General features: G+C 57.9%; 48 protein-coding genes and 1 pseudogene (1 of these 49 only partly in view). 30 read left to right on the top strand and 19 right to left on the bottom strand.

What is annotated here, in order from left to right; genetic code table 11:
* Nucleotides 1–202: the 3' portion of an AI-2E family transporter gene (locus ACOTXT_RS07355; protein WP_023617736.1), read on the top strand. The gene continues 833 nt to the left of window position 1, outside the view; 202 of the gene's 1035 nt are visible here — the last part of the coding sequence; its start codon lies beyond the left edge, outside the window; it ends in the stop codon at nt 200–202.
* Between the two features lie 3 nt (nt 203–205).
* Here ACOTXT_RS07355 and ACOTXT_RS07360 read toward each other — a convergent pair whose 3' ends face one another.
* Together ACOTXT_RS07360 and ACOTXT_RS07365 are read right to left on the bottom strand one after the other, a co-directional pair.
* The gene (locus ACOTXT_RS07360; protein WP_248210661.1) at nt 206–1153 is read right to left on the bottom strand and encodes a zinc-dependent alcohol dehydrogenase family protein; all 948 of its coding nucleotides are present in this window, start codon (nt 1151–1153) and stop codon (nt 206–208) included.
* Between the two features lie 25 nt (nt 1154–1178).
* Nucleotides 1179–2204: an LLM class flavin-dependent oxidoreductase gene (locus ACOTXT_RS07365; protein WP_025911482.1), complete on the bottom strand. Its 1026-nt coding sequence runs from the start codon at nt 2202–2204 to the stop codon at nt 1179–1181.
* 178 nt (nt 2205–2382) lie between these two features.
* On the opposite strand from ACOTXT_RS07365, the gene yajD reads away from it, so the two are divergent.
* Nucleotides 2383–2730, top strand: a complete 348-nt coding sequence (yajD, locus tag ACOTXT_RS07370; RefSeq protein ID WP_003857471.1) for an HNH nuclease YajD — start codon at nt 2383–2385, stop codon at nt 2728–2730.
* Nucleotides 2731–2767: 37 nt separating this feature from the next.
* Here the strand turns inward: yajD and ACOTXT_RS07375 are convergent, their stop codons facing one another.
* A complete protein-coding gene (locus tag ACOTXT_RS07375) occupies nt 2768–3553 on the bottom strand; it encodes a MipA/OmpV family protein (protein WP_150148878.1) in 786 nt (261 codons plus the stop codon).
* Between the two features lie 124 nt (nt 3554–3677).
* Here ACOTXT_RS07375 and ACOTXT_RS07380 point away from each other — a divergent pair, with 124 nt between their 5' ends.
* The 4 genes from ACOTXT_RS07380 to ACOTXT_RS07395 all read left to right on the top strand — a co-directional run bounded on the left by ACOTXT_RS07380 (nt 3678) and on the right by ACOTXT_RS07395 (nt 9867).
* Nucleotides 3678–4373, top strand: coding sequence for a response regulator (locus tag ACOTXT_RS07380; RefSeq protein ID WP_008500520.1), 696 nt, complete (start codon nt 3678–3680; stop codon nt 4371–4373).
* On the top strand, nt 4370–5566 hold the full coding sequence (locus ACOTXT_RS07385) for a sensor histidine kinase (protein WP_055322331.1): 1197 nt from the start codon (nt 4370–4372) through the stop codon (nt 5564–5566). The genes ACOTXT_RS07380 and ACOTXT_RS07385 overlap by 4 nt, the downstream gene beginning before the upstream one ends.
* A 78-nt stretch (nt 5567–5644) precedes the next feature.
* A complete protein-coding gene (locus ACOTXT_RS07390; RefSeq protein ID WP_095428956.1) occupies nt 5645–6793 on the top strand; it encodes an efflux RND transporter periplasmic adaptor subunit in 1149 nt (382 codons plus the stop codon).
* A complete protein-coding gene (locus ACOTXT_RS07395; RefSeq protein ID WP_333163833.1) occupies nt 6790–9867 on the top strand; it encodes an efflux RND transporter permease subunit in 3078 nt (1025 codons plus the stop codon). The genes ACOTXT_RS07390 and ACOTXT_RS07395 overlap by 4 nt, the downstream gene beginning before the upstream one ends.
* A gap of 18 nt (nt 9868–9885) precedes the next feature.
* On the opposite strand, the gene ACOTXT_RS07400 is transcribed toward ACOTXT_RS07395, so the two are convergent.
* A complete protein-coding gene (locus tag ACOTXT_RS07400; RefSeq protein WP_333163830.1) occupies nt 9886–10653 on the bottom strand; it encodes an arylamine N-acetyltransferase family protein in 768 nt (255 codons plus the stop codon).
* Between the two features lie 96 nt (nt 10654–10749).
* On the opposite strand from ACOTXT_RS07400, the gene ACOTXT_RS07405 reads away from it, so the two are divergent.
* Nucleotides 10750–12195 carry a PLP-dependent aminotransferase family protein gene (locus ACOTXT_RS07405; RefSeq protein ID WP_333163827.1) on the top strand — a complete coding sequence of 482 codons (1446 nt, stop codon included), beginning with the start codon at nt 10750–10752 and terminating at the stop codon, nt 12193–12195.
* Here the strand turns inward: ACOTXT_RS07405 and ACOTXT_RS07410 are convergent.
* On the bottom strand, nt 12167–13051 hold the full coding sequence (locus ACOTXT_RS07410; protein ID WP_333163824.1) for a LysR family transcriptional regulator: 885 nt from the start codon (nt 13049–13051) through the stop codon (nt 12167–12169). The genes ACOTXT_RS07405 and ACOTXT_RS07410 overlap by 29 nt on opposite strands.
* A gap of 136 nt (nt 13052–13187) precedes the next feature.
* Between ACOTXT_RS07410 and ACOTXT_RS07415 the strand changes: the two genes are divergently transcribed.
* On the top strand, nt 13188–14168 hold the full coding sequence (locus tag ACOTXT_RS07415; protein ID WP_046091844.1) for an NAD(P)H-dependent flavin oxidoreductase: 981 nt from the start codon (nt 13188–13190) through the stop codon (nt 14166–14168).
* A gap of 66 nt (nt 14169–14234) precedes the next feature.
* Here ACOTXT_RS07415 and ACOTXT_RS07420 read toward each other — a convergent pair whose 3' ends face one another.
* Nucleotides 14235–14681: a hypothetical protein gene (locus ACOTXT_RS07420; RefSeq protein WP_046091845.1), complete on the bottom strand. Its 447-nt coding sequence runs from the start codon at nt 14679–14681 to the stop codon at nt 14235–14237.
* Nucleotides 14682–14756: 75 nt separating this feature from the next.
* The gene (locus tag ACOTXT_RS07425; RefSeq protein ID WP_021241166.1) at nt 14757–15812 is read right to left on the bottom strand and encodes an SDR family oxidoreductase; all 1056 of its coding nucleotides are present in this window, start codon (nt 15810–15812) and stop codon (nt 14757–14759) included.
* A 97-nt stretch (nt 15813–15909) separates the two neighbouring features.
* On the opposite strand from ACOTXT_RS07425, the gene ACOTXT_RS07430 reads away from it, so the two are divergent.
* On the top strand, nt 15910–16806 hold the full coding sequence (locus ACOTXT_RS07430; RefSeq protein WP_045408257.1) for a LysR family transcriptional regulator: 897 nt from the start codon (nt 15910–15912) through the stop codon (nt 16804–16806).
* A gap of 7 nt (nt 16807–16813) precedes the next feature.
* On the opposite strand, the gene umuC is transcribed toward ACOTXT_RS07430, so the two are convergent.
* From umuC to ACOTXT_RS07445, 3 genes are all read right to left on the bottom strand, one after another.
* Nucleotides 16814–18076, bottom strand: a complete 1263-nt coding sequence (umuC, locus tag ACOTXT_RS07435) for a translesion error-prone DNA polymerase V subunit UmuC (RefSeq protein WP_008500531.1) — start codon at nt 18074–18076, stop codon at nt 16814–16816.
* A complete protein-coding gene (gene umuD / locus ACOTXT_RS07440) occupies nt 18060–18494 on the bottom strand; it encodes a translesion error-prone DNA polymerase V autoproteolytic subunit (protein WP_008500532.1) in 435 nt (144 codons plus the stop codon). Before umuD ends, umuC begins: the two co-directional genes overlap by 17 nt.
* Before the next feature lie 159 nt (nt 18495–18653).
* Nucleotides 18654–19520, bottom strand: a complete 867-nt coding sequence (locus ACOTXT_RS07445) for an aldo/keto reductase family oxidoreductase (RefSeq protein WP_021241164.1) — start codon at nt 19518–19520, stop codon at nt 18654–18656.
* A 143-nt stretch (nt 19521–19663) separates the two neighbouring features.
* Between ACOTXT_RS07445 and tcp the strand changes: the two genes are divergently transcribed.
* Nucleotides 19664–21325, top strand: coding sequence for a methyl-accepting chemotaxis citrate transducer (tcp, locus tag ACOTXT_RS07450; RefSeq protein WP_025911512.1), 1662 nt, complete (start codon nt 19664–19666; stop codon nt 21323–21325).
* Nucleotides 21326–21352: 27 nt separating this feature from the next.
* Here tcp and smrA read toward each other — a convergent pair whose 3' ends face one another.
* Both smrA and ACOTXT_RS07460 read right to left on the bottom strand, forming a co-directional pair.
* On the bottom strand, nt 21353–21916 hold the full coding sequence (smrA, locus tag ACOTXT_RS07455; protein WP_023292605.1) for a DNA endonuclease SmrA: 564 nt from the start codon (nt 21914–21916) through the stop codon (nt 21353–21355).
* 356 nt (nt 21917–22272) lie between these two features.
* Nucleotides 22273–23184, bottom strand: a complete 912-nt coding sequence (locus ACOTXT_RS07460) for a LysR family transcriptional regulator (protein WP_008500536.1) — start codon at nt 23182–23184, stop codon at nt 22273–22275.
* A 175-nt stretch (nt 23185–23359) separates the two neighbouring features.
* Here ACOTXT_RS07460 and ACOTXT_RS07465 point away from each other — a divergent pair, with 175 nt between their 5' ends.
* The 7 genes from ACOTXT_RS07465 (at nt 23360) to uspE (ending at nt 30535) form a co-directional block, all read left to right on the top strand.
* Nucleotides 23360–24670 carry a M20 family metallo-hydrolase gene (locus ACOTXT_RS07465; protein ID WP_045336041.1) on the top strand — a complete coding sequence of 437 codons (1311 nt, stop codon included), beginning with the start codon at nt 23360–23362 and terminating at the stop codon, nt 24668–24670.
* On the top strand, nt 24670–26115 hold the full coding sequence (locus tag ACOTXT_RS07470; protein WP_055321171.1) for a M20 family metallopeptidase: 1446 nt from the start codon (nt 24670–24672) through the stop codon (nt 26113–26115). Before ACOTXT_RS07465 ends, ACOTXT_RS07470 begins: the two co-directional genes overlap by 1 nt.
* A 41-nt stretch (nt 26116–26156) precedes the next feature.
* On the top strand, nt 26157–27683 hold the full coding sequence (abgT, locus tag ACOTXT_RS07475) for a p-aminobenzoyl-glutamate transporter (RefSeq protein ID WP_008500539.1): 1527 nt from the start codon (nt 26157–26159) through the stop codon (nt 27681–27683).
* A 10-nt stretch (nt 27684–27693) separates the two neighbouring features.
* Nucleotides 27694–28209: a methylated-DNA--[protein]-cysteine S-methyltransferase gene (ogt, locus tag ACOTXT_RS07480; protein ID WP_021241159.1), complete on the top strand. Its 516-nt coding sequence runs from the start codon at nt 27694–27696 to the stop codon at nt 28207–28209.
* 183 nt (nt 28210–28392) lie between these two features.
* Nucleotides 28393–29145: a fumarate/nitrate reduction transcriptional regulator Fnr gene (gene fnr / locus ACOTXT_RS07485; RefSeq protein WP_006174991.1), complete on the top strand. Its 753-nt coding sequence runs from the start codon at nt 28393–28395 to the stop codon at nt 29143–29145.
* A gap of 147 nt (nt 29146–29292) precedes the next feature.
* A complete protein-coding gene (locus tag ACOTXT_RS07490; protein WP_014883604.1) occupies nt 29293–29475 on the top strand; it encodes a hypothetical protein in 183 nt (60 codons plus the stop codon).
* 109 nt (nt 29476–29584) lie between these two features.
* Nucleotides 29585–30535, top strand: coding sequence for a universal stress protein UspE (gene uspE, locus ACOTXT_RS07495; protein WP_008500542.1), 951 nt, complete (start codon nt 29585–29587; stop codon nt 30533–30535).
* 123 nt (nt 30536–30658) lie between these two features.
* Here uspE and pntB read toward each other — a convergent pair whose 3' ends face one another.
* The gene (gene pntB, locus ACOTXT_RS07500) at nt 30659–32047 is read right to left on the bottom strand and encodes a Re/Si-specific NAD(P)(+) transhydrogenase subunit beta (RefSeq protein ID WP_021241158.1); all 1389 of its coding nucleotides are present in this window, start codon (nt 32045–32047) and stop codon (nt 30659–30661) included.
* Nucleotides 32048–32057: 10 nt separating this feature from the next.
* The gene (gene pntA / locus ACOTXT_RS07505) at nt 32058–33587 is read right to left on the bottom strand and encodes a Re/Si-specific NAD(P)(+) transhydrogenase subunit alpha (RefSeq protein ID WP_021241157.1); all 1530 of its coding nucleotides are present in this window, start codon (nt 33585–33587) and stop codon (nt 32058–32060) included.
* Nucleotides 33588–34122: 535 nt separating this feature from the next.
* On the opposite strand from pntA, the gene ydgH reads away from it, so the two are divergent.
* The 3 genes from ydgH to folM all read left to right on the top strand — a co-directional run bounded on the left by ydgH (nt 34123) and on the right by folM (nt 37396).
* Entirely contained in the window at nt 34123–35067 is a 945-nt protein-coding gene (ydgH, locus tag ACOTXT_RS07510) for a DUF1471 family protein YdgH (RefSeq protein WP_008500545.1), read from the top strand.
* Nucleotides 35068–35251: 184 nt separating this feature from the next.
* The gene (locus ACOTXT_RS07515; protein ID WP_023292612.1) at nt 35252–36634 is read left to right on the top strand and encodes an amino acid permease; all 1383 of its coding nucleotides are present in this window, start codon (nt 35252–35254) and stop codon (nt 36632–36634) included.
* A 39-nt stretch (nt 36635–36673) separates the two neighbouring features.
* Entirely contained in the window at nt 36674–37396 is a 723-nt protein-coding gene (folM, locus tag ACOTXT_RS07520; RefSeq protein ID WP_008500548.1) for a dihydromonapterin reductase, read from the top strand.
* Here folM and ACOTXT_RS07525 read toward each other — a convergent pair.
* Nucleotides 37393–37728, bottom strand: coding sequence for a GlpM family protein (locus tag ACOTXT_RS07525; RefSeq protein WP_008500549.1), 336 nt, complete (start codon nt 37726–37728; stop codon nt 37393–37395). The genes folM and ACOTXT_RS07525 overlap by 4 nt on opposite strands.
* 128 nt (nt 37729–37856) lie before the next feature.
* Here ACOTXT_RS07525 and rstA point away from each other — a divergent pair, with 128 nt between their 5' ends.
* The 4 genes from rstA to tus all read left to right on the top strand — a co-directional run bounded on the left by rstA (nt 37857) and on the right by tus (nt 41454).
* Nucleotides 37857–38573 carry a two-component system response regulator RstA gene (rstA, locus tag ACOTXT_RS07530; RefSeq protein WP_021241154.1) on the top strand — a complete coding sequence of 239 codons (717 nt, stop codon included), beginning with the start codon at nt 37857–37859 and terminating at the stop codon, nt 38571–38573.
* Nucleotides 38574–38817: 244 nt separating this feature from the next.
* On the top strand, nt 38818–39078 hold the full coding sequence (locus ACOTXT_RS07535) for a hypothetical protein (protein ID WP_008500551.1): 261 nt from the start codon (nt 38818–38820) through the stop codon (nt 39076–39078).
* Between the two features lie 75 nt (nt 39079–39153).
* Nucleotides 39154–40452: a two-component system sensor histidine kinase RstB gene (rstB, locus tag ACOTXT_RS07540; protein ID WP_008500552.1), complete on the top strand. Its 1299-nt coding sequence runs from the start codon at nt 39154–39156 to the stop codon at nt 40450–40452.
* A 72-nt stretch (nt 40453–40524) separates the two neighbouring features.
* Entirely contained in the window at nt 40525–41454 is a 930-nt protein-coding gene (gene tus / locus ACOTXT_RS07545; RefSeq protein WP_039266212.1) for a DNA replication terminus site-binding protein, read from the top strand.
* Here the strand turns inward: tus and fumC are convergent, their stop codons facing one another.
* Both fumC and fumA read right to left on the bottom strand, forming a co-directional pair.
* A complete protein-coding gene (gene fumC / locus ACOTXT_RS07550) occupies nt 41455–42849 on the bottom strand; it encodes a class II fumarate hydratase (protein ID WP_333163812.1) in 1395 nt (464 codons plus the stop codon).
* 183 nt (nt 42850–43032) lie between these two features.
* Entirely contained in the window at nt 43033–44679 is a 1647-nt protein-coding gene (gene fumA, locus ACOTXT_RS07555) for a class I fumarate hydratase FumA (protein ID WP_333163810.1), read from the bottom strand.
* Nucleotides 44680–44878: 199 nt separating this feature from the next.
* On the opposite strand from fumA, the gene manA reads away from it, so the two are divergent.
* Both manA and ACOTXT_RS07565 read left to right on the top strand, forming a co-directional pair.
* Nucleotides 44879–46054 carry a mannose-6-phosphate isomerase gene (gene manA, locus ACOTXT_RS07560; protein WP_333163807.1) on the top strand — a complete coding sequence of 392 codons (1176 nt, stop codon included), beginning with the start codon at nt 44879–44881 and terminating at the stop codon, nt 46052–46054.
* Nucleotides 46055–46153: 99 nt separating this feature from the next.
* Nucleotides 46154–47686: a YdgA family protein gene (locus tag ACOTXT_RS07565; protein ID WP_023327289.1), complete on the top strand. Its 1533-nt coding sequence runs from the start codon at nt 46154–46156 to the stop codon at nt 47684–47686.
* Nucleotides 47687–47811: 125 nt separating this feature from the next.
* Here ACOTXT_RS07565 and ACOTXT_RS07570 read toward each other — a convergent pair whose 3' ends face one another.
* Nucleotides 47812–48840 (bottom strand): Mal regulon transcriptional regulator MalI, encoded by a 1029-nt coding sequence (locus tag ACOTXT_RS07570; protein WP_023327288.1) that lies wholly within the window; start codon nt 48838–48840, stop codon nt 47812–47814.
* Between the two features lie 179 nt (nt 48841–49019).
* On the opposite strand from ACOTXT_RS07570, the gene malX reads away from it, so the two are divergent.
* The 3 genes from malX to add all read left to right on the top strand — a co-directional run bounded on the left by malX (nt 49020) and on the right by add (nt 52931).
* Nucleotides 49020–50612, top strand: a complete 1593-nt coding sequence (gene malX / locus ACOTXT_RS07575; protein WP_025911550.1) for a maltose/glucose-specific PTS transporter subunit IIBC — start codon at nt 49020–49022, stop codon at nt 50610–50612.
* Nucleotides 50613–50660: 48 nt separating this feature from the next.
* A complete protein-coding gene (locus ACOTXT_RS07580; protein WP_055321179.1) occupies nt 50661–51833 on the top strand; it encodes a MalY/PatB family protein in 1173 nt (390 codons plus the stop codon).
* 96 nt (nt 51834–51929) lie between these two features.
* Nucleotides 51930–52931, top strand: coding sequence for an adenosine deaminase (gene add / locus ACOTXT_RS07585; protein ID WP_023343982.1), 1002 nt, complete (start codon nt 51930–51932; stop codon nt 52929–52931).
* Nucleotides 52932–52986: 55 nt separating this feature from the next.
* On the opposite strand, the gene ACOTXT_RS07590 is transcribed toward add, so the two are convergent.
* Complete coding sequence (locus ACOTXT_RS07590; RefSeq protein ID WP_063930069.1) at nt 52987–54027, bottom strand: oxidoreductase; 1041 nt, start codon at nt 54025–54027, stop codon at nt 52987–52989.
* A 243-nt stretch (nt 54028–54270) separates the two neighbouring features.
* Between ACOTXT_RS07590 and blr the strand changes: the two are divergent.
* A pseudogene (gene blr, locus ACOTXT_RS07595) lies at nt 54271–54393 on the top strand (division septum protein Blr); the annotation flags it as partial.
* Nucleotides 54394–54516: the final 123 nt, after the last annotated feature.

Below are 54516 nucleotides of genomic sequence, written 5' to 3' on the forward strand. Positions count from 1 at the left end.
ACTGGAACCGCGCATGATGGGCCGGGGCCTGGGGCTGTCCACGCTGGTGGTCTTTTTGTCCCTGATATTCTGGGGCTGGCTGCTCGGGCCCGTCGGGATGCTGCTCTCCGTTCCACTCACCATCATCGTCAAGATTGGTCTGGAGCAGACGGCGGGCGGGCAAAGTATCGCCGTGCTGCTGAGCGATATGAGTCATAAATAGCCGTCATTCCGCCATCGACAGGAGGGGCTTGCGGGTCCTTCCACCTTCACGATAAGCGCTTAGCGCCCTTCGCCACTCCGCCAGCGGGTACACCGTAACGTCGCTGTACTCACTGCCGGGCAACCTCAGCCAGATGCGCTCGAACTCTGCGCGCCACGCCTCAACGCTGAGCGCATCCAGACCGTTTCGGATATGGAACCACGCCACGCGCGGCGCAGGCCGCCGCTGTGTGAAGGCTTGCCCGGACAGCAGCCCGTAGCAAACAAACATGCCCGGCTCGGGCATCACGCTGAGGATCGCTTCCGCAAGCGGCCCGCCGGTGGCATCGTAGACGATATCGCTGCGTGCGGCGACGGCGCCGATTCTGTGCGCGTCATGCTGCGCGACAGGCGTGATCCCCATCGCCTCCAGCCGTTCAGCATGCACGGCGGAACGGTGAATGCCGTACACCGCTTCCGCCCCCGCCTGACGCGCCCACTGCCCCAGCAGGATGGCGCAATCGGATCCCGCAGCCGTGAGCAAGACCTGCTTTCCGCGCGGCGGGTAGCGGGTCAGCATCATCTGCGCCGCCAGCGGGTTGATGTAGGCCCGCGCGGCCAGGCGCGAGTCGACAGCGTCCGGAACGGGTATCGCATACTCTGCCGGGCAGTCCACATAGCGCTGCCAGGTGCCCTGACCGCGCAGCGGCAGGACGCGCTTACCCACCAGATGCTTAAACGAGGCGGGCGCCCCGGTGACAACCCCGACACCTTCATACCCCGCGACCGCCGGTAAGGGTGTTCTGTGGCGATAGGCGCCGGTGATGGGGATAAGATCGGACGCGTTGACCGGAGAAAACAGCATCCGCACGCGGAGCTGTCCGGGCGCAAGCGCGCCCAGCGGCGCGTTTTCAGGTTGCAGAACAGAGTCTGGCTCGCCAAACCGGCGATACCAGAGGGCCAGGTTTTCCATTACGATCTCAAGGCTGATAGCGGAACTACTCGCGCCAGCCCATTGCCGGTGCGACATGTTTGAGAATAGACTCAATCACGTGCGCATTATAATCCACCCCCAGCTGGTTCGGTACGGTCAGTAAGAGCGTATCCGCCTCGGCAATCGCCTCGTCCTTTTTCAGCTGTTCTACCAGCTTGTCCGGCTCCGCGGCATAGCTGCGCCCGAAGATGGCGCGCGTTTTCTCATCAAGATAACCCACGCTATCGCTGTCGTTGCGGCTGGCACCGAAATACATCCGGTCGCGGTCGTCCATCAGCGCAAAAATACTGCGGCTGACCGACACCCGCGGCTCGCGCGTGTGCCCTGCCTCTTTCCAGGCCTGACGGTACGCGCGGATCTGTTTTGCCTGCTGAATATGGAACGGCTCACCGGTTTCATCGTCCTTCAGGGTTGAGCTTTGCAGGTTCATTCCCAGCTTTGCGGCCCATACGGCCGTCGCATTTGAACCGGCGCCCCACCAGATACGCTCGCGCAGCCCTTCAGAATACGGCTCCAGGCGCAGCAGCCCCGGAGGATTCGGGAACATTGGCTGCGGGTTCGGTTTTGCAAACCCTTCCCCGCGCAGCACATCAAGCAGCACCTCGGTATGACGACGCGCCATATCCGACTCGTTTTCCCCTTCCTGCGGGACATAGCCGAAATGCCGCCAGCCATCAATAACCTGCTCCGGTGAGCCCCGGCTGATGCCCAGCTGCAGGCGACCGCCGGAAATCAGATCCGCCGCGCCCGCATCTTCGGCCATGTACATCGGATTTTCATAGCGCATGTCGATTACGCCGGTGCCAATTTCGATGGTTTTTGTTTTTGCCCCTATAGCGGCCAGCAGAGGGAACGGCGAGCTAAGCTGTCGGGCGAAGTGGTGCACGCGGAAATACGCGCCGTCTGCCCCCAGCTCTTCAGCCGCCACGGCTAAATCGATGGACTGCAGCAGCGTATCGGCCGCCGAGCGCGTGCCGGACTGCGGTGAAGGCGTCCAGTGACCAAAGGATAAAAATCCGATCTTTTTCATAACCCTGTGTCCTGATAATACGTTGCGTTCTGTCCACTTTACGCATTACCCGGTAAGAATAAATGCCGTTTATTTAACGGAATGGTTCAAATAAATTGACATAACTGACGGGTTCGTCACGACGCAACGTTATGGGATATACTCTTCCCCACTCTTTTCATGGCAGGTAAAACCGGCAATGGCTTTGATCCCCAAAAACTACGCGCGGCTGGAAAGCGGCTATCGCGAAAAAGCATTAAAAATTTATCCCTGGGTGTGTGGACGCTGCTCGCGCGAGTTTGTCTATTCCAATCTGCGTGAACTCACGGTTCACCATATCGATCACGACCATACCAACAACCCGGAAGATGGCAGCAACTGGGAGCTGTTGTGCCTGTTTTGCCACGATCATGAGCATTCGAAATACACCGAAGCGGATCAGTACGGCACCACCGTGGTGGCCGGGGAAGACGCGCAAAAAGACGTGGGCGTCGCCACGTTTAACCCGTTTGCCGATTTAAAGGCGATGATGGATAAGAAGAAGTAATCCTCTCGCCCCCTCGCTCACATCATGATCCGCGAATTTAGAATGTCCAGGTGATTGCGGCGGTTGCAGACCCCTCATTGCGCCGCATCACAATCGGGCTATCATTGGCATGGTCGCCAAGCCAGGTATAGTCCGCGCTGAGGACAGTTCCCCAGTGAGCATCGAACTGATGGCTCCAGGTCAGGCTGGTGTCGACGCCGTAAAATCCACCCGGCGCAGCATAGCGGCGATAGCCGGTGCGGCGGCTCTGCTGCTCGCTGACCCCATACCAGGTATTCAGATAACGGCTGTCGCCAAACAGGGCCGCAGACTGAAAGGCTATCGTGTCCCGGTTATTTTGTACCGGGATCAGCGTAACGGAGGCCTGATAGCTTGTCCCCTGACTGTCGGTTAACGGCAGCGTCGCTTTGCCTTCCATGCTCAGCCATGGCGCAGCCTGCCAGCCCACGGCAAGGCCGGTATTCAGGGTGGCATCAATATCCCCCATCCCTTTCAGGTTGTTTGCCCCCTCGCGCCAGCCAGAATTTTTATCTGCCCTTCCGGGGTCGTAGCCCAGCGTGTGTTCGAAATACCAGCCGCTGTCGTTTTGCAGGTCATATCCCGCCCCTTTTTGTGCATCAACAAAGAAAGCACCTTTGCGTCCCTGCAGCACAGGAACCACCTGCCACACCTGCTTGTCTGAGCCTGAGTAACGCGGGGCATATTGCCCTCCCAGCCCGACGGTTAAGGAATCGGACGCGGTGTCATCATCCGCCTGCGCGGCGGATGCCACGACCATCAGAAGCGGGACGGACATATACAGGACTTTTTTTATCGCTATCATACTGCTCTCCTTACAGACGCTGGCGTCTCCTGAGACAGGAACAGCCACACAATGTTGGCGCAGTATGATTTGGCTGAATCAATGAATCGTCGGGATAGTGTTAAGAAATGGTCAAGGTGAACGGATGTTATCCAGAAGAGTGCTGATTATTGAAGATGACGCCGACGCGGCTGGCGTGCTCGAAGCCTATTTACGGCGTGAAAATTACGACGTGACCATTACCGGAGACGGTCTTTCCGGGCTGGATATGGCGCAGCGGTGGAAGCCCGACCTCATCCTGCTGGACGTGATGCTGCCGGGACTTAACGGCACCGAGGTGCTGGCGGGCCTGCGTCGTAAAAGCGATGTGCCGGTGATCATGGTCACGGCCATGGGGGATACTCCCGATCGCATTGGCGCCCTGCGCTACGGTGCCGATGATTACGTGGTGAAGCCTTATCATCCGGGCGAAGTGGTGGCGCGGGTGCAGGCGGTGCTGCGGCGCAGCAGTAAAAAAGAGACCGAGGAAAAGATCCTTCGCTGGCAAACGCTGGCGGTGGATGTCGCCGCCATTGTGGCGTGCGTGGACAACGGCGACGACGCACCTGTGATGCTCGATCTTACGCCAACGGAATTCTCGCTTCTGGCAACGCTGCTGCGCTCGCCTGCGCACCCGTTTTCCCGCCAGTATTTACTGGAACACTGTTTGCCGGAAAGCGAGGCGCTGGAGCGCGTTGTCGACACCCATATTTATAACCTGCGTAAAAAACTTGAGGCCGTGGGTATTTCCGGCGTGCTGATCAACGTGCGCGGCGTGGGTTACAGGTTCAGACAGCCATGATAAAAAACCGGCACGCCTCTCTGTGGCGCTGGATTTGCGCGCGCATCCTGGCGCTGGCTATCGGCAGCGTGATCGTCATTGCCACCTGCATGTGGCTGCGCTATGCGGTACAGAACTACTGGATCATGGGCAGGATGCCGCCGGCAGTCCGGCAGGAGTTTCTGACGCTCAGCCAGAACCCGCAGGCCAATCCGGCCCGCTTCCACACGATTGTGGATACCTGGTGGGGCCTGAGCTATTCCACGCCGTCCATCGCCTCAGCGGACTGGGTCACGGTGGCCCTGCTGGTGCTGGTGATGATCCCGTTTATTGTGGTGATGGGGCTCAAACACGCCCGCCCGCTGGCGCTGCAGTTCAGCCGCCTTCGCGATGCGGCAAAGGATGTCGCCGAAGGGCAGTTTGGCCGTCAGGCAGAGCTGATCAAGGATGCACCGGCAGAAATGGTCAGCTTTGCGGCGGACTTTAACTCCATGACGGGGCAACTGGCCCGCTATGAGAAAGAGCTCCGCGCCTCGCACGTCGCGATGGCGCACGAGCTGCGCTCGCCCCTGACGGCCGCCATCGGGCGTCTGCAGGGCATGTTAGACGGCGTGTTTGATGCCAGCCCGGCGCAGCTGGGCATGGTGATGAAACAGCTCCAGCACCTCAACCGCCTCACCGACGAGCTCCACCTTCTCTCTTTGGCAGACGCGGGTAACCTTGTGCTGGAGGATCAGCCGTTCTGTCTGGATGAGCTGATTCAGGAGCGGGCTGCCTGGATCATGCCCCAGGCGGATGCGCATCATTTCAGGATAACGCTGCGTAACCCGCACACCAGCCCCTTCCGGGGCGATGCGTTCCGTATGGGGCAGGTCGTTACCATCCTCATGGAAAATGCGCTACGTTACGGACGCGAAGGCGGCCACCTTGAGGTGGCGCTGCATTACGCCAGCGGGCATTACATCCTCGAATTCACCGATGACGGGCCGGGCGTGTCGCCCCAGTTCTTACCGGAAATGTTTAAGCGTTTTAGCCGCGAGGAGCAGTCCCGCGCGCGGCATTCCGGCGGCAGCGGCCTCGGTTTGTCCATCGCCCGGGCGATTTGCGAGGCGCATGGGGGTGAGATTAGCGCGTCATTACCGGAAACCGGCGGCCTTGCGGTGCGCATTTTGTTGCCCTGGCAGCCGTCCGATAATGAAAATCTCCCCTCTTGATAAAGCCTTGACAGAACATCGAATCTTTCTCGACGTAGCGCGTATTTAATAACGCCATTCCCTTTATGGAGCGGCGTTATGTCAGACGAATTTTTTCTCTCCCTCCGCCACTGCCTGCATCATTTGTACGGCGTGGCGCGCACCCTTTCCTGGCTGCATTTTCTTCCCCTGGCCCTGCTTGCGCTGGCGATTTTTCCGCTGACCGGCTGCGGTGATAAACATGAAAACAAACCTGATCCAGTGCGTAAGGTACGCTACGTCGTCGTTGGCTCCGCCCAATCCCTTCCCGCGCTGGAAAGAACCGGTGAGATCCATGCCCACGATGAAACGACCCTGAGCTTTCGCACCGGAGGCCGGATACTGACGCGTAGCGTTGATATTGGCGACCGGGTCACTGCCGGACAGCTGCTGGCCACGCTTGATAATACGACCGGGCAAAACCAGCTCGACAGCGCCGCGGCCGACTATGAAGGCGCCAAAGCCTCAGCCCAGGTCGCCGCGCTTAACGTCAGTCGCATGCAAAAGCTTATGCCAACGGGCGCGATAGCCCGCACGCAGCTCGACAGCGCCCGGGCTGACTGGCTTGTCGCCCGCGCGCGCTTAAAAAGCAGCGAGGCCGCATGGCGAAATGCCCGCGAAAGCCTCGGCTGGACGCGCCTGATCGCGCCGCAAGCGGGCGTCATCACGGCCGTGAGCGCCTCTGCGGGACAGGTTGTCAGCGACGGCCAGTCCGTGCTGACGCTGGCGACCGGGGAAGCCCGCGACGTGGCGTTTGATATTGCCGCGCCCGATGCGATCCCGCCTCTGGATAAGGCGGTTTTGCAGGTTTCCCTGCTCGGCGACCCGTCGGTGCAGGCGTCTGCCCTGCTGCGGGATATCACCCCGCAGGCCGATCCTCAGACCCGCACGTGGCGCGTCAGAGCCACCCTGCAAAACCCGCCGGAGGCCATGGCGCTGGGCGCCAGCGTCACCGTGACGTTGCCCTCCGCCGCCCCGCACGGGTACGCGCTTCCCGCGTCGGCGCTGACCCGAGCCAGCGACAAACCGGCGGTTTTTGTGATTACCCCGCAGTCGCGGGCGCAGCTGCGCGTGGTGGTGCCCGTCGGCTATACGGCCACCTCCGTCATGATTGCCTCCGGCCTTGAGCCCGGCGACAGGGTGATTACGGCGGGCGTGAGCACATTACGACCCGGCGAGCCGGTGATGGCCGGAGAGGTTCAGCCATGAACACAGGATCGGAAGCCCAATTTAACCTCTCCGCCTGGGCGCTGAAGAACCAGCAGATGGTCAGCTTTTTCATGCTGCTGGTGATTGCGATGGGCGTGTTCTGCTATGAGAAGCTGCCGCGTAACGAAGATCCGGCATTCACCATTAAAACGGCCGTCGTCTCCGCACAGTGGCCGGGAGCCTCCGTGACGGATACCACCCGCCTGCTGACCGATACGCTTGAAAAAAAGCTGCAGGAAACGCCCTGGCTGGACTATCTCGAAAGTGAAACCCGTGCCGGACGCACCGTTATCCACGTCAACCTCCGTGACGATACGCCCCCGCAAAGCGTGCCCGATATCTGGTATCAGGTTCGCAAAAAAATGCAGGACATCGCGCCGTCCCTGCCCGAAGGGGTGCAGGGTCCTGCCGTGGATGACGAGTTTGACGACACGTTCGGCACAATTTACGCCTTTATTCCCGAAGGCTTCACGCTGCGGGAGGTGCGGGATAGCGCAGAGACAATACGGCGCGAGCTCATGTCCCTGCCGGATATGGGCAAAACCACCCTGCTGGGCGAACAGCAGGAGCAGTGGGTTCTCGCCTTTTCTCCGGCGCACCTGGCCGGTATGGGGCTGGATATTCAGGACGTTGCCGACGCCCTCCGGGCGCAAAACGCCGTTGTCCCGGCAGGAACGATGCGTACCGGGCAGGAGAACATGGCGATAAAGGTCAGCGGGGCGCTCACCACTGAAGAGAGTTTGCGCGCCGTCACGCTGCACGTTAACAATCGCTATATTCCGCTGACCGACATTGCCACCGTCACCCGGGAAATCGCCGAGCCACCGGCCCCAGCCTACCGGGTGAACGGCAAACCGGCTATCGGGCTGGCGGTGTCGATGGCGCCGACAGGCAACATGCTGCGTTTCGGTGCTGCGCTGAACGCAAAAATGGCGGCCCTCAGCGCCGGGCTGCCGCACGGTATTGAGATGGTGAAAGTCGCCGATCAGTCAGCGGTGGTGAGTGAAGCGGTAAGCGGGTTTATCCGGGTACTTATCGAAGCCGTTGTTATCGTGCTGGCGGTTTCATTTGTCTCGCTGGGTTTGCGGGCCGGACTGGTGGTGGCGACGGCCATTCCGCTGGTGCTTGCCATGACGTTTGTCGGCATGATGCTCGCCGGTATTGGCCTTCAGCGTATCTCGCTCGGGGCGCTGATCATTGCCCTGGGCCTGCTGGTGGATGACGCCATGATCGCCGTCGAAACGATGGTCTCCCGACTGGAAGCGGGGGATTCCCGCCGACTCGCGGCCACCTATGCATTCAAAACGACGGCCTTCCCGATGCTCACCGGTACTCTGGTCATGATTGCCGGTTTTATTCCCGTTGGTTTTGCGGCCTCCAGCGCCGGTGAATACTGCTTCTCCCTGTTTGCGGTGGTGCTCATCGCCCTGCTCTGCTCCTGGGCCGTCGCGATCCTGTTTTCGCCGCTAACGGGCACGTGGCTGCTGCCGGAAAAAGTCAGACATCACGCGGCAGGACCGGGACGGATCGCGCGCGGGTATGGACGGCTTTTACGCCTGGCGCTCCGCCACCGGCTCGCTACCGTACTGATTGCGCTTGCCGCGCTGGGGCTGTCAGCGTACGGCACGACGTTTATGCAGGGCGAGTTTTTCCCCGCCTCGGACCGGCCCGAGTTGCTGGTCAGCCTGACGCTTCCGGCCAACGCGTCGCAGCCGGAAACGCTCAGAGAGGTGGAAAAGCTGGAAAAAGCGCTGGCCGACAACAGCAATATCGATCGCTTTTCGACGTACGTTGGCTCAGGCGCCGTCCGTTTTTACCTGCCGATGGACGTGCTGCTGGAAAATGAAAATATCGCCCAGATGGTTGTGGTCGCGAAGGATCTTGCGGCGCGGGATCGTCTGCACGCACAGCTCAACACGATCCTGGCGACGCAATTTAGCGACATCATCACCCGCGTGTCGCCCCTTGAGCTGGGGCCTCCCGTCGGCTGGCCCATCAAATACCGGGTGAGCGGGCCGGATTATCTGCAGGTCCGGGCGCTTGCGAACCGTCTCACGGACGCGATTGGCCGCTCCCCGTTCTCACGCGACGTTAACCAGACGGCCGGAGAGCCGGAGAGGGTCATCACCCTTAAGGTGAATCAGACGGCGGCCAGAGCGGCGGGAATATCGTCAGAAAGCCTCGCCCGCACGCTGAATACCGTCTGGTCCGGCAGCGTTGTCACGTCCATCAGAGATAATGACCGCCTTGTCGACGTGGTGCTCAGGGCCGAGGACAGCGCGCGCCAGAGCACCGCCACCCTCTCCTCACTCACGATTCAGGGGAATGACGGTAAAAAAATTCCGCTCAGCGCCGTCGCAACGCCGGTCTGGGGCGTGGACGATCCGGTCATCTGGCGCCGCCAGCGCGTGCCCTTTATCACGGTACAAACCGACCTCGCCCCGGGGCTGAGGGCTGAAGCGGTATCCGCCGCGCTGCGTCCGGCGGTGGATAAACTGCGCGCGAGCCTGCCCGCAGGTTACAGCATTGAAGAAGGCGGCGCGGTTGCCGAATCGGATAAGGGGAACAGCTCCGTCTTTACCGTTCTTCCGGTCACGCTGGTCATCATGCTGTTGCTGCTGATGCTTCAGCTGCGGCGGTATTCCCGTATGCTGCTGGCGCTCCTGATGGCCCCGTTTGGTTTACCGGGGATCGTGCTGGCTATGCTGCCTGGCGGCACGCCGATGGGGTTTGTCGCGCTGCTGGGCGTCATCGCCCTGGCAGGGATGATCGTGCGTAACGCGGTAATATTGATTAGCGAGGTTGACAGCAATCTTGCTCAGGGGATGGCAAATGATGCCGCGATTATGGCGGCCGCGGAGCACCGGGCCAGACCCATCTGTCTGACCGCCTGCGCCGCCATTTTGGGCATGATCCCCATCTCTCACCAGGTTTTCTGGGGCCCAATGGCCTATGCCATCATCGGTGGGCTGCTGGCTGCGACGCTGGTGACGCTGACCGTGTTACCCGCGTCGTTTAGCCTGCTGTTACAGTGGGGGGCTCAGCGCAAAGCCGCAGCCGACGGGCCGGGCTGAGTCCCCATCTTTCTCCGATTACGCGGCGGTCAGCGCAAAACGGTCTTTCAGGACATGGCGGATGTCCTCCTCCGCCAGCTGCCGCGTTTCAGTGCCGTTCGCCGTGATGGTTTTCAGCATATCGCCCAGCAAAATCTGGCGTCCTTCCGGGCTGTGCTGCACCACCACCCGCTTCTGCACAAAAATAGCATCAGGATGCGTGGAGTTCAGGTAGTTGGCCGGAACGAAATCAATCCACTCCTGGGGCGTGAGATCGAAGCCGTATTGTCGGGCCCATTCGCCTTCCACCTTCGCCTCAAGCAAATACTCGCCCTCCGCGCTGCGGCTCAGGCGAAACGTGTCGAAATCCTGGGTGATTTCCACGTCAAGCGTGTCCAGCGCCATTGGCGCGCGGATGCCGTAGCTGCCGAACCCGAGATCGCAAAGCCACTGGCGGCTCTCCACCTCGGCGATGAGCGCCATATGGGTTTTCGGCCGCCGCGCGGGGTAGAACATCGGGCGCGCCGCCACGAAACGGTAAGGAATGCCGAGTGCTTTCAGCGCCATGGCAAAAAGCCCGTTCACCTCATAGCAGTAGCCACCGCGCCCTTTCTTTAACACCTTCTCGGCAATGTCGTCTGGTGCCAGCGAGACAATTTTCCCCGCCTGCACGTCCAGATTTTCAAAGGGAACGGAAAAGAGCTGATGACGCATCAGCGCATGCAGGGTGGTCGTATCGGCCGCCGCCGGCCCGGTGTAGTTTATGCGTTTGAAATACGAGGAAATGTCGAAATTATCGCTGTGCATAATGCCTCCTTGTCCTGAACATGCCGGACACTATAGATGGCGCACATCATTGGCTGTATAGTCAGTTTTATCGAAAATTAGCCTGAACAGATACCCATGTCTGCCCCCTCCCCACACTATCGCCGGATTGCTGAGCGTCTGCGCCTCACGCTCTCTTCAGGCGCATTGCGAGTCGGTGACCGGATGATCTCCGCGCGTAAACTGGCCGAACGCGAGCACGTGAGCCTTCCGACGGCGCTGGAGGCCCTTCGCTGCCTTGAGGCTGAAGGGCTGATCGTTGCGCGACCGCGTTCAGGTTATTACATCCACCAGATCAGCCTCCCTCCGCGCGCGGAGCCCGCGCGTTCCACGCCGGGCCCGGTGCCCGTGACTATGTCCGCCGTGGCCCGGTCGCTGTTCAGCAGTGCAGAAGCCCGGCTGATCCCGCTGGGCGCCGCCCTGCCCGATCCCGCGTGGCTGCCCGGGGAGGCGCTACAGCGGGCGTTACACTCCGCGGGTCGTCGTCTGGACGCGCATGGGCAGAGCTACAGCCTGCCGCCGGGAAGGCGTGATTTACGAAGCAAGATTGCGGCGCGTGCTGCGCAGTGGGGAGCTCGTTTCGGCGCGGACGATCTGATTATTACCGCGGGCGCGACGCAGGCGCTGCGCCTGGCCCTGCGGGCCGTGTGTCAGCCAGGTGATGTGGTGGCGGTGGAGCAGCCCGCCTACTTCGGCACGCTCCTGCTGCTGGAGGATTTAGGCCTGAAGGCCTTAGAAATCCCCACCGATCCTGCTGAAGGTCTGTTACTGGAACCGCTGGCTGACGCCATCCGCTGCCACCGTCCCGCGGCCGTCCTGGCCTCGCCCACCGTGCAAAACCCATTGGGTGCCAGCATGCCCGTCGCGCGCAAGCAGGAACTGGTTGCTCTGCTTGAAGAAGCCGGTATTCCTCTGATTGAAGACGACGTTTACGGTGACCTGGTCGGTGACGGGCAACGTCCTCCGGCCTGCAAAGCCTTCGACCAGAACGGGAATGTGATTTACTGCAGCTCCCTGTCTAAAACGCTTGCACCGGGGTGGCGAATCGGCTGGATTGCCGCCGGACGCTATTACCCGCAGGTCTTGCAGGCCCGCATGGCCGGAGACTGGGCCGGCGCGCCGCTGCTGGAAGCCGCGACGAGCGAGATGCTGGCAAACGGCGACTACGACCGTCACCTGCGGCGGCTAAAGCGGCGGATCGCAGAGGGAATCGCCGCCGTCGTGGTGCGGGTCAAGGCCAGTTTCCCCCCCGGTACCCGCGTAAACGTCCCCGAAGCTGGCTTTCTGCTGTGGGTAGAACTTCCTCCGCAGGTCAACGCGCTGGAGGTGCATCGCCGCGCGCTGGCGCGGGGTATTGGCGTCAGCCCCGGCCCCCTGTTTTCCCCTGGCGCAGAACTCACGCACTTTCTGCGGCTAAACTGTGCAAACGAACCGACGCCCCGCCTGCTCACTGCCGTGGAGCAGATTGGTGCGCTATGCCATGAGCTGGCCGCTTTCACACCAGACTCTCCAGCCACTCGGTAAATACCCGCACTTTGCGGGAGAGATGACGGTGTGGGTAGAGCAGTGACAGTTTGCGGTCCGGCGAACGATATTCAGGCAGGACCTCAACCAGCAGGTCGCGGTCAATGTAAGGCTGGAGAAAGAGATTCATTCCCTGCATTACCCCCAGCCCGGCCAGGCCTGCCGCGATGTAGGCCTCGGAGTTATCCACCACGAGCTTACCGGGTAGCGCGATCTCCGCAACGCCCTCTGGCGTGGTAAACGTCCACGGCTGAACGTGCCTGCTGCTGTTGTTAATCCAGTTAATCGCCTGATGCTTGCGTAAATCCTCCAGCGTTTCTGGCGTACCGTGTTCAGCCAGCCAGGCCGGGCTGGCGCAGGTCGTGATTTTAATGTTCCCGATTTTACGCGCGATATAGTCGCCGTCGTCCAGCTCGCCCACCCGCAGCACGCAGTCCAGACCGTCCCGCAGCATATCCCGACGGCGGTCAGAACTGCTCAGGATGATGTCGATATCAGGATGCTGACGATAAAAATCAGGCAGGTTGGGTATCACCCGCAGCGCCGCAAAAGAGATGGGCATATCCACACGCAGCTGGCCGTGTATCGGTCGATCGGCGCCAAACGACTCCAGTAATTCGTCCGCCTGCGCCAGCAGGGGTTTACTGCGGCGATAAAAGGCTTCCCCATCCGGCGTCAGGCTAATCCGACGCGTGGTGCGCTGCAGGAGCCGCGTGCCGCTGTGTTGTTCCAGAAGCTGCAGCGCTTTGGTCACTGCCGGGCGATGGACCTGCAGATTTTCCGCCGCCTGGGTAAGGCTCCCCGAGTCGACAATTTCAATAAAAATCCGGATAGATTCAAAGAGGTTTATTTGCATAAGGGGTATTTTTTGCCGCGCGCAGAATAAAATGATTGTTATTAATTTTATAACAGTGATGAATTTTTCTGGCTATTTTTCCTAACAATCTTCCTCTCTACACTCTCCCTCATTCAAACGTAAGGGAGAGTCTGCTATGAAAAATAACCGTATCTGTCAGATCCTGGGTATCGAAAAGCCCGTTATTCAGGGACCGTTATCCTGGCTTACTGATGCCCGTTTAGTGGCCGCGGTCAGCAATGCCGGAGGACTCGGCGTGCTGGGCCCCAACGCCGGTTTAACCGCCGATACCGCGGTCTCCACGCCGGAAGCAACCGCCGAAAAAATGCGGGAAGAAATTCGGAAAACCAAACGGCTGACCGAAAAACCCTTCGGCGTGAACCTGATCCCCACCGCCGTTAATGACGTCTGGACCGGGCCAATTCTTAAGGTGGTAAAAGAGGAAGGCGTCAGGGCCGTGGTGTATACGGGCTATGGGGAAGGCAGCATTATTCCCGCGCTGTTCAATGAGTTAAAAGAGGCGGGCATTGCCATTATCTACCGCGACATCAATCCCACGCCGGAAAATACCCTTCTGGCTGAAGAAATGGGGGCAGACATCATCGTCGCCACCGGTTTTGATGAGGGTGGGACGTTACCCGCGACGGCGCTGGGTACCTTTTCCATCGTGCCGCTGATTGCCGATGCCGTGAAGCACGTCCCGGTGATGGCGGCGGGCGGTATAACCGATAATCGCACCGCCAGAGCGGCGCATGCGTTAGGGGCGGAAGGCGTGTTTGCCGGCTCGGTGTTTATCAGTACCGAAGAAAGCCGCGTGCCGCAGGGGGTCAAAGAGAAAATTGTTGCCGCCAACGGCCTGGACCTGCTGCTTTTCCGCACTGTCCCCCACTACTATCGTTCTCTCCCCGGCAAGCTGGCGGAAAAACTGGCGGCGATGGATAAAGCTGGCGCAAGCAACGAAGCGCTGGGCAAGGCGATGGGCGGATTACGGGGCCTGCGCCTGGGCATGCTGGAAGGTAACACCGATGAAGGCTATATCGCGCTCGGCACGGGGATTGGGAATATCCGCAGCGTGAAAAGCGTGGCCGAGGTTGTCGATGCGTTAACGGTTGAGTAAGCCCTTAACCCTGATGCTATGGGCGCTGCACAGGAGCAGCGTCCGCAAACCGTCTGCGGTTCTTTTTCACACATTGAGGATTGCGCGTTCTTTAATGACAGCGTCAGGATTGGCACGTTTTACCGCTACCAGAAAAGCCGTGAAGTTATGATTCCAGAGGGTAAGATTGTTATAAAACTGCACCTGCTTTTCATTAACACCATCACGGTAAATAACAATCCAGACCCGTCTGCTGTTTATCTCGGTATTCCCCGGCCCGATTTTAATGATGTTAGCCAGCGCAATTTTACGGGTGGCGTTGTTTTTAACTTCATATAAAAACTGGTCATCATAAAACCAGGTTTTACCTCCATTCCCGCCAAATATTGAGGGACTGGCAGAGATCTTTTTCATCCCGTTACGGTCTGAAATGATACGTTTTGCCTGGCGAATGCGTCTGACCAAAAAGCTTAACAGAATGAGAAGCGCAATGAGGGGCAGAGCGACTGATATCATTTTTAGACTTTCGTGCATATCCCTGCCCCACAATACATTCATTTTAACGCGTGAGTATAACGCGCCGATCGTTGATGACAACAACCCTTACGGTCAGGGAATAATCCGCGCGGCTCTCAACTGCGCAAACAGGTGGAAAAACATCTCATCCGTCGCCTGCATTTGCGTAAAGCCCGCCCTGCGCAGCTTGCTCCCGTCACCAAACATGTCGTAATTCCAGCTAAAGACAAAATCGGCAAACCGCCCGTCGCTCAGCTGCAGAATATCCGCTTCCACCAGCCGCTCTCCGGCAAGCTCGCGCCATACGCCGCGATAGTCCGTAAACAGCTGATGAAATGACAGCCTCACCGGCGGTGCAGAGTCCAGGTCAAACCAGCGTGCGATGCGCGGCCAGAGCTCGCTCCAGCGCCAGATATCGCCATTATTCACGTTGAACGCCTGATTCTGTGCCGCAGGTGACGCGGCGGCCCACAGCGTTGCCTCGGCCAGCAGCCCGGCGTCGGTATGGTCAACGATACTGTGCCAGGTCTGTTCCGAACCGGGAAAACGCAACGGTAAACCCAGCGCCTTGCACAGGGAGGCGTACAGGGCAATGCTCAGCGCAAGGTTCATGGCATTGCCCGGTACCGCACTCCCTACCACGCCCGGCCTGATGGCATTCCAGTGCCAGCGCTTTCCCCGCTGAAACTGGCTGAGCCACGCAAGCTGCGCGGCGTTAAATTCGGCACCCGGTACGACGGGATCGCTTTCGCGCGCCGGGGTTTTAAACGGCCCCAGATGCGCGCCGTAGACCTTGTACCCCTGCATCAGGCTTACCGTCTGCAAAGGTGCCGTTTTTTCGAGGATGCTGACCAGATTACGCAGCATGGTGACGTTCGGCTCAACCATGTCTTCCCAGTTCGCCGCGTTCGCCCAGGCGCTGTAAAAGAGATGGGTGGCACCGTCCAGGGAGCGCAGCGCCCGGGCGCTGTCCTTTTCATCCAGTAAATCGATCTTGACCATCGGAATGCCGTCAGGATGCGACCCGGCATGGCGGCTAAGGCCGATCACCTGCCACTGATGGTGCAGGAGCGTGTTGACCATCTGTCTGCCGACAATGCCGCTGGCGCCCGCGACCAGAGCGACGTTGTGTTGCTGCCTATTATTCATGGTATTTCTCCGGAAAGGGTGACAGACGCAGTGTGATATATTATTTTTTCTGGAGATATCCCATGAAACCGATGGCACTTATAAGCAAAATCATTAAATGAATAATAAGCTCAATGCCATTTCTACCTTTCTGCGCGTCGCTGAAGCGGGCTCGTTTTCAGCGGCTGCCCGTCAGACCGGTATTAAGCAGTCCGCCGTCAGTCAACAGATCGCGGCGCTTGAGGAAGAGCTTGGCGTGGTACTGCTGCACCGTACGACGCGTACGATGAAGCTGACCGAACAAGGGGAACGCTACCGGCGTGATATGCAGCTCGTGCTGGACGCCATGGGGGAAGCGGAGAGGCGTTTACATCCTGTCGATCATAGCGTTCAGGGACGCGTCCATGTCCAGTTGCCGAGCGGCCTGGGGCAGATCATTTTGCCGCATCTGCTGGCGCTACAGCGCCTGCATCCCGAACTGCAGCTGATGCTTTCCCTGGATGACCGCCTTGCCGATCTGGTGGCGGAGGGCGTGGATGTCGCGATACGGCTGAGCAGCGAGCCTCCGCAGGCGCACGCGGCTCGCGTGCTGGGGCGTATTGAAGCTGCACTGTTTGCCGCTCCCGGCTTTCAGGCGGTACACGCGGTCAGCGAACTGGCGACGCTCCCACACGTGCGGTTCAGCGGCATTCCGCTGGATGCTCCCCTGCGCCTGATGTCTGACGCGGAGACGGTCGAGGTCAACGTGAATACCGTTTTCCGTGCCAACACCAGCGACGCGCTGCTGCAGGCGCTGGAATCCGGCATGGGTATCGGCGGCATGCAGCGACCGCTCGTGGCCAGGGCTCTGCAGGCGGGCACGCTGGTACCGGTGCTGCCCGACTGGCGGTTACCCGATCGCTTCCTCTATGCCGTTTATCCTGATGCCCGCTTTATTCCGCAGCGCGTCAGAAAGGTCGTCAGCGTGATTGAGCAATTACTGCCTGAGATCGCGACCCACAACGCCACAAAATAACCGCCTTTTACCTCGCCACCGGTAAATCCGCGTACCGCGTCGTATAGGCCGGTGACAACATCTCTCGCTTCATCGCCCACGGTTTCTCAATCCCCTGCCCGGCGAACCATATCTTCCCTTTGCCGGAGTGATTGACGCTGTCGATCATCTCCATCAGCGCCGCGCTGTTGGCGCGCAGGCGATTGTCGTCAAACAGATTAAGCTGAGCGACGCCGCTGCTGAAAAAGTCCGCCAGCATGACCCCGGCCTTCATGTAGCGATACCCGTCGAGCCATATCCGCCCCAGCGCCTCCGTGGCGGCACGGATGATATCCCGCGAGTCATTGGTGGGCGTCATCAGGGTGACCGAAGCCTGATTACCGTAATAAATTTCGTTGTCCGCATGCGGGCTGGTGCGCACAAACACGCTGATAAAACGACAGTATTGATGCTCGCCGCGCAGTTTCTCTGCGGCGCGTTCCGCGTAGGCGCAAATCGCCTGGTGCATCTCTTCATATTGCGTAATGCGATGACCAAACGAACGGCTACAGATGATTTGCTGCTTCGTGGGGGTGTACTCTTCAAGGTCAAGACAGGGCTCACCGCGAAGCTCGCGCGCCGTACGCTCCAGCACCACGTTAAAATGTTTGCGAATGACCCACGAGGAGGCCTCCGCCAGCTCCAGCGCCGTGGTAATCCCCATCGCGTTCAGTTTTTTCGTGATGCGCCGCCCTACGCCCCATACCTCCTCTACCGGAACCTTTGCCAGCAGTTTACGCTGCCGCTCGCGGCCCGACAGATCGACCACGCCGCCGGTACTGGCCCACCGTTTCGCCGCATAGTTGGCCAGCTTTGCCAGCGTTTTTGTCGGGGCAATGCCGACGCCAACGGTTAAACCCGTGTTTTTAAAGACCTGCGTGCGCATCTGGTGTCCGAACGCGTCCAGCGACATGCAGTTACCGATCCCTGAAACGTTCACGAACGCCTCGTCAATCGAGTAAATTTCTATGGCCGGAGCCAGATCCGTCAGCGTCTGCATCACCCGACTGCTGAGGTCGGCATACAGCGCATAGTTCGAACTGAAGACGTAAACCCTCGCCGGAAAAAGCTTCTCTTTGAATTTAAAATAGGGCTCACCCATTTTTATGCCGAACTGCTTTGCCTCCCGCGAGAGTGAAATGATGCAGCCGTCGTTGTTGGACACCACCACGATGGGCTTCCCCTCCAGATCGGGGCGGAATACCTTCTCGCAGGAGGCATAGAAGCTGTTCACATCAACCAGCGCGAACATGTTTATGCGTTTTAAGCGTGTGGGTGACGACGCCGAAGATCTGTAGCTCCTCTTCGGACTGAAAGGTAATCGGCTGATAGCGGGCGTTATGTGGCAACAGCCTCAGCACCGGGCGCGTCTGTAGCTCTTTCACCGTAAACTCACCGGCGACCGACGCCACGACGATATCCCCATGTTCGGCATTTAACGAGCGGTCAACCACCAGCAGATCGCCGTCGCCAATCCCCGCGCCAATCATGGAGTCTCCACTCACCTTGATAAAATAGGTCGCACTGGGGTGCCTCACTGCCAGCCGGTTAAGATCGAGACGATCCTCCACATAATCCTGCGCCGGGCTGGGAAACCCACAGGCAACACGTTCTAAAAACAAAGGTAGTTCAATGATTTGTTTTGGTTGATAAGAAAAGAGAGTGTCCATGATGCCTTTCTCGCCACATACTGTATATAAATACAGTATTACGGATTATGGTCAGGGATCAAGGTCATTTCCGGAAGCGAACCCAAACGCGTTGAAGTGTCAGAAGATTTAAAACGCGCAAAGCCCGGAAGCACATGTCGGGCTTTGCGCCTGTGACGATCAGTCCATCAGCGTATTCAATGTTTCCAGCGCGTCAGGCGGCAGCTGCAGTTCCCCCGCCGCGAGGTTTTGCCGCAGATGCGCCACGGAAGAGGTGCCCGGGATCAGCAGGATATTCGGAGAACGCTGCAGCAGCCATGCCAGCGCAACCTGCATTGCCGTGACGCCCAGTGAATCCGCGACAGCCTTCAGCCCGGAAGATTGCAGCGGCGTAAAGCCGCCCAGTGGGAAAAACGGCACATACGCAATCCCCTGCTGCGCAAGCAGATCCACCAGCGCATCGTCACCCCGGTTCACAATGTTGTACATGTTCTGCACGCACACCACCTGCACCATCTTCTGCGCTTCCGCGACCTGGGTGGCCGTGACGTTGCTCAAACCAATATGCCGCACCAGCCCCTGCTGCTGTAATTCTGCCAGGGTGGAGAGCGGTTCAGCAATCGACCCTTCCGCTGGCCCGTGCGCGCTAAACATGATCCGCAGATTCACCACGTCCAGCACGTCCAGCTGCAGATTACGCAGGTTGTCATGCACCGCCTGCGTCAGCTCCTGCGCAGAAAAGGCCGGCAGCCACGCGCCTTTATCGTTGCGACGGGCGCCAATCTTGGTGACGATCGTCAGATCGTCCCGGTAAGGATGAAGCGCCTCGCGGATCAGCTGGTTGGTGACATGAGGGCCATAAAAATCACTGGTATCAATGTGGTTCACCCCCGCCGCCACGGCCTCGCGTAACACGTCCAGCGCGGCCTGCTTATCCTTCGGCGGCCCAAAGACGCCCGGCCCGGCCAGCTGCATCGCGCCGTAGCCCAGCCGTTTCACCGTCCGCGTCCCGAGCGCGTATGTCCCGCTTTTATCAATGCTGCTCATGTTGACCTTCCTCATAAAAATGATCCGGATTTACAACAGGTTCCCAAAAGGGCCCCTTAGTTAAGCGCGAGTTAATTAAAGTTTACATTCTCTACGACGATAGTAATGAAGTAACCCTGCATCTTCTCTAACGGACGACCGCTATGCTGAAAAATCTGCACGTGATTACCGGTATTATCTTTGCCCTCACCATATTCTGCCTGCTGCAAGTTGTCACGGGAGGGTTGTTCTACTCTGCCGTCAGTAACGATCGCCATAACTTCCAGAACTCCGGCGTGCTCAATGCCCAGCAGGAAAGCCTGAGCGACAGCGTGAACACGCTGGTGAAAACGCGCGTCACCGTCACCCGCGTGGCGATCCGCTACCTGAAAAACCAGCGTGACCCGGCTTCCCTGGCGGCGATCAATAAACTGCTGGGCACCGCAGGCGACTCGCTGGCAAAAGCCGAGGCCTATAACAAAGAGTGGCAGAAACTGCCGCAGGTTAAGGGCCAGGAGGCGGCATTGACCGACGAGATGCAGAAATCCTGGAACCAGATGCACGAAGTCATGCGTTTATCGATTGAATATCTGCGCGCCGACAACTATCAGGCCTATGGCGATCTGGATGCGCAGCAGGCGCAGGACGATATGGAAGCGGTCTATAACCGCTGGCGCGCCGAAAACAACACCCTGCTGAAGGCCGCAACCGAAGAGAACCAGAGCAGCTTCACGCAGATGCAGTGGACGCTGGCGGCAATTCTGCTGGCCGTTATCGCGGTTCTGGTGGTCATCTGGCAGGGTTTACAGCACCTGCTGTTAAAACCACTCCACTCCATTATGGACCATATTCGCGCCATTGCAGGGGGCGACCTGACGCAGGAGATCGCTATCTCGGGCCGCAATGAGATGGGTCAGCTGGCCGCCGGCCTGCATGAGATGCAGCAGTCGCTGGTGACCACCGTCAGCGCCGTACGCGGAAGTACCGATTCCATCTACACCGGCGCAGGCGAAATTGCCGCAGGAAGCAACGATCTTTCCGCCCGCACCGAGCAGCAGGCCGCCTCGCTCGAAGAGACCGCCGCCAGCATGGAAGAGCTGACCGCGACGGTTAAACAGAACTCCGATAACGCCCGTCAGGCCACGCTGCTGGCGAAAAACGCCTCTGAAACGGCCGCGCGCGGCGGTCACGTCGTGGATAACGTGGTTCGCACCATGAACGAGATCGCCGACAGTTCGCAGCAAATTGCGCATATTACCAGCGTGATTGACAGCATCGCGTTCCAGACGAACATTCTGGCGCTTAACGCCGCGGTGGAAGCGGCACGCGCCGGGGAACAGGGACGTGGTTTTGCGGTTGTCGCAGGCGAGGTCCGGACCCTGGCGAGCCGCAGCGCGCAGGCGGCGAAAGAGATCAAAGGGCTTATCGAGAACTCCGTCAGCCGCGTGAATACCGGTTCTGAGCAGGTTAGCGAGGCAGGCACCACCATGAAGGAAATCGTCGCCGCCGTGACCCGCGTGACCGATATCATGGGCGAGATTTCCTCTGCCTCTGACGAGCAGAGCCGCGGCATTGAACAGGTGAGCCTGGCCGTTTCGCAGATGGACAGCGTGACGCAGCAAAACGCCGCGCTGGTGCAGGAGTCCGCCACGGCGGCAGCGGCGCTGGAAGATCAGTCCGAACAGCTGCGCCAGGCGGTGGCCGCGTTTCGTCTGAACGGCAAAGAAAAAGCGGTAGCTCCACGTCCGGCCAGCGTGAAAACGCCTCAGCTGTTGCGCCCGGCAACCGCAAACGCCGCCACCGACAGCAACTGGGAAACCTTCTGAATCACCGGCGGGCGAGGAAATCGCCCGCTAGCGGCTGCGCTTGGCGTGCCGCTCCCAGTTCTCCTGTTTTGCTTCATCGGATTTACGCAGTGAAACGTAGCATGCCCCGCTGCCGCCGTGATGCGGCAGCGCCACGCAGAAGGCCTGCACTTCCTCGAACTCGGTTAACCAGCGTGCCAGATAGCTGCGCACCACATTAGGATGCGAGTTCTGCTCGCGCCCTTTTCCGTGAATGATAATCAGATTGCGTAACCCGTCACGTCCGGCCTGGCGAATAAAAGAATAGAGCATCTGACGGCAGCGTTCGGCGGGCTGACGCAGGAGGTTTAAGCTGGCCTGGCGGGCATATTTACCCGAGCGCAGCTTCTCGATAACGCCCTGCTGCACCCCTTCGCGCTGGAACGCCAGCGGTTCTTCCAGGGGAAGAAGGTCAAGAAAATCCAGCGTCAGGAAGTTATCCAGCTGTTCACTCTCCACCTCCTGGCGCGCCCGCGTATTGCGGCTGGGCTGCCAGTGAATATCCGGGCCACGCTTCAGCGGCTGGACATCTTCCATGGCGTCAAGAAAAAAGGATTTGTCGTCAGGGTTCATGGATATCCTCCGGCTACAACTGAGGACGGTACTATACCTGCGCCTGAGACTGGCCTCAATCACCGTTACAGGCCCTCATGCGCCGCAAATATTAACCTGATGAATATATATAGTATTTATAAAATGGATTTAAATATGACTTAACTAAAATTTCAGCAAAGATGAAATAAGTGATTTGTGTTAAATTTTCGTAAAATCAAACACTCGACATCCTTTCTTTTTGCGGAAAAGGTGTTATACCTAAATATACCTGCTTCATGGATATAATATTCAGGATTGGCGAAAGGACGCACTGCTGTGTGTACTGGAGGATCTGTCTGATGTCGGGCAGATCCTGTTTTTTTATTATCTCATTTTCACGCCGCGATTATTTTTCTCGCTTCCCGTCTGAACTGCGTAATTAATGATTCAGCCAGGGGCGTCTGACGTGAATCACGGCGCTGAATTAAATAATATGCTGCTTTTGGAAGCGATTCGACAACCGGTAGCATGACCAGACGGTGCGCCAGCAGCGGGTCACAGCCTAACTCCTGCGGCAATATGCTTAGAAAATCACTTTGTGCAACCAGGCTTATGCAGGAAGAAAAGGTTTCGCAGACCACACCAATTCGTGGTATTTGCGAGCGGTGGCTAAATACCTCTTCTAACTGCTTATAATAACTTCCCCGCGGCGTCGGCATTGTCCAGTTATAATGCAGGAGTTCGTTAATCGACGTTGCCCCCGTTGCCGGATGCCCTTCGCGACAAAATACCGCAAATGGCTTCTCAAAGAGTTTTTCAAACGTAAATTCCTGGTCGTAAGGTCCCTGATAATAAGTATTGATGGTGAAATCCAGCTCTCCCTGCCGTAATTCGTTGATCATCGACACCAGCTGCCCTTCCATTATCCGCACTTTGACCTGCGGATGTTGGGCATGAAAGCGGGTAATAACGGCGGGCATCAGGCTGCGCGAAACGCTGGCCCCCATCCCGATGTTGATCTGCCCGGCCTGTTCCCCCTGCCGCTGACGAATGTCATCCTGCGCCGCGCGCAGCTCTTCCAGAATTAGCCGGGCGCGCTGGTAAAAGCCCTCCCCACATTCGGTCAACGCCACGCCCTTACTTCTGCGCACGAAAAGCTGCGCCGCCATGCCCTCCTCCAGCTCTTTGATGGATTTGGTCAGCGCCGGCTGCGAAAGATTCAGCGTCCTGCTGGCACCGCGAATGCTGCCCTGACGTGCGACTTCAACAAACGCCCGGAGATGATGGAATTTAACCTGAAATGACATAGCCCGACCGATAACCGTTGTTTATCAGAGTAAAGAAACTGTCATCTACTTTACTGGAAAGGGATGTGCGAGGGTAATTCCTGAACGGTTAAAACTGTGAAAAATCGGTTAGTGATAAGTAAAAACTATCACAGCGTGAAGCAGTTCACATATTTTCATGATGACAGGAACAGATATGGACACACTGGCGCAGTACATCCAGACGTTAACCCCGCAGCTGAGCGCGTGGCGTCGCGATTTTCACCATTTTGCGGAATCCGGCTGGGTAGAGTTTCGTACCGCCGCGAAAGTTGCGGAGACCCTGAACTCGCTGGGTTACGAACTGGCGATGGGGCGTGACGTGGTCGATGCCGAAAGCCGGATGGGGCTGCCCGACGAGGCAACCCTGGCGCGAGAGTTTGCCCGCGCGCGGGCGCAAGGCGCGCCTGAAAAATGGCTGGCGCCGTTTGAAGGCGGCTTTACCGGCATTGTCGCCACCCTGAATACCGGCCGCCCTGGCCCAACCCTGGCGTTTCGCGTGGACATGGACGCCCTTGATTTAAGCGAAGCGCTCGACGACAGCCATCGCCCGTTCCGCGACGGGTTTGCCTCCTGCAATCCGGGCATGATGCACGCCTGCGCGCACGACGGCCACACCACCATTGGTCTGGGACTGGCACAGGTGCTTAAGCAGAATGAAGCCCGGCTCAACGGCACCATTAAGCTGATCTTCCAGCCTGCTGAAGAAGGCACGCGCGGCGCGCGCGCCATGGTTGCCGCCGGGGCGCTGGATGACGTGGACTATTTCACGGCCATTCATATTGGTACCGGCGTCCCTGCCGGTACGGTGATCTGCGGCAGCGATAACTTTATGGCCACCACCAAGTTCGACGTGAGCTTCACCGGCGTGGCCGCACACGCGGGCGGTAAGCCGGAGGACGGGCGTAACGCCCTGCTCGCCGCCGCGCAGGCCGCCCTCGCCCTGCACAGCATCGCTCCGCACAGCGACGGCGCATCCCGGGTGAACGTCGGCGTGATGCAGGCGGGCAGCGGGCGCAACGTGGTGCCCGCGAATGCCCTGATCAAAGTTGAAACCCGCGGCGAAAGCGAAGCGATTAATCAGTATGTCTTTGAACGCGCGCAGGCCGTCATTACCGGCGCGGCGGCGCTCTATGGCGTGAGCGCCGAGATGCGCCTGATGGGGGCTGCCACCTCCAGCGCGCCGACACCGGCGTGGGTGGATTATCTGCGCGAACAGGCGAGCCAGGTTTCCGGGGTTGTTCATGCCATCGATAAGGTGAAAGCGCCAGCGGGTTCCGAAGACGCCACGCTGATGATGGCCCGCGTGCAGCAGAACGGCGGCATGGCGTCCTATATGGTGTTTGGCACGGATTTGAGCGCCGGACATCACAACGAAAAATTCGACTTCGATGAGCAGGTCATGACTATCGCCATCGAAACGCTGGCGCGAACAGCGCTCAATTTCCCGTGGACGCGAGGTGTGTGATGCAGGAGAACTACGCTTTTATTGCCGATGCGATCGACACGCGATGTCGGACGTTAACCGATATTGCCGACGCGATCTGGGATCGTCCCGAAACCCGCTTTGAAGAGTTCTGGTCCGCCGAACGGCTGGCCAGCGCGCTGGAAGCTGAAGGCTTCACGCTGACCCGCGAGGCAGGCGGTATTCCCAATGCCTTTATCGCCAGCTTCGGCAGCGGAAAACCGGTTATCGCCCTGCTGGGCGAGTACGACGCGCTGGCCGGGTTAAGCCAGCAGGCACACTGCGCGACGGCGCAAACCGCCACGCCGGGGGCTAACGGCCACGGCTGCGGACATAATCTCTTAGGCACCGCAGCGCTTGCGGGCGCGGTGGCGGTGAAAAGCTGGCTGGAGCAGCACGGCGGCAGCGGAACGGTGCGTTTTTACGGCTGTCCCGGTGAAGAAGGCGGCTCCGGGAAAACCTTTATGGTGCGTGAAGGGCTGTTTGATGACGTCGATGCCGCCGTCACCTGGCACCCGGAAGCCTTTGCCGGGATGTTTAACGTCAGTACGCTGGCGAATATTCAGGCCGCCTGGCGTTTTCACGGCGTGGCGGCGCACGCGGCCAACTCCCCTCACCTGGGACGCAGCGCCCTGGACGCCGTGACGCTGATGACCACCGGCACCAACTTCCTTAACGAACACATCATCGAGAAAGCGCGCGTCCATTACGCCATTACCGACACCGGCGGGATTTCGCCCAACGTGGTGCAGGCGCAGGCCGAGGTGCTGTACCTGATCCGCGCCCCGGAGATGGCGGATGCGCAGCAGATCTACGAGCGCATCGAGAAAATCGCCCAGGGCGCGGCGCTGATGACCGAAACGACCGTCGAGTGTCGCTTTGATAAAGCCTGCTCCAGCTACCTGCCGAACCGCACGCTTGAGGCCGCGATGTATCGCGCCCTGCAGCACTACGGCACGCCGGAGTGGACCGACGAAGAGCGAGAGTTTGCCCGCGAGATCCGCGCCACGCTGACGCCCAACGATCTGCAAAATAGCCTGAAAAATATTGCCGCCACGGGTGGTGAAGCGGGTAAAGCCTTTGCCCGTCGTCATCAGGCGACGCTGCTGGTGGATGAAGTCGCGCCTTATGCCGTCACCGACAACGTGCTGGCAGGCTCAACCGACGTGGGTGACGTCAGCTGGAAAATGCCGGTCGCCCAGTGCTTCAGCCCCTGCTTTACCGTCGGCACGCCGCTGCATACCTGGCAACTGGTATCTCAGGGGCGAACCTCTATTGCCCACAAGGGCATGCTGCTGGCCGGGAAAGTGATGGGCGCGACCGCGCTGAATCTGCTGCAGGACGCGGCGCTGCTGAAAAAATGCCGTGAAGAGTTCGAACAACAACTAGAAGAAAAACCGTACGTGTGTCCGATCCCACGAGGCGTGACACCGTCACCTTTAAAATAAAAAAACACAACACAACAACACAACACTCCCGAGGAACGCCCATGAGTATGTCATCCATACCTTCGCATTCCCCATCCGGTAAGCTCTATGGCTGGGTTGAAAGGATCGGCAATAAAGTGCCGCACCCTTTCCTGCTTTTTATCTATCTGATTGTGATTTTGATGGTCGCCACCGCCGTGCTCTCCGCCTTTGACGTCAGCGTGCGCAGTCCGGCCGACGGCAGCCTGGTGGCGGTGAAAAATCTGCTGAGCATTGAAGGGCTGCACTGGTTTTTACCCAACGTGATTAAAAACTTCAGCGGCTTCGCCCCGCTCGGCGCCATTCTGGCGCTGGTGCTGGGCGCCGGGCTGGCTGAACGCGTCGGCCTGCTGCCCGCATTGATGGTGAAGATGGCTTCTCACGTCAGCGCGCGCTACGCCAGCTACATGGTGCTGTTTATCGCCTTCTTCAGCCATATCTCCTCCGACGCCGCGCTGGTGATCATGCCGCCGATGGGGGCGCTGATCTTCCTCGCCGTCGGGCGCCACCCCGTGGCGGGCCTGCTGTCCGCGATTGCGGGGGTGGGCTGCGGTTTTACCGCTAACCTGCTGATCGTCACTACCGACGTGCTGCTCTCGGGCATCAGTACGGAGGCGGCGAAAACCATTGATGCGGCCATGCACGTCAGCGTGATCGACAACTGGTACTTTATGGCAAGCTCGGTCATTCTCCTGACGATTGTCGGCGGGCTGATTACCGATAAGATCGTCGAGCCGCGCCTGGGCAAGTGGGAAGGCCGTAGCGATGAAAAGCTGGAGACGCTGAGCGAAGCGCAGCGCTTCGGCCTGCGCGTGGCGGGGATTGTCTCGCTGGCGTTTATCGCCGCGGTGGCGCTGATGGTGGTGCCGGAAAACGGCATATTGCGCGATCCGGTTAAACATACGGTCCTGCCCTCGCCGTTTATCCAGGGCATCGTGCCGTTGATTATCCTCTTCTTCTTTGTTGTTTCGCTCGCCTACGGTATCGCCACCGGCAAAATCCGCCGCCAGGGTGACCTGCCGCAGCTGATGATCGAGCCGATGAAAGAGATGGCGGGCTTTATCGTGATGGTGTTCCCGCTGGCCCAGTTCGTGGCGATGTTTAACTGGAGCAACATGGGCAAGTTTATGGCCGTGGGCCTCACCGACGCGCTGGAGGCTGCCGGGCTAAGCGGCGTACCGGCGTTTGTCGGTCTGGCGCTGCTGTCATCCCTGCTGTGCATGTTTATCGCGAGCGGCTCCGCCATCTGGTCGATTCTGGCCCCGATCTTCGTGCCGATGTTTATGATGCTGGGGTTCCACCCGGCTTTCGCGCAAATCCTGTTCCGCATCGCGGACTCTTCGGTTATCCCGCTGGCGCCGGTTTCGCCGTTTGTTCCGCTGTTTTTAGGCTTCCTGCAGCGCTATAAACCCGAGGCCAAACTGGGTACCTACTATTCGCTGGTTTTACCCTACCCGCTTATCTTTTTAGGGGTATGGCTGGTGATGCTGGTGGCGTGGTATCTTGTCGGCCTGCCGATTGGGCCGGGGATCTACCCGAGGCTGAACTAAGGGAATGAGGATGCTGAGATTACTCGAAGACAAGATTGCGACGCCGCTTGGGCCGCTGTGGGTGATCGCGGACGAGCAGTTTTGCCTGCGCGCCGTTGAGTGGGAAGAGCACAGCGACCGCATGGAAGAACTGCTTGCGATTCACTACCGCGCCCAGGGGTATGAACGTATCCGCGCCACCAATCCGGGTGGACTGAGCGACAAGCTTGCGGCGTACTTCGAAGGCGATCTCAGCATCATCGACACGCTGCCCACCGCCACGGCGGGCACCCCTTTTCAGCGCGAAGTGTGGCAGGCGCTGCGGGCCATTCCCTGCGGGCAGGTGATGCATTACGGCCAGCTCGCGGAGCAGTTAGGTCGCGCTGGGGCCGCACGCGCCGTAGGTGCCGCGAACGGCTCTAACCCGGTCAGCATCGTGGTGCCCTGCCATCGCGTTATTGGCCGCAACGGCACCCTGACCGGCTATGCCGGTGGCGTGCAGCGAAAAGAGTGGTTGCTGCGTCACGAAGGGTATCTCTTACTCTAGTTCCCAGGCTTTTTGTGCTTAATTTTCTTCCGGTTAGGCTAAAAATCCATAATCAAGCTGTGGAATTTCAAGAAGATGGCGACACATTGCCGTCTCTTGTCCTTATTGAGGGTTTGTCAGGCTTACGTACTTACCAAAAAGATGTTAAAATTGACCAATATCAATTAAGGCTTGAGCAAACCTATGATCCCGGAAAAGCGAATTATACGACGCATTCAGTCTGGCGGTTGTGCTATCCATTGCCAGGATTGCAGCATCAGCCAGCTCTGTATCCCGTTTACCCTGAATGAGCATGAACTCGATCAGCTTGATAATATTATCGAGCGTAAAAAGCCTATTCAGAAAGGGCAGACGCTGTTTAAAGCGGGAGACGAACTGAAATCGCTCTATGCTATCCGTTCTGGCACCATCAAGAGCTACACCATCACCGAACAGGGCGATGAGCAGATCACCGGCTTCCATCTGGCGGGTGACCTGGTAGGCTTTGATGCCATCGGTACGGGCCACCACCCGAGCTTTGCTCAGGCACTCGAAACCTCGATGGTTTGCGAAATTCCGTTTGAAACCCTGGACGATCTGTCCGGCAAGATGCCTAACCTGCGTCAGCAGATGATGCGTCTGATGAGCGGTGAGATCAAAGGCGATCAGGACATGATTCTGCTGCTTTCTAAAAAGAATGCAGAAGAGCGCCTGGCCGCGTTTATCTACAACCTCTCCCGCCGCTTCGCCGAGCGTGGCTTCTCGCCGCGTGAATTCCGTCTGACCATGACGCGTGGCGATATCGGTAACTACCTGGGTCTGACCGTGGAAACCATCAGCCGTCTGCTGGGTCGTTTCCAGAAAAGCGGGATGCTGGCCGTTAAGGGTAAATACATCACTATCGAAAACGGTGAAGCGCTGGCCGTTCTTGCCGGGCACGCCCGCAACGTGGCGTAAACGCCATACGTATACTGCCAGACCGATAAATTTTCCTGATTTATGGGTCTGGCCTGTTACCCCGTCTTATATCTGCCCTTTTCACCGTAGCACGTCCCCACACAGCACCCAAAAGGGTCTCGTTGAGGTTATGAATTGAGAGAAAGTTTGTTTTTCGTTTCAGTCGTGATTGCCTCAGTGACCTTTATCTTCATCTGGATCATGCTTGTCGGCCCAATGAAGGGGGAGGAAAAAACCTACGTTCAGGACTCCACGACCTTTGCGATAGCGGTGATGGTGCTGCTGTTTATTGCGTTTATCGCGGTAACGACCACTGTGCTTTTCCTCTGATAAATTTTCATGAATTATTGATCTGGCAAAAGCTCTCCTCTGTTTCATTCAGGATATATAGGTTACTCTTTTAATTACAGACTGTGGTGACAGTAGTAAGGAGACCTGTATGGCCAAGTATCAAAACATGCTGGTAGCAATCGATCCGAATCAGGACGATCAGCCGGCATTACGACGTGCTGTGTATTTACATCAACGGATTGGTGGCAAAATCAAAGCGTTTTTGCCGATCTATGACTTCTCGTATGAGATGACCACCCTTCTGTCGCCTGACGAGCGCACCGCTATGCGTCAGGGCGTCATCAGCCAGCGTACCGCGTGGATCCGCGAACAGGCGAAGTATTACCTGGAAGCGGGCGTGCCCATTGATATTAAAGTGGTCTGGCACAACCGACCTTTCGAAGCCATCATTCAGGAAGTCGTTGCCGGTGGGCACGATCTGCTGCTGAAGATGGCGCACCAGCACGACAAGCTGGAATCCGTGATCTTCACCCCGACCGACTGGCACTTGCTGCGTAAATGCCCTTGCCCGGTCTGGATGGTGAAAGACCAGCCGTGGCCTGAAGGCGGGAAAGCCGTTGTGGCGGTAAACCTCGCCAGCGAAGAGGATTACCATAACTCGCTGAACGAGAAGCTGGTGAAGGAGACCCTCCAGCTTGCCGACCAGGTCAACCACACCGAAGTGCATCTGGTAGGTGCCTATCCGGTTACCCCGATTAACATCGCCATTGAGCTGCCGGAATTTGACCCGAGCGTGTATAACGACGCCATCCGCGGTCAGCACCTGCTGGCCATGAAAGCGCTGCGCCAGAAATTCAGCATCGATGAGAAAATGACCCACGTGGAAAAAGGGCTGCCTGAAGAGGTGATCCCGGACCTGGCTGAACACCTGCAGGCGGGGATTGTCGTGCTGGGTACCATTGGACGTACCGGTATTTCTGCCGCCTTCCTCGGCAACACCGCCGAGCAGGTGATCGACCATCTGCGCTGCGACCTGCTGGTTATCAAGCCGGATGAGTACCAGACGCCGGTTGAGCTTGACGATCCGGAAGACGATTGACCCGCAAGATGAAAAAAAACCGTCGGCGAACCGGCGGTTTTTTTTTGCCGGGTGGCGGCTACGCCTTACCCGGCCTACGGGTTTGGTAGGCCCGGTAAGCTTGCGCCACCGGGCTTTACCCTGTCAGAGCGCTTTCAGAATCGCATCCACGCTGGCTTTGGCATCGCCAAACAGCATGTGGGTGTTCTCTTTGAAGAACAGCGGGTTCTGCACCCCGGCATAGCCGGTATTCATTGAGCGCTTAAACACGATCACGTTCTGCGCCTTCCACACTTCCAGAACCGGCATCCCGGCGATTGGGCTACGCGGATCGTCCTGCGCCGCCGGGTTAACGGTGTCGTTAGCCCCAATGACCAGCACGGTGTCGGTGTCGGCGAAATCATCGTTGATCTCGTCCATCTCCAGCACGATGTCGTAAGGCACTTTCGCTTCCGCCAGCAGCACGTTCATGTGGCCTGGCAGACGCCCCGCCACCGGGTGAATACCAAAACGCACCTTGATGCCGCGCGCGCGTAGCTTCTCGGTGATTTCCGCGACCGGATACTGCGCCTGTGCCACCGCCATGCCGTAGCCCGGGGTGATAATGACCGAGTGCGAGTTTTTGAGCATCTCGGCGGTATCTTCCGCGCTGATCTCACGGTGCTCACCCACTTCCTCATCGGAGCCGGTAGACGAGCCGTCAGAACCAAAGCCACCGGCGATGACGCTGATGAACGAGCGGTTCATCGCCTTACACATGATGTAAGACAGGATCGCACCCGAAGAACCCACCAGCGCACCGGTGACGATCAGCAGGTCGTTGCTCAGCATAAAGCCCGCCGCCGCCGCCGCCCAACCGGAGTAGGAGTTCAGCATGGAGACCACCACCGGCATATCCGCACCACCGATGGACGCCACCAGGTGCCAGCCAAACGCCAGTGCAATAATGGTCATCACCAGCAACGCCAGCACCTGCAGACCGACGCTTTCGGTACGCACGAAGACCACCAGCAGCACAAACGATACCACCAGCGCCGCCAGGTTCAGCTTATGGCGGTTTGGCAGCATCAGCGGCTTAGAGGAGATCTTCCCGCGCAGCTTGCCGAACGCGACAATGGAGCCGGTGAAGGTGACCGCACCGATGAAGATACCGAGGAACACTTCCGTCAGGTGAATATTCACCAGAATCGGTTCCAGACCTGGCGTGTGGTACAGGTAGCTGTTGAAGCCCACCAGCACCGCGGCCAGACCCACAAAGCTGTGCAGAATCGCCACCAGCTCCGGCATCTCGGTCATTTCAACGCGTTTCGCCAGGCGAATACCAATCGCACCGCCGATGATCATCGCCACCAGGATCCACGCCACGTTGCCGGTGTCCGGCCCGAAGATGGTGGCAATCAGCGCAATCGCCATCCCGGCGATACCAAAGTTATTCCCCTGCTGAGACGTTTCGTGTTTGGAAAGCCCCGCCAGACTGAAAATAAACAGGATTGCAGCAACAATGTATGCGGCTGTCACTAATCCTCCAGACATATGCTACCCCTTAGCCTTTACGAAACATTTTCAGCATGCGCTGAGTCACGGTGAAACCACCGAAAATATTGATACTGGCGATCAGCACCGCGATAAAGCTCAGGAAGCTGATCCAGCCGCCGTGGCCAATCTGCAGTAACGCCCCCACCACGATGATCCCGGAGATGGCGTTGGTTACCGACATCAGCGGCGTATGCAGCGCATGGGAGACGTTCCACACCACGTAGTAGCCCACGACGCAGGAGAGCGCGAAGACGGTAAAGTGGCCGAGGAACTCTTTCGGCGCGACGTCAGCCAGCCAGCCGAACAGAATAATCACCAGCGCCATGATCGCGTATTTGCGCCACGGGGAAGCCGGTTTGGCAGGTTCTTTTGGCTCAGGCGCCGCTTTAGGCGCTGCCTGAGGCTGGGCCGAAACCTGAATCGGTGGCGCAGGCCAGGTAATTTCACCTTCACGCACCACGGTCACACCGCGCACCACCACGTCGTCAAAATCGACGGTGATGTTGCCGTCTTTCTCTTTGCAAAGCAGCTTCAGCAGGTTGACGAGGTTGGTGCCGTACAGCTGAGACGATTGCGTCGGCAGGCGACCCGGCAGATCGGTATAGCCGATCACCTTCACGCCGTTTGCGGTCGTGGTCACCTGATTTGCTACGGTATATTCGCAGTTGCCGCCGTTTTGCGCGGCCAGGTCGACAATCACGCTGCCCGGCTTCATGGAGTCCACCATCTCACGGGTAATCAGCTTCGGCGCCGGTTTACCCGGGATAAGCGCGGTGGTCACAATGATGTCGACATCTTTCGCCTGCGCGGCGAAGAGTTCCATTTCGGCTTTGATAAAGGCTTCGGACATCACCTTCGCATAACCATCACCGCTGCCCGCTTCTTCCTTGAAGTCCAGCTCAAGGAATTCGGCCCCCATACTCTGGACCTGTTCTTTCACCTCAGGACGGGTATCAAACGCGCGAACGATAGCGCCCAGGCTGTTTGCCGCACCGATGGCTGCAAGTCCCGCCACGCCCGCGCCAATCACCATCACCTTCGCCGGAGGGACTTTACCCGCCGCGGTGATCTGACCGGTAAAGAAGCGACCAAATTCGTGGGCCGCTTCAACAATGGCGCGGTAGCCCGCAATGTTTGCCATCGAACTTAAGGCGTCCAGCGACTGGGCGCGCGAAATACGCGGCACGGAGTCCATCGCCATCACGGTGACGCCGCGCGCGGCCAGTTTTTCCATCAGCTCAGGATTTTGCGCAGGCCAGATAAAGCTCACTAGCGTGGTGCCCGGATTCAGCAGCGCAATCTCACTCTCTTCCGGTGCGTTGACCTTCAGAATAACCGGCGACTGCCACACGTCGGCACTGTCCACCACTTCCGCGCCAGCCTGAATAAAGGCCTCGTCATCGAAACTCGCCAGTTTGCCCGCGCCGCTTTCAACTGCGACGGTAAAACCCAGCTTAAGCAGTTGCTCCACCGTTTTCGGTGTTGCCGCTACGCGGGTTTCATTGGCTAACCGTTCTTTTGGTACCCCAATACGCATAGTTTTCCCTTCCATCGGTTTTTGATGATGGTTTAACGATAAGTGCCCGCGGTTTGTATCATTTTTCGCCATCACGCAAGCAATGAGACACAATTCACCCCGGAAAATAAAACAGTAACAAACTGTCTATAACCTACTGAAAATAGCGGCCGTGATCTACCGCCAGAAAACACTATTTCTTACTTTATCTGTGAAAAATAAGCGATCGGCGTCACTGACAGTGATATTTACCTTAAATTCATCGCCAGAACCGATAATTCGCGCAAGCGAAGCGGTAAAAACATGATATAGCGCCATAAGAGAACAACTTATTAACATTAAATTAACTTGTAAAAGTCATAAGCTTTATCAGTTTTACTTGTCAAACGCGTGTTTTTTCAACATATCACTAAATGTTATCGAATAAGGTGATTCAGTGAGCACAGGCAGTGAAAAATGGCGCAGACAGCGACGGGTTTTAAATGCCATAATCGGGACCGTCTCAAATTAACAACAATACCAGTACATGGTTTGCGCAAGGCGAAGGATCATTTTTATGAAGCTTAAGAACACACTCCTGGCGTCCGCACTTCTCTCCGCGACCGCCCTGTCTGCGAATGCCGCAACAGAGTTAACGCCGGAGCAAGCGGCAGCGTTAAAACCTTTTGACCATAAGGTCATTGTGGGTCGTTATAATTCTATTGGCGACGCCGTCGCCGCTGCATCAAAGGCCGCTGATAAAAACGGGGCAGCCTCGTTTTATGTTGTTGACCAGTCTGATAACGGCAACAGCGGTAACCAGCGCGTGACCATTGCGCTGTATAAGGACAACGCGCCAAAAGCTGACGCACCGAAAAACCGCGTGATTAACGGTGTTGTTGAACTGCCGAAAGATCAGGCAATTGCGCTGGAACCGTACGACACCGTCACCGTTCAGGGCTTTTACCGCAGCCAGCCTGAAGTGAACGATGCCATCACCAAAGCCGCGAAAGAGAAAGGGGCCTACTCTTTCTACATCGTGCGTCAGGTCGATGCTAACCAGGGCGGCAACCAGCGTATTACCGCGTTCATCTATAAAGAAGATGCGAAGAAACGTGTTCTGCAGAGCCCGGATGCGATTCCGGCAAACTCAGAAGCCGGTCGCGCGGCGATAGCGAAAGGCGGCGAAGAAGCGAAGAAAGTGGAAATCCCAGGCGTCGCAACGACGGCTACGCCAAGCGCTGAAGTGGGCCGTTTCTTTGAAACGCAGTCCACGAAAGGTGGCCGTTATTCGGTTACGCTGCCAGACGGTACCAAAGTTGAAGAGCTGAACAACGCCACTGCCGCGCAGATGGTGCCGTTCGACAGCATCAAATTTACCGGCAACTACGGCAACATGACGGAAGTCTCTTACCAGGTCGCGAAGCGTGCGGCGAAGAAAGGGGCGAAGTTCTACCACATCACCCGCCAGTGGCAGGAACGTGGTAACAACGTGACCATCAGCGCCGATCTGTACAAGTAACAAAATCGTTTAAAAAAGGCGGCGCAATGCCGCCTTTTTTGTTACTTTTTTTGAATTTCTGCCACACGTCATTGCATGCTTTCGTTACACTCCGTAAAATCCCGCGCCTTAGTGTGATCCACCATTTTTATGCGCCTGAGCGAAATAATTATTCTGGATTTTGACCTTTCATAACAGGAAGCCAATGGAAAAGAAACTTGGCCTGAGTGCTCTGACTGCACTCGTTTTAAGCTCAATGCTGGGTGCGGGCGTATTCAGTTTGCCGCAAAATATGGCGGCCGTCGCCAGCCCGTCTGCCCTCATCATTGGCTGGGGCATTACGGGTGTCGGAATATTGCTGCTGGCCTTCGCCATGCTGCTGCTGACGCGCATTCGCCCGGATCTGGACGGCGGCATTTTCACCTATGCCCGGGAAGGTTTCGGCGAGCTGATTGGCTTCTGCTCCGCCTGGGGATACTGGCTGTGTGCGGTGATCGCCAACGTCTCCTATCTGGTGATCGTTTTCTCGGCCCTCAGTTTCTTTACCGATACGCCTGAGCTGCGCCTGTTTGGCGACGGGAATACCTGGCAGTCTATTGTGGGCGCCTCGGTGTTACTGTGGTTCGTCCACTGGCTGGTGCTGCGTGGCGTACAAACGGCCGCCAGCATTAACCTGGTGGCGACGCTCGCGAAGCTGGTTCCGCTCGGCCTGTTTATCGTTCTGGCCTTCATTGCGTTCCGTATGGACGTGTTCACGCTCGATTTCAGCGGCGTTGCGCTGGGCGTCCCCGTCTGGGAGCAGGTGAAAAACACGATGCTGATTACCCTGTGGGTGTTCATCGGTGTTGAAGGCGCGGTTGTGGTTTCTGCCCGGGCCCGAAATAAACGCGATGTGGGCCGCGCCACGCTGCTGGCGGTACTGGCCGCGCTCGGGGTCTATCTGCTGGTGACGCTGCTGTCGCTGGGCGTGGTGGCGCGTCCTGAACTGGCTGAAATGCGTAACCCGTCAATGGCGGGCCTGATGGTGAAAATGCTCGGCCCCTGGGGCGACGTGGTGATTGCCGCTGGCCTTATCATCTCCGTCTGCGGAGCCTACCTGAGCTGGACCATCATGGCGGCTGAAGTGCCTTTCCTGGCCGCGACGCACAAGGCGTTTCCACGCCTGTTTGCGCGTCAAAACCAAAACAGCGCGCCGTCTGCCTCACTCTGGCTGACCAACATCAGCGTTCAGATCTGTCTGGTGCTGATCTGGCTCACAGGTTCAGACTATAACACGCTGCTGACCATCGCCTCGGAGATGATTCTGGTACCCTATTTCTTAGTGGGTGCGTATCTGTTAAAAATTGCCACACGCCCGGCGCATTATGTCGTGGGTGTCGGAGCCTGTATTTACGGCCTGTGGTTGTTGTATGCTTCCGGACCTATGCATCTGCTGCTGTCGGTGGTGCTGTACGCACCGGGTCTGCTGGTGTTCATCTACGCCCGCCGCACGCATCAGCTGGAGAACGCGCTGAAACGCCGTGAGATGGCCTTAATTGGACTGTTACTGGTTGCTGCCGTGCCGGCAACCTGGATGTTAGTGGGATAGCATCGCCTTTCCCATTGTTGAACTGTAAAGGAGAATACGATGGGAAATGCACCGCTTCGCCCCATACTGATCACCGGCGGAGGCCGCCGTATCGGCCTCGCCCTCGCCCATCATTTTCTCAACCTTCGCCATCCGGTCATTGTCAGCTACCGCACGGAATACCCGTCGATTGAAGGGCTGCGCAAAGCCGGGGCGGTTTGCATTCAGGCTGATTTTTCAACCGATGAAGGCATTCTGGCCTTTGCGGAAAAGGTGAAATCCACCACAACGGGTCTGCGCGCCGTGCTCCATAACGCCAGCGCATGGCAGGCCGAAAAGCCGGGTACGTCACTCAGCGAAACGCTCTCCGCCATGCTGCAGATCCACGTCAATGCCCCTTATCTGCTTAACCACGCTCTGCAGGATCTACTCCGCGGCCACGGGCATGCTGCGGGCGACATCATTCACTTCACGGATTATGTGGTGGAGCGCGGCAGCGACAAGCACATTGCCTATGCGGCCAGTAAAGCCGCGCTGGATAACATGACCCGCTCGTTTGCCCGCAAGCTCGCCCCCGAGGTGAAGGTGAACGCCATCGCCCCGGCAATGATCTTATTCAACGAAAACGATGATGCGGAGTATCGCCAGCAGGCGCTGAATAAATCGCTGATGAAAATTGCCCCGGGCGAGAAAGAGGTCATCGACCTCGTGGATTACCTGCTCACCAGTTGCTACGTCACCGGCAGAACCTTTGCCGTGGACGGCGGCCGACCGCTGCGCTAGTGAAAGCGGCTCCAGAAGAAAATTAACACCCAGGCGCTGAGCCCCCAGCAGACCACCGCCCCGCTCAGCGCCAGGGGAAGACGCAGAAAAGCGGTGAAATACCACAGCGAAAGCAGGTAGAGAAAATACGGGATGATTGACCACATGCCAAACACGATGGTCGTGCGTAACGCTTCCGTGCCGCGTTCAGACGCCACAATATAGTGGGCAATGAGTGCAAAAGTCGGGAAGAGAGGGATCAGCCCGGCAATATAGTAGTTTTTCGTTTTTGCCAGAATGCCAATCAGCAACACCACCAGCGCACCCAGCGCGGCTTTGATCACCAGAGCCATCGTTTTCCTTATAATAATCAACTCACCCTATGGGCCAGAATAACGGAACCGGCGTTAATTTTGAAAGATTAATGGAAGGTTAAGGTTTCGCGGTGTATGTTGGCTTTTTTCACGAAAACAGACGCTGTATGAATAAGATTGTTTATGTTGAAGACGAACCCGAAGTCGGGCAGCTGATCGCCGCCTATCTGGGTAAACATGATATGGACGTCATTGTTGAACCTCGTGGCGATCGTGCCGAAGAGGTGGTCGTCCGTGAAAACCCGGATCTGGTGCTGCTGGATATCATGTTGCCGGGCAAAGACGGCATGACGCTCTGCCGCGACCTGCGCGCCCGGTGGGAGGGCCCTATCGTCCTGCTCACCTCACTGGACAGCGATATGAACCATATTTTGTCGCTGGAGATGGGTGCCAATGATTACATTCTGAAAACCACACCGCCTGCCGTCCTGCTCGCTCGCCTGCGCCTCCATTTACGCCAGCACGCCAGCATCGAACGCGAAGCACCGGCGCCGTCTCTGACGCCGCACAAAGCGATGCGCTTCGGTACGCTGTCTATTGATCCGATTAACCGTCAGGTGCTGCTCTCTGGCGAGCTTATCGCCCTTTCCACCGCAGATTTTGACCTGCTGTGGGAGCTGGCAACGCATGCCGGGCAGATCATGGATCGTGACGCGCTGCTGAAAAACCTGCGTGGCGTAAGCTATGACGGAATGGACCGCAGCGTGGACGTGGCGATTTCGCGTCTGCGCAAAAAACTGCAGGATAACGCCACCGAGCCCTACCGCATTAAAACCGTGCGTAACAAGGGCTATCTGTTTGCCCCACATGCGTGGGAAACCTGATCGCCGGACAGGATAACCTGCGCGAAATAAAGGCATTACGCGAGAATGCCCTTCTTTCGCGCGTTTATTTTTACGTTTGCGCAACAATTAACTTGCTAAGCACGCAAACTATTCCATAATTACCTTCTCGACTCTCCTTTCTTCAGCTCGCCCCGCTCTTGCGATTGTTTTACTCATTTTCGCCGTGAAGCTTTCACGACATCTCTCCAATAAATCTTGAAATGAGGATTTAAGCTCATGAATTATGTATAGCTACGGTCAGGTAGAAGCGATAAAAACCAATCTTGAGTGGATTGTTAATCAGGCAACCCTGAACCACGCCTCCCCCTCACGCACCGATCAAAAAGCGCTCTTTGACCTGCTGGAACTCATCCAGTCTTACGAAATACTGCTGGATCTCATCAGCGAATACGGAACGGATGTGATTGATACGCACATTGCAGAAGGCCTGGCCGTGACGGAAAAATTCATCGCCAAGGTAAAAAACAGCGCGAAAGCCGTCTAACACGCTCGACAGACGTGAAAAACGCGAAGGGTTTTCATGTATATTCTGCACATAGCGTTTTTGCGGTGAGATCCAATGAAAAAGCTGTTTGTGCAGTTTTATCTTTTACTGTTTGTCTGCTTCCTGGTGATGACCATGCTGGTCGGCCTGGTCTATAAATTTACCGCCGAACGCGCGGGCAGGCAGTCTCTGGATGACCTGATGAAAAGCTCGCTGTATTTGATGCGTAGCGAGCTGAGAGAGATCCCGCCACACGACTGGGCGAAAACCCTGAAAGAGCTGGATCTCAATCTGTCATTCGATTTACGCATTGAGCCGTTGAAAGATTTCGATCTGGACCCGCCCGCCATGCAGCGTCTGCGCGACGGGGATATCGTCGCGCTGGATGAGAAATACACCTTTATCCAGCGAATTCCGCGCAGCCATTACGTGCTGGCCGTCGGGCCGGTGCCCTATCTCTATTATCTGCATCAGATGCGCCTGCTGGACATGGCGCTGATGGCCTTTATCGCCATTTCACTCGCGTTTCCGGTTTTTATCTGGATGCGCCCGCACTGGCAGGACATGCTGAAACTCGAATCCGCCGCGCAGCGTTTTGGCGAGGGGCATTTTACAGAGCGTATTCACTTCGACAGCGGTTCCAGCTTTGAACGTCTGGGTGTGGCCTTTAACCAGATGGCCGATAACATCAATGCCCTTATCGCCAGCAAGAAACAGCTGATCGACGGAATTGCGCACGAACTGCGCACGCCGCTGGTACGCCTGCGCTATCGTCTGGAGATGAGCGAGAACCTGACGGAAGCAGAGTCTCAGGCGCTTAACCGCGACATTGGCCAGCTTGAGGCGCTGATTGAGGAGCTGCTGACCTACGCGCGCCTCGATCGCCCGCAAAACGAGCTGAACCTCAGCACGCCGGATCTGCCCGCCTGGCTGCAAACCCACATTGACGACGTTCAGAGCGTGAACCCGCAGCGCACGCTGTTGACGCGCGTCACGCCGGGTGACTACGGCGCGCTCGATATGCGCCTGATGGAGCGCGTGCTGGACAACCTGATGAACAACGCCATGCGCTACAGCGAAAGTACGCTGCAGATTGGGCTTGATCTGCAGGGCAATCAGGCCCGCCTGACGGTAGAGGATGACGGACCGGGGATTGCGCCGGAAGCACGCGAAACCGTGTTTGAACCGTTTGTCCGCCTCGATCCCAGCCGCGATCGCGCCACCGGCGGATGCGGTCTGGGGCTGGCAATCGTCCACTCTATCGCGCAGGCGATGGGCGGCACGGTGCATTGCGAAGAGAGCGAGCTCGGCGGCGCGCGCTTCTGCTTTAGCTGGCCGGTGTACCATAACATCGCCCTTCCCGTCCCTGCCTGACTTCAACCGCACGCTGGCCTGACCCGGCGTGCTGTGCTATATGATAAGTATGTTGTAACTAATGAGGGGCTTATGGCGACCTACGATCTTATTGAACGGCTGAACAACACGTTTCGGGAAATAGAACACGAGCTGCTGACCCTGACAGAACGTTTGCAGACCTGCCGACTGCTGGCCGCGCGCGTTTTTACCCTGCCAGAGGTAGTCAAAGGGGCCGAGCACGACCCGCTGGACACCATCGACGTGAAGCAGCACATCGGCAAGGCCGCACTGGAGCTGGCGATGAAACACTATCGCCATCTTTTTATCCAGCAGCAGTCTGAACAGCGCAGCAGCAAGGCGGCCGTGCGGCTGCCGGGCGTGATCTGTCTGCAAACCGATGCAGTAGCGCGCGAGGCGCTGGAAAGCCAGATTGCCCATATCAACAGTCTGAAAGCGGCATTTGAGAAGATCGTTACCGAAGAGTCGGGCCTGGCCCCCGCCGCCCGGTTTGAGTGGGTGCACCGTCAGCTTCCGGGGTTAATTACCCTGAATGCCTATCGCACGCTGACGGTTCTGCGCCATCCCGCCACGCTGCGCTTCGGCTGGGCGAATAAGCACATCATTAAAAACTTCACCCGGGATGAAATTCTGGCGCAGCTGGAAAAGAGCCTGAAGACGCCGCGCACCGTCGCGCCGTGGTCGCGTGAGCAGTGGATCGAGCGCCTGGAGCAGGAGTACCACAGCATCGCCTCGCTGCCAGCGGATACGCGCCTCAAAATTAAGCGCCCGGTGAAGGTGCAGCCTATCGCCCGCGTCTGGTATTCCGGCCAGCAAAAACAGGTGCAGTACGCCTGTCCGACGCCGCTGATTGCGCTCTATGATGCCGATCAGGGGGCTATCGTGCCGGATATTGGTGAGTTGCTGAATTACGATGCTGAAAATGTCCAGCACCGTTACCGACCTCAGGCGCAGCCGCTTCAGCTCATTATTCCGCGGCTGCACCTGTACGTGGCGAGTTGATTATTTCAGACTGCCAACCATCGCCTCAGGGCGCACCCAGGCATCAAACTCCGCCTCCGTCAGATAGCCCAGCGCCAGGGCGGAGGCTTTCAGCGTCAGCCCCTCCTTATGCGCTTTTTTGGCGATCTCGGCGGCTTTATCGTAGCCGATATGGGTATTGAGCGCGGTCACCAACATCAGCGACTCGTTCAGCAGCTGGCTGATGCGCTCGCGGTTTGGCTCGATCCCCACCGCGCAGTGTTCGTTAAAGCTCTCCATGCCGTCCGCCAGCAGACGAATTGATTGCAGAACGTTGTGGATCACCATCGGTCGATAGACGTTCAGCTCGAAGTTGCCGGATGCACCGCCCAGGTTGACGGCCACGTCGTTGCCCATTACCTGACAGCAGAGCATGGTCATGGCTTCGCACTGGGTCGGGTTGACTTTACCCGGCATGATGGAGCTGCCCGGCTCGTTTTCCGGAATGCTGATTTCACCGATGCCGCAGCGCGGGCCCGAGGCCAGCCAGCGCACGTCGTTGGCGATTTTCATTAGCGACGCCGCCAGCCCTTTCAGCGCGCCGTGGGTGTGGACCAGCGCATCGCAGGTCGCCAGCGCTTCGAATTTGTTGGGCGCCGTGACGAACGGCTGTCCGGTTATGGCCGCAAGCTCCTCCGCCACGCGCACCGCATACTCCGGATGGGTGTTTAACCCGGTGCCGACCGCCGTGCCGCCGAGCGCCAGCTCCGCCAGGTGCGGCAGGCTGTTTTCAATATGCCTCAGGTTATGTTCCAGCATCGCCACCCAGCCGGAAATCTCCTGGCCGAGCGTCAGCGGCGTGGCGTCCTGCAGGTGCGTACGGCCAATTTTGACGATATCGCGGAAGGCCTGCGCTTTCTCGTTGAGCGTGGATTTGAGGACGTTGAGCTGGGGGATAAGCTGCTCGCGGATAGCAATCACCGCCGCCACGTGCATGGCCGTGGGGAAGACGTCGTTAGAACTCTGGCTCTTGTTGACGTCATCGTTCGGGTGAACCTTGCGCTCCATGCCGCGCACGCCGCCCAGCAGTTCGCTGGCCCGGTTCGCCAGCACTTCGTTCATGTTCATGTTGCTCTGGGTGCCGGAACCGGTCTGCCAGATGGCGAGCGGAAATTCGTCGGGATGCTTGCCCGCCAGCACTTCGTCGGCGGCATTTATGATGGCGGTGGCCTTGTCTGCCGCCAGCAGGCCTAAATCCTGGTTCACTTTCGCGGCTGCGCGTTTGGTGAGCGCCAGCGCCTGAATCAGCGAAGCGGGCATTTTTTCAGTCGAGATACGGAAATGCTCCAGCGAACGCTGGGTTTGCGCGCCCCATAGCTTGTCGGCCGGGACGTCGATGGCGCCCATCGAGTCTTTCTCATGGCGTACCGTGGTCATTACTTTCTCCTTGATAACACTGTCGGGATTGCTCACATGCTTAAGGGATAAGTATTGATGACTTCTGAGAAACGGTATGGCGCTTTGTGCGCTCTTTTTGGTGTCGGGTGGCGGCTTCGCCTTACCCGACCTACGAGAATGTAGGCCGGGTAAGCGTCAGCGCCACCCGGCATTTTCTTCAGACTACTTCACACACGCCGAACACTGAGAAGACTGGATCTGTTTGAAGAAGTCGTTGCCTTTGTCATCCACGAGGATAAACGCCGGGTAGTCTTCCACCTCAATTTTCCAGATCGCTTCCATGCCCAGTTCCGGGTATTCCACGCACTCCAGGCTCTTGATGCTGCCCTGCGCCAGCACCGCAGCCGGGCCGCCGATGCTGCCGAGGTAGAAGCCGCCGTGCTTGTGGCAGGCGTCCGTTACCTGCTGGCTGCGGTTGCCTTTCGCCAACATAATCATGCTGCCGCCGTTAGCCTGCAGCTGGTCGACGTACGAGTCCATACGGCCCGCCGTGGTTGGGCCTAATGAGCCAGAGGCATAGCCTTCAGGCGTTTTCGCCGGGCCCGCGTAGTAGATCGGGTGATCTTTAATGTACTGCGGCAGCCCTTCGCCGTTGTCCAGACGCTCTTTCAGCTTCGCGTGCGCAATGTCGCGGCCCACGATAATCGTGCCGTTGAGGGAGAGACGGGTCGAAACCGGATACTGAGACAGCTGCGCCAGGATCTCTTTCATCGGACGGTTCAGATCCACGCGAACCGCTTCCCCCTCGCCCGCTTTGCGCAGCGCTTCCGGGATGTATTTGCCCGGGTTGTTCTCCAGCTTCTCGATCCAGATGCCGTCGCGGTTGATCTTCGCCTTGATGTTGCGATCCGCAGAGCAGGACACGCCCATCCCGACCGGACAGGATGCACCGTGACGCGGCAAACGGATCACGCGCACGTCGTGGGCGAAGTATTTGCCGCCAAACTGCGCGCCGAGGCCCAGATTGCGCGCTTCTTCCAGCAGCTCCTGCTCAAGCTGCACGTCGCGGAACGCCTGGCCGTGCTCGTTACCTTCGGTTGGCAGGCCGTCGTAGTATTTGGTTGAGGCCAGCTTCACGGTCTTCAGCGTGCTTTCCGCCGAGGTACCGCCAATCACAAACGCGATATGGTACGGCGGGCACGCCGCGGTGCCGAGGGTGCGCATCTTCTCAACCAGATAATTCTTCAGCTTGCCCGGGGTGAGCAGCGCTTTGGTCTCCTGGTAGAGATAGGTTTTGTTGGCCGAACCGCCGCCTTTGGCGATGCAGAGGAATTTGTACTCGTCACCGTCGACGCTGTAGAGATCGATCTGTGCAGGCAGGTTAGTGCCGGTGTTGACCTCTTTGTACATGTCCAGCGCTGCGTTTTGCGAATAGCGCAGGTTGTCTTCGGTGTAGGTGTTGTAGACGCCGTGCGCCAGCGCCGCTTCATCGCCGCCGCCGGTCCAGACGCGCTGGCCTTTTTTACCAACGATGATCGCCGTACCGGTATCCTGGCAGGTAGGCAGAATGCCTTTCGCCGCGATATCGGAGTTACGCAGGAACTGCAGGGCAACGTACTTGTCGTTTTCGCTGGCCTCCGGGTCGCTCAGGATATCTGCAACCTGCTGCTGATGCGCTGGGCGGAGCATAAACGAGGCGTCGTGGAAAGCGTGCTGCGCCAGCAGCGTCAGCGCCTGCGGATCCACCTTGAGGATCTCTTGTCCTTCAAACTCAGAGACGGAGACGTGATCGCGGGTTAACAGGTAATACTCGGTCTGATCCTGACTGAGGGGGAAAGGATCCTGATAATGGAAGGGTTTATTCGACATTGGTCTCTCACTTACTGCTTCGGTCTGTTTATTCAGGGCAGATGTTCCGCTGCCCGGCTTAAAAGCGAGTCAGCTTATCCTACACAATTTTTTAACAAAAACTGAGACTAGTACGACTTTTTACATCCACAGGTTACTTCCAGGTGGTTTATTGCTTTAATACCCGGAGTTTATTCCACATTTGAATCAGGGCTTGATAATGCAAAAACTCATTAACTCAGTGCAAAACTACGCCTGGGGAAGTAAAACTGCGTTAACGGATCTCTACGGTATCGCGAACCCAAACAACCTGCCGATGGCAGAACTGTGGATGGGGGCGCACCCGAAGAGCAGCTCAAAAATTGAAGACGCCAGCGGCCAGGCACGCAGCCTGCGCGACGTGATTGACGGCGATAAAGCCGCGCTGCTGGGCGACAAGGTGGCTCAGCGCTTTGGCGAACTGCCGTTCCTGTTTAAAGTGCTGTGCGCAGACCAGCCGCTCTCCATCCAGGTTCACCCGAACAAGCAAGCGTCTGAAATCGGCTTTGCGAAAGAGAATGCGGCAGGTATTCCGTTAGACGCCCCCGAGCGTAACTACAAAGATCCTAACCACAAGCCGGAGCTGGTGTTCGCGCTGACGCCGTTCCTGGCGATGAACGCGTTCCGCGAATTTTCAGAGATTATCTCCCTGCTGCAGCCGGTCGCGGGTGCCAATAACGCTATCGCGCATTTCCTTGAAAACCCGAACGCTGAGGCGCTAAGCCAGCTGTTTGCCAGCCTGCTGAACATGCAGGGTGAAGAGAAATCCCACGCCCTGGCGGTGCTGAAAGCCGCCCTGGACAGCCAGCAAGGTGAACCGTGGGAGACCATCCGTCTTATTGCGCAGTTCTATCCGGACGACAGCGGCCTGTTCTCCCCTCTGCTGCTGAACGTGGTGAAGCTGAATCCGGGTGAAGCAATGTTCCTGTTCGCGGAAACCCCGCACGCCTATCTGCAGGGCGTGGCGCTGGAGGTGATGGCCAACTCTGACAACGTGCTGCGCGCGGGCCTGACGCCGAAATACATCGACATCCCCGAGCTGGTTGCCAACGTCAAGTTCGTGGCGAAACCTGCCGCGGAGCTGCTGACTCAGCCGGTGAAAAACGGCGCAGAGCTGGACTTCCCGATTCCGGTTGAGGATTTTGCTTTCTCCCTGCACGACCTGAGCCAGACAGAAACGACCATCGCACAGGAAAGTGCGGCGATCCTGTTCTGCGTGGAAGGCGAAGCGACGCTGCACAAAGGCGAACAGCATCTGGTGCTTAAGCCCGGTGAGTCAGCATTCGTTGCAGCCAATGAGTCTCCGGTTAGCGTAAGCGGCACCGGTCGACTGGCGCGCGTTTTCAATAAGCTTTAAGCACTTACTGAATTTTTTAACAACTCTTGCTAAGCTAGTTGCAGGCTTAATATCTCCAGGCGGTTTTTACCGCCTGGTTTCATTTTAGGGATAGTCGCAATGAAAAAATCGGTCGTAGCGGTAGGAGTGATTGTAGCGTTAGGCGTGGTCTGGACGGGTGCCTCCTGGTTTACCGGGAAACAGCTGGAAGGACGCCTGGCTGAGATGGTGGCGCAGGCTAACGGAGAGATTAAGCGCAGCGCGCCGGAAGCGGGCCTTGAGCTGAGCTACCAGAATTATGAGCGCGGCGTGTTTACCAGCCGTATGCAGGTTGTGGTGAAGCCAGTTGCCGGTACGGAAAACGGCTGGCTGAAACCGGGTCAGAGCGTGGTGCTGGATGAAGTGGTCAGCCACGGTCCATTCCCGCTGGCGCAGCTAAAGTCGTTTAACCTGATCCCGTCAATGGCGTCCGTTCACACGGTCCTGGTGAATAACGACGTCACCAAACCGCTGTTCGACCTGGCAAAAAATACCTCACCTTTCGAGATCGACACCCGCATCAGCTATGCCGGTGACACGAGTTCTGATATTGCCCTGAAAGCGCTGAACTACGAGAAAGAGAATGAGAAAGTCGCCTTTAGCGGTGGTCACTTCAAACTTGACGCGGACCGCGACGGGAACGTGTTCTCCCTGACGGGTGAAGCGGAAAGTGGCCTGGTCAACGCCGTGAACGAATACAATCAAAAAGTTCAGCTCACCTTCAACAACCTGAAGGCCGACGGCAACAGCCGCATGACCGATTTTAAAGAGCGTATCGGCGATCAGAAACTGTCTCTCGATAAAGTTGCCATTGCGGTTGAAGGCAAAGAGATGGCCGTGCTGGAAGGCATGGACGTTAACGGCAAATCCGACGTGTCCAAAGACGGTAAGAGCATCAATACCCAGCTGGATTACACGCTGAAGAGCCTGAAAGTGCAGAATCAGGATCTGGGCACCGGCAAACTGTCGCTGAAGATCGGCAATATCGACGGCCAGGCGTGGCACGAATTTAGCCAGAAATACAGCAAAGAGAGCCAGGCGCTGCTGACCGATGCCGCGCTGCAGCAGAACCCGGAAGTCTACCAGCAGCAGGCGATGGCGGTGCTGTTCAACAACCTGCCGATCCTGCTGAAAGGCGAGCCGGTGGTCACCGTTGCGCCGCTGAGCTGGAAAAACAGCAAAGGCGAAACCAGCTTTAACCTGTCGCTGTTCCTGAAGGATCCGGCCACCGCCACGGGTGAACCGCAGACGCTGGCGCAGGAAGTGGATCGCAGCGTGAAGTCGCTCGACAGCAAGCTGACCATCCCGATGGATATGGCGACCGAGTTTATGACCCAGATTGCGAAGCTGGAAGGCTACGGCGATGAAGATGCCGGCAAGCTGGCGAACCAGCAGGTGAAAGGTCTGGCGGCCATGGGCCAGATGTTCCGCATCACGAAGGTGGACAACAACACGATTTCCACCAGCCTGCAGTACGCCAACGGCCAGGTCACGCTCAACGGCGACAAAATGCCGCTGGAGGATTTTGTCGGCATGTTTGGCATGCCTGCTCTGGGGATGCCGGAACCGGCTGAACCGGCAGCGCCAGCCGAACCGGCGGCACCGCAGCAGTAAACGTCAAAACCCCTCGCATGAGGGGTTTTTTATTGCCGGGTGGCGCTGACGCTTACCCGGCCTACGATTCCGGGCCGCTGCAGGCCCGCGCAAGCGCAGCGCCGCCGGGCGATGTGCAGCGGAGATTATTTCACCGGCACCAGGCGCGCCGCCACAATCTGGTGCCCGGCCTGAACGTCCGTATTGTCGATGCGCTGCATGATCCTGTCCGCCAGGGTGTAGCCCATCTCCCGCGCAGGGGTCGTGGCCCAGACGATCGGCACATCGTCGAGCGCGTTTTCACCGACGTCGGCGAACGCCCCCAGCGCCACCTGGTGGCCGAAGAAGGTTTCAACGCCCCCTTCACCGCTCTGACGCCCGGCGCGGATCAGGCCAAACCAGGCGCCCATGGCGATCACATCGTTATAGCAAATGACGGCGCTGATGGTCGGACTGCTTCGCAGCAGCGCGCCTATCGCTTCCGCCGCCATCTTCTGGCTGGACTCACACTCAACAACCCACTCGCTGTGGAACGGCAGGCCGTATTTAATCAGCGTCGCGCAGTAGCCGCCGACCCGTTCGGCGCGGGTCAGGGACGAGCTTTTGCCGCCCAGCCAGGCAATGCGCTGATGGCCGCGACGAATAAGATGCTCGGTCAGCATTTGCGCAGCCTGCATGTTATCCGGGCGCAGCGTATCGGCTTCATCGAGGTAGCTGGCGCGTGAAGCAAACACCAGCGGCACGCCTTTTTCAGCGGCGCGCTCGCACAGCTCGCTGCCCACGCCCGACGCCCCGGCGACGATCACCCCGTCCACACCCTGATTCAGCAGCATGTCGAGCCGGGAAAGCAGCTGATCGGCCTCGCGACCGCCGTGAAGCAGAAAGACCATCCGCCCCTGCGCTTCAAGCGCTTCGGTTAAGCCGGCGGTCAGCTCCGCATAGAAAGGTGACGTCAGGTCACGGACAATCAGGCCAATCACCCCGCTTTGCCCGCCGCGCAGCGCCGACGCCTGGCGGTTTCGCACAAAGCCCAACTGCTCAACCGCCTCGTTCACCCGCTGACCGGTCGCGGGAGAGATGCGTCCTTTTCCGCTCAGTACCAGAGAAACGGTGCTGACGGAAACCCCCGCCGCCAGCGCGACGTCGTTGATGGTGACTTTTTTCGCTACAGCCATGTGTTGGCGTGACTCCCTGAAAAATGAGATCGGTAAAACGTTTTATCAATACGTTATCTTTATACTACCAGTCAAAGCCTGAGAATGTGATTTAGCGCGCACTAAACTTTGATAAAACGTTTTATCTTCTCGCAGCATTGAAGCAGACAAACTGATTTTAACAATAAAGGAGTCGTTTTATGACGGCGAAAGCAGCACAAAAAATATCGCTGTGGGAATTTTTCCAGCAACTGGGTAAAACCTTTATGCTGCCCGTGGCGCTTCTCTCGTTCTGCGGGATCATGCTCGGGATCGGCAGTTCGCTCAGCAGTAAAGACGTCATCACGCTGATCCCCTTCCTCGGCGCGCCCGTGCTGCAGGCGATCTTTATCTGGATGAGTAAAGTCGGCTCCTTTGCCTTCAGTTTCCTGCCCGTGATGTTCTGTATTGCAATCCCGCTGGGCCTGGCCCGCGAGAACAAAGGCGTCGCGGCGTTTGCCGGTTTTGTGGGCTACGCGGTGATGAACCTGGCGGTTAACTTCTGGCTGACCGCAAAAGGCATACTGCCGACCACCGACGCCGCCGTTCTGAAGGCCAACAACATTCAGAGCGTGATTGGTATTCAGTCCATCGACACCGGGATCCTCGGGGCGGTGATCGCCGGGGTAATTATCTGGATGCTGCACGAGCGCTTCCACAATATCCGCCTGCCGGATGCCCTGGCCTTCTTCGGCGGCACCCGCTTTGTCCCGATCGTGACCCTGGTCGTTATGGGTCTGTTTGGTCTGATTATTCCGCTGATTTGGCCGGTCTTTGCGCTGGGCATCAACGGCATTGGCCGCATCATTAACGGTGCGGGAGATTTTGGTCCGATGATTTTCGGCACCGGCGAGCGTCTGCTGCTGCCGTTTGGCCTGCAGCATATCCTGGTGGCCCTGATTCGCTTCACCGAAGCGGGCGGCACCATGGAGGTGTGCGGTCACGACGTGAGCGGCGCGCTGACTATCTTCCAGGCGCAGCTGAGCTGCCCGACAACACACGGCTTCTCCGAAAGCGCAACCCGCTTCCTGTCTCAGGGTAAAATGCCTGCCTTCCTCGGCGGCCTGCCGGGTGCTGCGCTGGCAATGTACCACTGCGCGCGCCCGGAAAACCGTCATAAAATTAAAGGCCTGCTGATTTCCGGCGTGATCGCCTGCGTCGTGGGCGGTACCACCGAGCCTATCGAGTTCCTGTTCCTGTTCGTCGCGCCGGTGCTGTATCTGATTCACGCGGTGCTGACCGGTCTGGGCTTCACCGTGATGGCGGTGCTGGGCGTCACCATCGGCAACACTGACGGCAACGTGATCGACTTCGTGGTGTTCGGGATCCTGCACGGCCTGTCGACTAAGTGGTATCTGGTCCCTGTCGTGGCGGCAATCTGGTTTGCGGTGTACTACGGGATCTTCCGCTTCGCCATCACCCGCTTTAACCTGAAAACGCCAGGACGCGATATTGATACGGCCACCAGCGTTGAACAGGCGGTTGCCGGTACCGTGGGCAAATCCGGCTATAACACCCCTGCCATTCTGGCGGCGCTGGGCGGTGCGGATAACATCACCTCGCTGGATAACTGCATTACCCGCCTGCGTTTGTCGGTGGCGGATATGTCAAAAGTGGATACCAACGCCCTCAAGGCCAACCGGGCCATCGGCGTGGTACAGTTAAACCAGCACAATTTGCAGGTGGTTATCGGCCCACAGGTACAGTCAGTGAAAGATGAGCTGGCGACCCTGATGCGAACAGTAGAAGCCTGATGCCTCCGCCCCCTCACCATGAGGGGGTTTTACGTTAAGGATTAAAGCATGTTTGATTTCTCAACCGTCGTGGATCGACACGGCACCTGGTGTACGCAGTGGGACTATGTCGCCGACCGCTTTGGCGCGGCGGATCTGCTGCCCTTCACCATCTCGGATATGGATTTCGCCACCGCCCCCTGCATAACCGACGCGCTGCAACAGCGCATTCATCACGGCGTGTTTGGCTATAGCCGCTGGAAAAACGACGAGTTTCTCGCCGCCGTCGCACACTGGTTCCAGCAGCGCTTTAACACCCGAATTGATACCGAAAGCGTGGTTTATGGCCCCTCCGTCATCTACATGGTCTCGGAACTGATTCGCCTCTGGTCAAAACCCGACGACGGCGTGGTGGTTCACACCCCGGCATACGATGCCTTTTACAAAGCCATAGAGGGTAACGGGCGTCGTGTTGTGGCGGTTGAAATGGAAAAACAGGCCGCTGGCTGGCAGGGCAATATGGCAGCCCTCGAAGCGGCGCTGGCGAAACCGGAAAACAAAATTTTGCTGCTGTGCAGCCCGCAGAATCCGACCGGCAAGGTCTGGACGCGGGATGAATTGACGCAGATGGCGGAACTCTGCGAGCGCTATGACGTGGCGGTTATCAGCGATGAAATCCATATGGACATGGTGTGGGGAGAACATCGTCACACGCCGTGGACCGCAGTGGCGCGGAGCAAATGGGCGCTTCTGACCTCCGGCTCGAAAAGCTTTAACATTCCGGCGCTGACGGGGGCTTATGGCCTGATCGGCGATGAAGAGAGCCGTAACGGCTATCTCAGCGCGTTAAAAGGTCGGGACGGGCTCTCTTCCCCTTCCGTGCTGGCGCTAACGGCGCATATCGCCGCCTATCAGCAAGGGGGGCCGTGGCTGGATGCCCTGCGGGGTTATCTGGAAGAGAATCTGTTGTATATCGCTCAGGAAGTAAACCGCGCTTTTCCGAAACTCAACTGGCAGCCGCCGGAAGCGACCTATCTGGCCTGGATCGATCTGCGTCCGCTGAATATTGACGATCGGGCGCTGCAAAAAGTACTGATTGAGCAGCAAAAGGTCGCCATCATGCCGGGATATACCTATGGAAAAGAGGGAAATGGCTTCGTACGCCTCAATGCGGGCTGCCCGCGCAGCAAGCTGGAGCAAGGGGTTCAACGCCTGGTTGCTGGCATTAATACGCTTCTATAATCAATTTGCGCAACGGAATATTCCCTTGCGCAAATAGCTTTTTACCCCGTTTTGTTTTTATAATATGGCGCACTTTAACCAGAAAAGAGTGCGACCATGATTGATACACGCCTGCCTTTAACTGATATTCATCGTCACCTTGACGGTAACATTCGTGCCCAAACCATCCTCGATCTTGGCCGCCAGTTCAATTTAACGCTTCCTGCTCAGACCCTTGAGTCCCTGATCCCTCACGTACAGGTGACCTCTAATGAACCGGACCTGGTCAGCTTCCTGAGCAAACTCGACTGGGGCGTGAAGATGCTGGCGTCGCTGGATGCCTGCCGCCGCGTGGCGTTTGAGAACATCGAAGATGCCGCCCGCAACGGCCTGCACTACGTCGAGCTGCGCTTCTCGCCGGGCTACATGGCGATGACCCACAACCTGCCCGTTGCAGGCGTCGTGGAAGCCGTCATTGAAGGCGTCCGCGAAGGGTGTAAAACCTTCGACGTCCAGGCTCGCCTGATCGGCATCATGAGCCGTACCTTCGGTGAAGCCGCCTGCCTGCAGGAACTGGAAGCGCTGCTGGCCCATCGCGATGCCATCACCGCCGTCGATCTCGCCGGTGACGAGCTGGGCTTCCCGGGCAGCCTGTTCCTCTCCCACTTCAACCGCGCGCGCGATGCCGGCTGGCACATTACCGTGCACGCGGGTGAAGCGGCTGGCCCGGAAAGCATCTGGCAGGCCATCCGCGAGCTGGGCGCCGAACGTATCGGTCACGGCGTGAAGGCGGTAGAAGACCGCGCCCTGATGGATTTCCTGGCGGAGCAGCGTATCGGGATTGAGTCGTGCCTGACGTCTAACATTCAGACCAGCACCGTAGCATCGCTGTCGCAGCACCCGCTGAAAACGTTCCTTGAACACGGCGTGCTGGCCTCGCTGAATACGGACGATCCGGCGGTTCAGGGCGTGGATATCATTCACGAGTACAACATCGCCGCACCGCAGGCGGGTCTGAGCCGCGAGCAGATCCGTCAGGCGCAGATCAACGGGCTGGAGATCGCCTTCCTGACGCCTGCAGAGAAGCAGGCGCTGCGGGATAAGGTGGCAACCGCTTAACCCCCTTTGCCGGGTGGCGGCTACGCCTTACCCGGCCTACAACAACGTCAAAAACTTATGCCAGACAGAGCGTCGCGCGATGTTTGGCAGATTCGATCCCCAGCTCAATCAGCTCCATAATCTGTATCGCCTGGCTGGCCGGAACCGGATTCTCTCCCGTGCCGTTCAGCGCATCGCGGATAGCGGCATAATACGCCGGATAGTTACCCGGTATCGTCAGCAAGGTCTCTTCGACCAGCTCGTCGCCTTCCACCCGCGTGACGACGCCGTCGCGCATATCATAGCCCCAGTCTTCCTGCGGCAGACGCTCACCGTTTTTCAGCCTGTCTTCCTGCGGATCGAGACCAAACTTCACGTAGCTGCCGCGCGTGCCGTGAATAATGTAACGGGCAGATTCTGCCGCCGCGACCATCGTCCCGTGCAGCACAATTCGCCGCTGCGGGTAACTGAGCACCGCGTGGAAGTAATCGGTCGTCTGCGCACCGGGCCTGAGCTGGGCCAGATCGACCGTCATGCTCACCGGCAGGCCAAAGAGATTGACGGCCTGATCCAGCAGATGCGGGGCTAAATCATACCAGATACCGCTGCCAGGACCGGCCTGCTCGCGCCAGCGGTTTCGTACCTGCGGGCGAAAGCGGTCAAAGTGCGACTCAAAAAAGAGGATCTCCCCTAACGTACCTTCACTGAGAAGCCGTTTTACCGTCAGAAAATCACTGTCCCAGCGGCGGTTATGGAACACCGACAGCAGCCTGCCCAGACTCTTTGCCAGCGCATCCAGCTCGCGAGCCTGTGACAGTGTCACGGTAAAGGGCTTATCGACAACCACATGCTTCCCGGCTTCCAGCGCGGCCTTTGCCAGCGGAAAGTGGGTATCGTTCGGCGTGGGAATGACGATTAAATCAATGTTTGGATCGTTGAAAAGATGTTTTGGCTCGGAGACAACCGGCACAGAAGGCCAGTCTGCATGGACTTTAGCAGCGTCGCTGCTGGATACCACCGCCAGCGCCATCCCCGGCGTCCCGGCAATCAGAGGCGCATGAAACGTTTTGCTCGCGTACCCGTAACCAATAAGCCCAACGCGGATATTATCACTCATAGTGTCATCCTCTTTTAAGTCGTTCTTATTTCACACTGGCTAGTCTGGCATTAGCACGGATTAATAATGTGCCGTATGACGTAAAATAGCAGGTTATACGGATTGTTTTTGTTACATAGTATTAACCTACTGATTTTGTTTAAGGGAACCGTTCCCAAAGCCCTTGCCGTCAGGGAAACGTCGCTGTAACATTTGCGCCCTGTCTTTATGGATAAAGTACAATTACACATCATGACGTCAATTATTAATCGAATCATTGAATTAGCGGGATGGATTGTCCTTGGGGTGTCGGTCATTTTGCTGGGCGTTGCCAGCCATATCGATAACTACCAGCCGCCGGAGCCTGTCACCGTCGCTCAACCTAAGGAAGTTGCGATTAAGTGGTCCGCAGCTCCCGATATGACGCCCCAAACCGTCCTTTATCGACGTCCTGTGGCTCAATTTTCCAATTTTCAGCCCAAAATCGTCTCTTCGTGGCTGATTTTGGCC

This window comes from Enterobacter cloacae complex sp. IR5422 (genome assembly GCF_049238165.1).
Classification (GTDB): domain Bacteria; phylum Pseudomonadota; class Gammaproteobacteria; order Enterobacterales; family Enterobacteriaceae; genus Enterobacter; species Enterobacter roggenkampii.

Excerpts from the sequence above, each read along its gene's own strand:
- ACOTXT_RS07360 (WP_248210661.1), bottom strand. The coding sequence starts at position 1,153 with ATGGAAAACCTGGCCCTCTGGTATCGCCGGTTTGGCGAGCCAGACTCT.
- ACOTXT_RS07365 (WP_025911482.1), bottom strand. The coding sequence starts at position 2,204 with ATGAAAAAGATCGGATTTTTATCCTTTGGTCACTGGACGCCTTCACCG.
- yajD (WP_003857471.1), top strand. The coding sequence starts at position 2,383 with ATGGCTTTGATCCCCAAAAACTACGCGCGGCTGGAAAGCGGCTATCGC.
- ACOTXT_RS07375 (WP_150148878.1), bottom strand. The coding sequence starts at position 3,553 with ATGATAGCGATAAAAAAAGTCCTGTATATGTCCGTCCCGCTTCTGATG.
- ACOTXT_RS07380 (WP_008500520.1), top strand. The coding sequence starts at position 3,678 with ATGTTATCCAGAAGAGTGCTGATTATTGAAGATGACGCCGACGCGGCT.
- ACOTXT_RS07385 (WP_055322331.1), top strand. The coding sequence starts at position 4,370 with ATGATAAAAAACCGGCACGCCTCTCTGTGGCGCTGGATTTGCGCGCGC.
- ACOTXT_RS07390 (WP_095428956.1), top strand. The coding sequence starts at position 5,645 with ATGTCAGACGAATTTTTTCTCTCCCTCCGCCACTGCCTGCATCATTTG.
- ACOTXT_RS07395 (WP_333163833.1), top strand. The coding sequence starts at position 6,790 with ATGAACACAGGATCGGAAGCCCAATTTAACCTCTCCGCCTGGGCGCTG.
- ACOTXT_RS07400 (WP_333163830.1), bottom strand. The coding sequence starts at position 10,653 with ATGCACAGCGATAATTTCGACATTTCCTCGTATTTCAAACGCATAAAC.
- ACOTXT_RS07405 (WP_333163827.1), top strand. The coding sequence starts at position 10,750 with ATGTCTGCCCCCTCCCCACACTATCGCCGGATTGCTGAGCGTCTGCGC.
- ACOTXT_RS07410 (WP_333163824.1), bottom strand. The coding sequence starts at position 13,051 with ATGCAAATAAACCTCTTTGAATCTATCCGGATTTTTATTGAAATTGTC.
- ACOTXT_RS07415 (WP_046091844.1), top strand. The coding sequence starts at position 13,188 with ATGAAAAATAACCGTATCTGTCAGATCCTGGGTATCGAAAAGCCCGTT.
- ACOTXT_RS07420 (WP_046091845.1), bottom strand. The coding sequence starts at position 14,681 with ATGCACGAAAGTCTAAAAATGATATCAGTCGCTCTGCCCCTCATTGCG.
- ACOTXT_RS07425 (WP_021241166.1), bottom strand. The coding sequence starts at position 15,812 with ATGAATAATAGGCAGCAACACAACGTCGCTCTGGTCGCGGGCGCCAGC.
- ACOTXT_RS07430 (WP_045408257.1), top strand. The coding sequence starts at position 15,910 with ATGAATAATAAGCTCAATGCCATTTCTACCTTTCTGCGCGTCGCTGAA.
- umuC (WP_008500531.1), bottom strand. The coding sequence starts at position 18,076 with ATGTTCGCGCTGGTTGATGTGAACAGCTTCTATGCCTCCTGCGAGAAG.
- umuD (WP_008500532.1), bottom strand. The coding sequence starts at position 18,494 with ATGGACACTCTCTTTTCTTATCAACCAAAACAAATCATTGAACTACCT.
- ACOTXT_RS07445 (WP_021241164.1), bottom strand. The coding sequence starts at position 19,520 with ATGAGCAGCATTGATAAAAGCGGGACATACGCGCTCGGGACGCGGACG.
- tcp (WP_025911512.1), top strand. The coding sequence starts at position 19,664 with ATGCTGAAAAATCTGCACGTGATTACCGGTATTATCTTTGCCCTCACC.
- smrA (WP_023292605.1), bottom strand. The coding sequence starts at position 21,916 with ATGAACCCTGACGACAAATCCTTTTTTCTTGACGCCATGGAAGATGTC.
- ACOTXT_RS07460 (WP_008500536.1), bottom strand. The coding sequence starts at position 23,184 with ATGTCATTTCAGGTTAAATTCCATCATCTCCGGGCGTTTGTTGAAGTC.
- ACOTXT_RS07465 (WP_045336041.1), top strand. The coding sequence starts at position 23,360 with ATGGACACACTGGCGCAGTACATCCAGACGTTAACCCCGCAGCTGAGC.
- ACOTXT_RS07470 (WP_055321171.1), top strand. The coding sequence starts at position 24,670 with ATGCAGGAGAACTACGCTTTTATTGCCGATGCGATCGACACGCGATGT.
- abgT (WP_008500539.1), top strand. The coding sequence starts at position 26,157 with ATGAGTATGTCATCCATACCTTCGCATTCCCCATCCGGTAAGCTCTAT.
- ogt (WP_021241159.1), top strand. The coding sequence starts at position 27,694 with ATGCTGAGATTACTCGAAGACAAGATTGCGACGCCGCTTGGGCCGCTG.
- fnr (WP_006174991.1), top strand. The coding sequence starts at position 28,393 with ATGATCCCGGAAAAGCGAATTATACGACGCATTCAGTCTGGCGGTTGT.
- uspE (WP_008500542.1), top strand. The coding sequence starts at position 29,585 with ATGGCCAAGTATCAAAACATGCTGGTAGCAATCGATCCGAATCAGGAC.
- pntB (WP_021241158.1), bottom strand. The coding sequence starts at position 32,047 with ATGTCTGGAGGATTAGTGACAGCCGCATACATTGTTGCTGCAATCCTG.
- pntA (WP_021241157.1), bottom strand. The coding sequence starts at position 33,587 with ATGCGTATTGGGGTACCAAAAGAACGGTTAGCCAATGAAACCCGCGTA.
- ydgH (WP_008500545.1), top strand. The coding sequence starts at position 34,123 with ATGAAGCTTAAGAACACACTCCTGGCGTCCGCACTTCTCTCCGCGACC.
- ACOTXT_RS07515 (WP_023292612.1), top strand. The coding sequence starts at position 35,252 with ATGGAAAAGAAACTTGGCCTGAGTGCTCTGACTGCACTCGTTTTAAGC.
- folM (WP_008500548.1), top strand. The coding sequence starts at position 36,674 with ATGGGAAATGCACCGCTTCGCCCCATACTGATCACCGGCGGAGGCCGC.
- ACOTXT_RS07525 (WP_008500549.1), bottom strand. The coding sequence starts at position 37,728 with ATGGCTCTGGTGATCAAAGCCGCGCTGGGTGCGCTGGTGGTGTTGCTG.
- rstA (WP_021241154.1), top strand. The coding sequence starts at position 37,857 with ATGAATAAGATTGTTTATGTTGAAGACGAACCCGAAGTCGGGCAGCTG.
- ACOTXT_RS07535 (WP_008500551.1), top strand. The coding sequence starts at position 38,818 with ATGTATAGCTACGGTCAGGTAGAAGCGATAAAAACCAATCTTGAGTGG.
- rstB (WP_008500552.1), top strand. The coding sequence starts at position 39,154 with ATGAAAAAGCTGTTTGTGCAGTTTTATCTTTTACTGTTTGTCTGCTTC.
- tus (WP_039266212.1), top strand. The coding sequence starts at position 40,525 with ATGGCGACCTACGATCTTATTGAACGGCTGAACAACACGTTTCGGGAA.
- fumC (WP_333163812.1), bottom strand. The coding sequence starts at position 42,849 with ATGACCACGGTACGCCATGAGAAAGACTCGATGGGCGCCATCGACGTC.
- fumA (WP_333163810.1), bottom strand. The coding sequence starts at position 44,679 with ATGTCGAATAAACCCTTCCATTATCAGGATCCTTTCCCCCTCAGTCAG.
- manA (WP_333163807.1), top strand. The coding sequence starts at position 44,879 with ATGCAAAAACTCATTAACTCAGTGCAAAACTACGCCTGGGGAAGTAAA.
- ACOTXT_RS07565 (WP_023327289.1), top strand. The coding sequence starts at position 46,154 with ATGAAAAAATCGGTCGTAGCGGTAGGAGTGATTGTAGCGTTAGGCGTG.
- ACOTXT_RS07570 (WP_023327288.1), bottom strand. The coding sequence starts at position 48,840 with ATGGCTGTAGCGAAAAAAGTCACCATCAACGACGTCGCGCTGGCGGCG.
- malX (WP_025911550.1), top strand. The coding sequence starts at position 49,020 with ATGACGGCGAAAGCAGCACAAAAAATATCGCTGTGGGAATTTTTCCAG.
- ACOTXT_RS07580 (WP_055321179.1), top strand. The coding sequence starts at position 50,661 with ATGTTTGATTTCTCAACCGTCGTGGATCGACACGGCACCTGGTGTACG.
- add (WP_023343982.1), top strand. The coding sequence starts at position 51,930 with ATGATTGATACACGCCTGCCTTTAACTGATATTCATCGTCACCTTGAC.
- ACOTXT_RS07590 (WP_063930069.1), bottom strand. The coding sequence starts at position 54,027 with ATGAGTGATAATATCCGCGTTGGGCTTATTGGTTACGGGTACGCGAGC.